The 56,573-nt window shown below is 73.7% G+C and carries 52 protein-coding genes, 2 tRNA genes, 1 other RNA gene and 1 pseudogene (1 of these 56 only partly in view); 19 read left to right on the forward strand and 37 right to left on the reverse strand.

The genetic code is table 11. The features are described 5' to 3' along the window. Positions 1–568 precede the first annotated feature (568 nt). Positions 569–751, reverse strand: a pseudogene (locus Sya03_RS31835) (LacI family transcriptional regulator); the annotation flags it as partial. Between the two features lie 544 nt (positions 752–1,295). On the opposite strand from Sya03_RS31835, the gene Sya03_RS08250 reads away from it, so the two are divergent. Next, the gene (locus Sya03_RS08250) at positions 1,296–1,601 is read left to right on the forward strand and encodes an Imm32 family immunity protein (RefSeq protein WP_203937585.1); all 306 of its coding nucleotides are present in this window, start codon (positions 1,296–1,298) and stop codon (positions 1,599–1,601) included. A 1,462-nt stretch (positions 1,602–3,063) separates the two neighbouring features. On the opposite strand, the gene Sya03_RS30855 is transcribed toward Sya03_RS08250, so the two are convergent. Continuing rightward, positions 3,064–3,837, reverse strand: a complete 774-nt coding sequence (locus Sya03_RS30855) for a hypothetical protein (protein WP_239107203.1) — start codon at positions 3,835–3,837, stop codon at positions 3,064–3,066. 1,437 nt (positions 3,838–5,274) lie between these two features. Between Sya03_RS30855 and Sya03_RS08260 the strand changes: the two genes are divergently transcribed. After that, positions 5,275–6,285, forward strand: coding sequence for a nitronate monooxygenase (locus Sya03_RS08260; protein WP_203937586.1), 1,011 nt, complete (start codon positions 5,275–5,277; stop codon positions 6,283–6,285). A 160-nt stretch (positions 6,286–6,445) separates the two neighbouring features. Here Sya03_RS08260 and Sya03_RS31500 read toward each other — a convergent pair whose 3' ends face one another. The 7 genes from Sya03_RS31500 to Sya03_RS08295 form a co-directional block, all read right to left on the reverse strand. After that, positions 6,446–8,056: an Eco57I restriction-modification methylase domain-containing protein gene (locus Sya03_RS31500; RefSeq protein ID WP_203937587.1), complete on the reverse strand. Its 1,611-nt coding sequence runs from the start codon at positions 8,054–8,056 to the stop codon at positions 6,446–6,448. Positions 8,057–8,091: 35 nt separating this feature from the next. Beyond that, positions 8,092–9,018 (reverse strand): hypothetical protein, encoded by a 927-nt coding sequence (locus Sya03_RS31505; protein WP_203937588.1) that lies wholly within the window; start codon positions 9,016–9,018, stop codon positions 8,092–8,094. A 29-nt stretch (positions 9,019–9,047) separates the two neighbouring features. Beyond that, entirely contained in the window at positions 9,048–9,506 is a 459-nt protein-coding gene (locus Sya03_RS08275) for a lamin tail domain-containing protein (RefSeq protein ID WP_203937589.1), read from the reverse strand. Positions 9,507–9,805: 299 nt separating this feature from the next. Further along, the gene (locus Sya03_RS08280; protein ID WP_306889763.1) at positions 9,806–10,849 is read right to left on the reverse strand and encodes a glycoside hydrolase family 19 protein; all 1,044 of its coding nucleotides are present in this window, start codon (positions 10,847–10,849) and stop codon (positions 9,806–9,808) included. Between the two features lie 294 nt (positions 10,850–11,143). Beyond that, entirely contained in the window at positions 11,144–11,962 is an 819-nt protein-coding gene (locus tag Sya03_RS08285; protein WP_203937591.1) for a PH domain-containing protein, read from the reverse strand. A 55-nt stretch (positions 11,963–12,017) separates the two neighbouring features. After that, positions 12,018–13,079, reverse strand: coding sequence for an aspartate-semialdehyde dehydrogenase (locus Sya03_RS08290; RefSeq protein ID WP_203937592.1), 1,062 nt, complete (start codon positions 13,077–13,079; stop codon positions 12,018–12,020). A gap of 5 nt (positions 13,080–13,084) precedes the next feature. Next, the gene (locus Sya03_RS08295) at positions 13,085–14,350 is read right to left on the reverse strand and encodes an aspartate kinase (RefSeq protein WP_203937593.1); all 1,266 of its coding nucleotides are present in this window, start codon (positions 14,348–14,350) and stop codon (positions 13,085–13,087) included. A 151-nt stretch (positions 14,351–14,501) separates the two neighbouring features. Here Sya03_RS08295 and Sya03_RS08300 point away from each other — a divergent pair, with 151 nt between their 5' ends. The 5 genes from Sya03_RS08300 to Sya03_RS31715 all read left to right on the forward strand — a co-directional run bounded on the left by Sya03_RS08300 (position 14,502) and on the right by Sya03_RS31715 (position 18,903). Beyond that, entirely contained in the window at positions 14,502–15,290 is a 789-nt protein-coding gene (locus Sya03_RS08300; RefSeq protein WP_203937594.1) for a hypothetical protein, read from the forward strand. 66 nt (positions 15,291–15,356) lie between these two features. Then, positions 15,357–15,887 (forward strand): nitroreductase family protein, encoded by a 531-nt coding sequence (locus Sya03_RS08305; protein WP_203937595.1) that lies wholly within the window; start codon positions 15,357–15,359, stop codon positions 15,885–15,887. A gap of 197 nt (positions 15,888–16,084) precedes the next feature. Then, entirely contained in the window at positions 16,085–17,785 is a 1,701-nt protein-coding gene (leuA, locus tag Sya03_RS08310) for a 2-isopropylmalate synthase (protein WP_203937666.1), read from the forward strand. A gap of 102 nt (positions 17,786–17,887) precedes the next feature. After that, positions 17,888–18,511 carry an HNH endonuclease family protein gene (locus Sya03_RS08315; RefSeq protein ID WP_203937596.1) on the forward strand — a complete coding sequence of 208 codons (624 nt, stop codon included), beginning with the start codon at positions 17,888–17,890 and terminating at the stop codon, positions 18,509–18,511. Continuing rightward, positions 18,508–18,903 (forward strand): hypothetical protein, encoded by a 396-nt coding sequence (locus tag Sya03_RS31715; RefSeq protein ID WP_308442132.1) that lies wholly within the window; start codon positions 18,508–18,510, stop codon positions 18,901–18,903. Before Sya03_RS08315 ends, Sya03_RS31715 begins: the two co-directional genes overlap by 4 nt. A gap of 11 nt (positions 18,904–18,914) precedes the next feature. On the opposite strand, the gene Sya03_RS08325 is transcribed toward Sya03_RS31715, so the two are convergent. The 12 genes from Sya03_RS08325 to ffs form a co-directional block, all read right to left on the reverse strand. Beyond that, positions 18,915–19,355 (reverse strand): DUF4279 domain-containing protein, encoded by a 441-nt coding sequence (locus Sya03_RS08325; protein ID WP_203937597.1) that lies wholly within the window; start codon positions 19,353–19,355, stop codon positions 18,915–18,917. 127 nt (positions 19,356–19,482) lie between these two features. Further along, entirely contained in the window at positions 19,483–19,962 is a 480-nt protein-coding gene (locus Sya03_RS08330) for a hypothetical protein (protein ID WP_203937598.1), read from the reverse strand. Positions 19,963–20,069: 107 nt separating this feature from the next. After that, positions 20,070–21,185: an ABC transporter ATP-binding protein gene (locus Sya03_RS08335; RefSeq protein WP_203937599.1), complete on the reverse strand. Its 1,116-nt coding sequence runs from the start codon at positions 21,183–21,185 to the stop codon at positions 20,070–20,072. After that, on the reverse strand, positions 21,182–22,168 hold the full coding sequence (locus Sya03_RS08340) for an ABC transporter ATP-binding protein (RefSeq protein WP_203937600.1): 987 nt from the start codon (positions 22,166–22,168) through the stop codon (positions 21,182–21,184). Before Sya03_RS08340 ends, Sya03_RS08335 begins: the two co-directional genes overlap by 4 nt. Before the next feature lie 8 nt (positions 22,169–22,176). Continuing rightward, positions 22,177–23,136: an ABC transporter permease gene (locus tag Sya03_RS08345; RefSeq protein WP_203937601.1), complete on the reverse strand. Its 960-nt coding sequence runs from the start codon at positions 23,134–23,136 to the stop codon at positions 22,177–22,179. Further along, positions 23,133–24,137: an ABC transporter permease gene (locus tag Sya03_RS08350; RefSeq protein WP_203937602.1), complete on the reverse strand. Its 1,005-nt coding sequence runs from the start codon at positions 24,135–24,137 to the stop codon at positions 23,133–23,135. Before Sya03_RS08350 ends, Sya03_RS08345 begins: the two co-directional genes overlap by 4 nt. Positions 24,138–24,209: 72 nt before the next feature. Further along, complete coding sequence (locus Sya03_RS08355; RefSeq protein ID WP_203937603.1) at positions 24,210–25,871, reverse strand: ABC transporter substrate-binding protein; 1,662 nt, start codon at positions 25,869–25,871, stop codon at positions 24,210–24,212. Between the two features lie 173 nt (positions 25,872–26,044). Next, positions 26,045–26,638, reverse strand: coding sequence for a recombination mediator RecR (gene recR / locus Sya03_RS08360; protein WP_203937604.1), 594 nt, complete (start codon positions 26,636–26,638; stop codon positions 26,045–26,047). Positions 26,639–26,648: 10 nt separating this feature from the next. Next, on the reverse strand, positions 26,649–26,984 hold the full coding sequence (locus tag Sya03_RS08365) for a YbaB/EbfC family nucleoid-associated protein (protein ID WP_203937605.1): 336 nt from the start codon (positions 26,982–26,984) through the stop codon (positions 26,649–26,651). A 101-nt stretch (positions 26,985–27,085) separates the two neighbouring features. Then, complete coding sequence (locus tag Sya03_RS08370; RefSeq protein WP_203937606.1) at positions 27,086–27,592, reverse strand: SRPBCC domain-containing protein; 507 nt, start codon at positions 27,590–27,592, stop codon at positions 27,086–27,088. 19 nt (positions 27,593–27,611) lie between these two features. Continuing rightward, positions 27,612–30,656 carry a DNA polymerase III subunit gamma and tau gene (locus tag Sya03_RS08375; RefSeq protein ID WP_203937607.1) on the reverse strand — a complete coding sequence of 1,015 codons (3,045 nt, stop codon included), beginning with the start codon at positions 30,654–30,656 and terminating at the stop codon, positions 27,612–27,614. A 96-nt stretch (positions 30,657–30,752) separates the two neighbouring features. Continuing rightward, positions 30,753–30,847, reverse strand: an RNA gene (gene ffs / locus Sya03_RS08380) — signal recognition particle sRNA small type. Between the two features lie 80 nt (positions 30,848–30,927). On the opposite strand from ffs, the gene Sya03_RS08385 reads away from it, so the two are divergent. Further along, a tRNA-Ser gene (locus tag Sya03_RS08385) sits at positions 30,928–31,015 on the forward strand. 75 nt (positions 31,016–31,090) lie between these two features. On the opposite strand, the gene Sya03_RS08390 is transcribed toward Sya03_RS08385, so the two are convergent. The 3 genes from Sya03_RS08390 to Sya03_RS08400 form a co-directional block, all read right to left on the reverse strand. Beyond that, positions 31,091–32,524, reverse strand: a complete 1,434-nt coding sequence (locus Sya03_RS08390; protein ID WP_203937608.1) for a serine hydrolase — start codon at positions 32,522–32,524, stop codon at positions 31,091–31,093. Between the two features lie 98 nt (positions 32,525–32,622). Further along, entirely contained in the window at positions 32,623–32,934 is a 312-nt protein-coding gene (locus Sya03_RS08395; RefSeq protein WP_203937609.1) for a hypothetical protein, read from the reverse strand. 1 nt (position 32,935) lies between these two features. Beyond that, positions 32,936–33,601, reverse strand: coding sequence for a DJ-1/PfpI family protein (locus Sya03_RS08400; protein WP_370871915.1), 666 nt, complete (start codon positions 33,599–33,601; stop codon positions 32,936–32,938). An 81-nt stretch (positions 33,602–33,682) separates the two neighbouring features. Here Sya03_RS08400 and Sya03_RS08405 point away from each other — a divergent pair, with 81 nt between their 5' ends. Both Sya03_RS08405 and Sya03_RS08410 read left to right on the forward strand, forming a co-directional pair. Next, a complete protein-coding gene (locus tag Sya03_RS08405; protein ID WP_203937610.1) occupies positions 33,683–34,642 on the forward strand; it encodes a GlxA family transcriptional regulator in 960 nt (319 codons plus the stop codon). 235 nt (positions 34,643–34,877) lie between these two features. Beyond that, positions 34,878–35,537, forward strand: coding sequence for a fasciclin domain-containing protein (locus Sya03_RS08410; protein ID WP_203937611.1), 660 nt, complete (start codon positions 34,878–34,880; stop codon positions 35,535–35,537). Between the two features lie 58 nt (positions 35,538–35,595). On the opposite strand, the gene Sya03_RS08415 is transcribed toward Sya03_RS08410, so the two are convergent. The 3 genes from Sya03_RS08415 to Sya03_RS08425 form a co-directional block, all read right to left on the reverse strand. Beyond that, entirely contained in the window at positions 35,596–36,111 is a 516-nt protein-coding gene (locus tag Sya03_RS08415; RefSeq protein ID WP_203937612.1) for a hypothetical protein, read from the reverse strand. Between the two features lie 22 nt (positions 36,112–36,133). After that, the gene (locus tag Sya03_RS08420) at positions 36,134–39,586 is read right to left on the reverse strand and encodes an ALF repeat-containing protein (RefSeq protein ID WP_203937613.1); all 3,453 of its coding nucleotides are present in this window, start codon (positions 39,584–39,586) and stop codon (positions 36,134–36,136) included. A 231-nt stretch (positions 39,587–39,817) separates the two neighbouring features. Continuing rightward, positions 39,818–40,108, reverse strand: coding sequence for a DUF1707 SHOCT-like domain-containing protein (locus tag Sya03_RS08425; protein ID WP_203937614.1), 291 nt, complete (start codon positions 40,106–40,108; stop codon positions 39,818–39,820). Between the two features lie 109 nt (positions 40,109–40,217). Here Sya03_RS08425 and Sya03_RS08430 point away from each other — a divergent pair, with 109 nt between their 5' ends. Further along, positions 40,218–41,210, forward strand: coding sequence for a hypothetical protein (locus tag Sya03_RS08430; protein ID WP_203937615.1), 993 nt, complete (start codon positions 40,218–40,220; stop codon positions 41,208–41,210). Positions 41,211–41,375: 165 nt separating this feature from the next. On the opposite strand, the gene Sya03_RS08435 is transcribed toward Sya03_RS08430, so the two are convergent. Both Sya03_RS08435 and Sya03_RS08440 read right to left on the reverse strand, forming a co-directional pair. Then, positions 41,376–42,059 carry a hypothetical protein gene (locus Sya03_RS08435; RefSeq protein WP_203937616.1) on the reverse strand — a complete coding sequence of 228 codons (684 nt, stop codon included), beginning with the start codon at positions 42,057–42,059 and terminating at the stop codon, positions 41,376–41,378. Positions 42,060–42,260: 201 nt separating this feature from the next. Then, a tRNA-Ser gene (locus Sya03_RS08440) sits at positions 42,261–42,350 on the reverse strand. Positions 42,351–42,446: 96 nt separating this feature from the next. Between Sya03_RS08440 and deoD the strand changes: the two genes are divergently transcribed. Further along, positions 42,447–43,154, forward strand: coding sequence for a purine-nucleoside phosphorylase (deoD, locus tag Sya03_RS08445; RefSeq protein ID WP_203937617.1), 708 nt, complete (start codon positions 42,447–42,449; stop codon positions 43,152–43,154). Between the two features lie 21 nt (positions 43,155–43,175). On the opposite strand, the gene Sya03_RS08450 is transcribed toward deoD, so the two are convergent. Continuing rightward, positions 43,176–43,682, reverse strand: a complete 507-nt coding sequence (locus tag Sya03_RS08450) for a nucleoside deaminase (RefSeq protein WP_203937618.1) — start codon at positions 43,680–43,682, stop codon at positions 43,176–43,178. A gap of 224 nt (positions 43,683–43,906) precedes the next feature. Next, the gene (locus tag Sya03_RS08455; RefSeq protein WP_203937619.1) at positions 43,907–44,431 is read right to left on the reverse strand and encodes a tRNA adenosine deaminase-associated protein; all 525 of its coding nucleotides are present in this window, start codon (positions 44,429–44,431) and stop codon (positions 43,907–43,909) included. A 194-nt stretch (positions 44,432–44,625) separates the two neighbouring features. Between Sya03_RS08455 and Sya03_RS30870 the strand changes: the two genes are divergently transcribed. Beyond that, positions 44,626–45,180 (forward strand): hypothetical protein, encoded by a 555-nt coding sequence (locus Sya03_RS30870; protein WP_239107205.1) that lies wholly within the window; start codon positions 44,626–44,628, stop codon positions 45,178–45,180. A gap of 1 nt (position 45,181) precedes the next feature. Here Sya03_RS30870 and Sya03_RS08465 read toward each other — a convergent pair whose 3' ends face one another. Continuing rightward, positions 45,182–45,349, reverse strand: a complete 168-nt coding sequence (locus tag Sya03_RS08465) for a hypothetical protein (RefSeq protein WP_203937620.1) — start codon at positions 45,347–45,349, stop codon at positions 45,182–45,184. Between the two features lie 102 nt (positions 45,350–45,451). Then, positions 45,452–45,865 (reverse strand): hypothetical protein, encoded by a 414-nt coding sequence (locus Sya03_RS08470; protein ID WP_239107206.1) that lies wholly within the window; start codon positions 45,863–45,865, stop codon positions 45,452–45,454. 71 nt (positions 45,866–45,936) lie between these two features. On the opposite strand from Sya03_RS08470, the gene Sya03_RS08475 reads away from it, so the two are divergent. Further along, positions 45,937–46,659, forward strand: a complete 723-nt coding sequence (locus Sya03_RS08475; RefSeq protein WP_203937669.1) for a M23 family metallopeptidase — start codon at positions 45,937–45,939, stop codon at positions 46,657–46,659. 52 nt (positions 46,660–46,711) lie between these two features. Here the strand turns inward: Sya03_RS08475 and Sya03_RS08480 are convergent, their stop codons facing one another. After that, positions 46,712–47,875 carry a PQQ-binding-like beta-propeller repeat protein gene (locus Sya03_RS08480; protein WP_239107208.1) on the reverse strand — a complete coding sequence of 388 codons (1,164 nt, stop codon included), beginning with the start codon at positions 47,873–47,875 and terminating at the stop codon, positions 46,712–46,714. 125 nt (positions 47,876–48,000) lie between these two features. Between Sya03_RS08480 and Sya03_RS08485 the strand changes: the two genes are divergently transcribed. Next, positions 48,001–48,957, forward strand: coding sequence for a prephenate dehydrogenase/arogenate dehydrogenase family protein (locus Sya03_RS08485; protein WP_203937621.1), 957 nt, complete (start codon positions 48,001–48,003; stop codon positions 48,955–48,957). A 66-nt stretch (positions 48,958–49,023) separates the two neighbouring features. Beyond that, a complete protein-coding gene (locus Sya03_RS08490) occupies positions 49,024–49,599 on the forward strand; it encodes a DinB family protein (RefSeq protein WP_203937622.1) in 576 nt (191 codons plus the stop codon). On the opposite strand, the gene mtnA is transcribed toward Sya03_RS08490, so the two are convergent. Next, positions 49,574–50,533, reverse strand: a complete 960-nt coding sequence (mtnA, locus tag Sya03_RS08495) for an S-methyl-5-thioribose-1-phosphate isomerase (protein ID WP_203937623.1) — start codon at positions 50,531–50,533, stop codon at positions 49,574–49,576. The two genes, Sya03_RS08490 and mtnA, sit on opposite strands and share 26 nt — an antisense overlap. A gap of 9 nt (positions 50,534–50,542) precedes the next feature. Continuing rightward, a complete protein-coding gene (locus Sya03_RS08500; protein WP_203937624.1) occupies positions 50,543–51,913 on the reverse strand; it encodes a M48 family metalloprotease in 1,371 nt (456 codons plus the stop codon). A gap of 59 nt (positions 51,914–51,972) precedes the next feature. On the opposite strand from Sya03_RS08500, the gene Sya03_RS08505 reads away from it, so the two are divergent. Beyond that, the gene (locus Sya03_RS08505) at positions 51,973–53,025 is read left to right on the forward strand and encodes a PHP domain-containing protein (RefSeq protein ID WP_203937625.1); all 1,053 of its coding nucleotides are present in this window, start codon (positions 51,973–51,975) and stop codon (positions 53,023–53,025) included. Here Sya03_RS08505 and asnB read toward each other — a convergent pair. Further along, positions 53,022–54,938: an asparagine synthase (glutamine-hydrolyzing) gene (gene asnB, locus Sya03_RS08510; RefSeq protein WP_203937626.1), complete on the reverse strand. Its 1,917-nt coding sequence runs from the start codon at positions 54,936–54,938 to the stop codon at positions 53,022–53,024. The genes Sya03_RS08505 and asnB overlap by 4 nt on opposite strands. 171 nt (positions 54,939–55,109) lie before the next feature. On the opposite strand from asnB, the gene Sya03_RS08515 reads away from it, so the two are divergent. Further along, positions 55,110–55,802 (forward strand): response regulator transcription factor, encoded by a 693-nt coding sequence (locus tag Sya03_RS08515; RefSeq protein ID WP_203937627.1) that lies wholly within the window; start codon positions 55,110–55,112, stop codon positions 55,800–55,802. Beyond that, positions 55,799–56,573 carry the 5' portion of a sensor histidine kinase gene (locus Sya03_RS08520; protein ID WP_203937628.1) on the forward strand. The gene runs 995 nt beyond the window's last position, so 775 of the gene's 1,770 nt are visible here — the first part of the coding sequence; its start codon is at positions 55,799–55,801; its stop codon lies off the right edge, out of view. The genes Sya03_RS08515 and Sya03_RS08520 overlap by 4 nt, the downstream gene beginning before the upstream one ends.

Here is a 56,573-nt window from a genome sequence, read left to right on the forward strand (position 1 = left end):
GAAGTTGGGGAGAAATTCTTGTGCGGTCACTTCGCCGCCCTCCCCCGCAGCAGCCGATCGAGCACGGCCACCGGCGACCCGGCCGACATCGCGCGCCGCTCGTCCAGCGCCGTCCCCCACTCTCCGTCAAGGCGTCCATCAGCGCGCCGGCATCTTCGCGGTGATGTGCGTATACCGCGCCTGCACCGAGCCGTCGACGTGGCCCATCCGGTCGCCCATCAGCCGGGGGCGAGGTCCCCAGCTCCTCCATTACCGTCCGGTGGGTGTGCCGGAGACCCGTGCGGGGTGAGCTTCGGCGCGATCGGCACCCAGCAGGCGTCCGCCCGCGCGGTGGCCCCCGACCCCGCGCCGGGATCCCCGGCCAGGGCTCGCCAATGATCGGCACCGGGCGCACCGGCGACGGCGCCCTCGCCGGGTACGAGCCGGTCGCCGCCGGGCGGAACAGCCAGGTCCCGACCCCGCTCCGTCGCCAGTGGGCCGCCAGCTCGCCCGTCGCTAGGCCACGGACTAACCCCAGCTCAGCGACGGCCGCTTCGACCTTCGCGCGAGTCGCATCCGGCACGGTGTCGGGCCGGATCAGCACGTTCGAGACCGTGCCGGTCGACACCCCAATGCACTGGGCGACGTCGACCAGCCTCGGGCCCGGAGCCCGAGCCGCCCCCTTGGCCGCGGAGTAGCCCCGGAAGACGCATGCCTGGCGGTGACAGTCGCACGGTTGCGGCCGCAAGCCGGACACGAGGGCGACGAGCATGGCACCCAGCCACCCCGGAAGGTCGACGGTGCGCCGCGACCCGTCCTTGGGCGGCTGCCGCACACACTCCCCATTGTCGATCTCGTAAAGCTGCCACTCGACCCCCACCGCGAGCGGCCGCGCGAACTCGACCTCCAGACCGACCAGCTCACCCCACCGGACGCCCGTGTAGCCCCGTAGTCACGATCGCTCGTCGCCACATCAGACGCTGACGCAGGCGGGTCACACAGGCGGTCCGGACGGTGAAGACTTTCCACACGTCTCAAGGGCGGCCTCCGGCCGCCGCGCGAGCCACTTCGCCGGCCGTCCGCGCCTTGCCGCTTCGCTTCCGGCGCGGGCCGGCGGTGGCCTCCGCGCCACCGGCGAAGCCGCCGAAGCCCCGGCATCCTCACCGTCTGGGACCCGGGGCTCCTGCCGCACCGAACTAGCGCAACAACCCAGTGCAGGCACCGTTCGCGCCACTCCCGCTCATCCCGTCCGCCTTCGCGGGACGAGCGCCCAGGCGCCGAGCCGCAGCCCGCGGCGCCATTGCCATACTCTTGCCGTGGCAGACAACGTGCTCTCCGTCCCGGCCTACGACGAACGAATCGGCGTCGTCGCACCCACCGAGGGCGGCAACGTCACGGTCGAGGTCCGAGACGGTGCAGTGGAGATCTTCGGTGATCCCGCCGGACTCCGCGACCTGGCCCGATGGTGCCTCGCCTTATCCGACGAGAACGCCCACCCGGGCGCACACGTCCACCTCGATCCAGGCGTCATACCACTCACGACCGAGTCGGCTCCGTTGACCCTGGCTCTGCACCAGTCGGTACCCGCCGCGCGGCAACCCAGACACGCCTCCGGCGGGTAGGGCCTCCAGCCCTACAACCCGGAGCCACCTCCGGCGGCCGGGGCTCCGCCACACCGGACCCCGGCGACTCCGGGATGCCCAGCCGGACGCCGCGACCCGTCGCGCACCGGAGGCAACAAGACCGCGCCTGACTGGTCCAGGGTCGTACGTCCGGTGGGGCGCTCCACCTGGACCAGCAGAGCGCGGCCCGGCCAAGCGACGCTTGCGCGTTGGGATGCCAGCACCGGCCAAGAGGCCCACGGCCCACTGGGAGAATCCGGAGATGATTTTGCCTCAAAGGTCCCTGGACCGACGTTCGCATACCATCAATGCCCAACGCCATGAGCAGCATGTATAGCGAAGTCCGCATGTGCTGAGTTGACCTTGACCCAATTCGGACGAACAGGTCGTCGGTTCAAATCCGGCCACCCCGACCAAGTAGATGTGCAGCTCAGGCCCTCCTACGGGAGGGCCCTGATCCGTTCCCGGCTAGTCAGCACCCTACTGTCTCGCTCACTCGTGGAGTGCGTGTAGCGATCCAGCGTCGTGGGTGTCTACTAATGACCCGTCACCAGGGCCACGTCGTTGATCGGCACGTCGCGTATGAGTGCTGCGGATCGTGAAAGCGAAGCTCCACGGCACCCGGCGCGCTGCAGGACGGGCTTCCGTACCCGAGCCCGCAACGTGCCTCGCTGGAGAGCCGCGCCGGTGCACGCCACGGAGATCAGATCATCGTCATCGGGCTCGTACGCCCTGGCGTGCGCGGTGAGCGCCTGAACGACGAATGCAGGCAGCGGGACGGAACTGCGGCCGGCTTTCGACTTCGGATACGGCGTGAGCCCGACGTGACCCGAGGTCCTCAGCGACCCGCACCACCCGGACGGCGCGCCGCGCCACCGGCGCATGGAGCCGTCAATCGGGCTTGCGGCATCGATCCTGCCAGGAGAAGACGAGCGGGACGAACGCGACGGGGCTCCAGCACTCCGCCGGCTCGGCACCGCAGTCGCTCAGCAGGCCGATCCGCAACCCCCGCCGCCGGAGTTCCGCCAGGACGCCGAGCGCGTGGTGCCGCGGCTTGCGGAGCGGGCATGACCGCTCCGGTGACGTGCGAGCGATGGGCGGACGACGGGTTCGGCTCCGCAGGAAAGCGCCACCGCCCTCAGCGTGCTCTCCGTCCCGCCGTGGACCCGATGGTGCGCTCGCCGAAGCTCCCGGCCAGCGCCTCCCAAAACCGTGGCCGGCAGACGCCGAGCAGCTCGCCGGTGCGGTGCCTGAGGGGCTCGCGATACTCCTCCCGCCGGGGTCGGTCAGCGTGCCCGCGCGCATGGCCCACGCACGGACGCGCCGGAGACCCCCGTGGTGCGAGGGCCTCCGGCGAGGCGGTTCCGTGCGGTGGATCAGGATCCGCGAAGGATCAGGTTGCCGTTGTCCGCGGCGGCGCTTGTTTCGCTGGGGCGTTTGCGGCGCCGCATTCCCCGCGGCTTTATCCCGCCGGCGTTTCGTTCAAACCCAAACCGCGCAGGACGTTATCGCGGTTCGCGTCTCCGCGCAGCGCGGTCAAGGACTTCAAGCGGCCCAGCAAAGTCGTGGAAGATGCGGGGCACTTCAAGTCCTGAATCGCCGACAGGGTCTTCTCATAACGCTGGATGCGGCTCTCAAGGTCCGTTCCACTCGGGAAGTTCGCATTCTTGAGCGCAACCTGCGCGTTCACCTGGGCTTGAGTGGGTGGGCAGCGACCGGGAACGTTAATCCCGGTAGGGCCGACGCGGTCGGCCGTCGCGTTCGGATCGCCCGGGCTGAAACCCAGCGCCGGCACCAGAGCGTCGATGTTACCGGAGCCGGCCCCGGCGTTCCCCGCCGCTCCGCCCTGGTCCGAACCCGCGTCGGGCGGGTTCGCCGGGGGATTCGCGGCCGGCGGATTCGCGGCCGGCGGATTTGCGTCGGCCGGGGGGTTCGCGTTCGCGGGCGGGTTGGCGGCACCGGCGTCCCCCGTGCAGCCGGCCGCCGCCCGCCGCTGCTGGATCAGGTCCACCACGGCCTGCCGGTTGGCGACGCGGGCGTCCGACAACGCGTCGGGATTCGCCCGCTGCCCGGCGATGAAGTTCCGGTTGTTCTGCAGCGCCGTGTCCAGGTCCGCGCAGTTCTCCCCCGCGTGCCCGATCCCCGTACTGACGGCGAAGATCCCTGCGACCAGCGTCGCGGCGGCCGCTCCCAACGTCAGTTTGCGCGTCCGATTGCTCTTGCTGGTCCGATGCATTCACCGCTCCTTCACGATCCTCGACGGCCCCGTTGCAGTACCGATGAGTACGGGGCGGTCGACGGCCGCGGTTCAGCGAGGAACATTAAGAGATCCATAAACGTAGTGCGTGCAGGCGCAACATCGTGGCGCCCACGTCGGCGGGCACGCGACCCGCGGTGCACAGGGAGACGCCCACCATGACGACGAACGCCAACGGAACGGTCCAGGCGGCACGCTGACCGACGAGCACCGCCGGGCACCTAGCGCCCTGACTACGCCAGGCGTCGGCAGCGGTCCTGGGCCGGACGACGGACCGGTAGGCGTTGGCGCTTCCGTCCAAAGCTCGCCGGTCGTGGCGGCTGACCGATAAGGGTTGCCGAATCTGCCTGTACTGAATCAAAGACGCCGCGCAAGCGCGGCGCGGCCGGCCGCGCCTCCGGCCGGCATCGGCCGGCGCGCCGGCCAGCTGCTGCGATAACTTCTGACCCCATGGGCGCCTCCGGCAGGAGCGCTCGGGCCCCGGAATGAGGTTGCATCCCGCCCACCGACGACCCAGGCGAAGCCGTTTCGGGGACGGCCCCTGCGGTGGGCGGCATGCCGCCTCAGCCGAAGCGGGCGCCCAGTCCCCCAGCCCGCCGACGTCGGTGTGCCTGCCGCACCGCCGGCAGACCCGCAGGTTGGGGTCCGGGGTGTCGTGCCGCCGGACCCATGAGTGCCAGCCCAGCCGGCACTTCCACGGCTTGCTCATGCTCTCGCACGCCACGCCGCCCGCAGTGACCGACGGTAGCCGCCTTCAGCGCTCGGCAGTTCGTCGTACCCCAGGGGCGCGATGGGGTGGTGGTGGTGGAGACGACGGCGGGACGGCCCCTGCGCGACAGGGCGGACCTGGAACGGGTCCTGAGGCTCGTGCTCGACCGGGTGGGACGGGACTTCGGGTACCGGCTCGTCGGCACCGGCGCCGCTCTCGCAAGGCGTCGAGCTGCCGACCGGCGACATCGACCTGCTCGTCGCGCACCGCGGCGACGTCGACCGGTTCGTTGCCGCGCTCGGCGGCTTCGCCTGCCCGCAGCCGCCCGTCTGGCTCCCCACGGCCCGGCAGTACTACGCCACCGTCGTCGTCGACAAGGTCTTCGTCAGCGCGAGCACCGTCGAGACGCCGACGGACGGCGGGGCGTTCGAGTGCATCGGGAGTGGCCCGTGGCAGCACTACGCCGAGGTCCACATCGGCCGGCACGTCGTGCCGGTCGTCTGCCTCGAGCTGCGGCTGGTTTCCGAGCTGGTTCGTGACAGGCCGGATCGGTACGCTCCGTAGATCCGGCACATGCGGTCGCACGGTGCCGACCTCGGCCTCGTGCAGCAGGCGATGACGGAGAGCGGCGTCGGACCCGATCGGCAGCGGGAGGTCCGCGTGCTGCCGGGTCGAGCGGCGCGCAGGGCCGCGGTCGAGGAGGCGCGATGTTCGACCGGCCGGTGATCGTCGCCCCGATGGCGGGTGGCCCGACCACCACCGCGCTCATCCATGCCGCCGCCCGCGCCGGCAGCCTCGCCTTCCTGCCCGCCGGTTACCGCAGCGTGGACGCCGTCGCCGCCGACATTGCAGCCCTGACGGCCGCCGGCGTCCCGTACGGGCTCAACCTGTTCGTCCCCGACCAGCCGCCCGCCGACATCAAGGCCGTCGAGCGCTACCGCGACACGCTAAGGGCCGAAGGCGAGCGGTACGGCGTCGAGCTGCCGCCGGTGCGGCCGCACGACGACGACGCGTTCGCGGCGAAGGCCGAGCTGGCGCTGGACGTGCGGCCGCCGTTCGTCAGCTTCACGTTCGGGGTGCCGCCCGCGGCGCTGGTGGGGGACCTGCGTGCCGGCGGCTCGGTCGTGCTGGTGACCGTCACCGGTGCGGACGAGGCCCGGGCGGCGGTCGCCGGTGGCGCCGACGTGCTGGTCGTGCAGGGTGGTGAGGCGGGCGGGCATGCCGGCACCGCGGACCCGGGCGGATATACCGGGCTTCGCGGGGTGGTGGATGTGCTGCGGGAGGTTCGTGCGGTGGTGGACGTGCCGCTGGTGGGTGCGGGTGGTGTCGGCACGGCCGCCGATGTGGCCAGGATCGTCGCGGGTGGCGCGGTTGCCGTGCAGGTCGGGACCCGGTTTCTCGCCGCGGACGAGGCCGGGACGCGCGCGCCGCACCTGGACGCGCTGCTCGCCGACGGCGCCGGTGGCCGGGGCACCGTCGTCACGCGCGCGTTCACGGGGCGGCCCGCGCGGGCGCTGCGGAACCGGTTCACCGATGCGTACTCGGCGGTCGCGCCCCTCGGTTACCCGGCCGTGCACCACCTGACCGCGCCCATCCGGGCCGCCGCCGCGAGGGCCGGGGACGCCGAGGCGTTGAACCTGTGGGCCGGCACCGGGTACGCGCACGTCCGGCGCGGGACGACCGCCGCGATCCTCGACGAACTCGATCCGCGCGGCTGATCAGCCGGTGCGGTCGCGCCCGCCGCCGGCAGCACGCCAATCGTCGTGCCGCCGCGATGAGCGGCCTCATCGACGCCGGCCGCGCTGCGGCGTCCGTACGCCCGGCGCCCGAGCGAGCTGCGCGCACGGCAAGGCACAAGTGCGGGGCTCGCCCCGCCTGTCAGGCCACGTCGAAGGCCGTCGCCACCGCCTCGTCCAGCAGTGCCAGCAGGTCCGGCTGGTCGCCCGCGCCCGCCTCGCACAGCTTGCGCGCCACCGCCACCACCTGCCGCCCCGCCACGGAGTCCGGGTCCGGCAGCGGGAACCGCTCCACGTACTGGGTGATCCACCGCCGCCGCCCCGCGTACAGCTGGTTGCCGCACGTCCGGTCGTAGAACGCGGCGCCGAACGACGAGTTCGCCACCCCCGCCATCAGCAGGGCGACGTCCTCCGACGGCAGTTCGTCCACATTGATCCAGTAGCAGTCGCCGTTGACCACCGCGCCCGACCGGTCGAGCGCGAACCGCCCGCGGACGCTGATGTCGGGAAAGACCACTTTGGGCGAACGCCAGGACGACGGGCGCTGCGGCACCCAGATCTCGTACCAGGCGCGGCCCGCGTCGGTGACGTACCGCCGGGACCGGAGTCGGTCCGCGTGCAGGTCCAGGTAGGACCGGGCGCGGGGGTACGCGGCCAGGTCGAGGAGCCGGCGGCGGTCGGAGGAGCGGTCGTACGGGTACAGCACGCGGGTCGCCGGGTCGGTCGGCGGGGACCAGGCCGTCAGGTTGCGGTGGGTGAGCAGGGGCAGCAGCAGGTCGTCCTCGGGGCGGACGGCCGGCGGCAGGGCGTCCCAGTTGTCGCGGACGAACACGGCGTCCGCGGTGGTCTTGATGCCGACGCGGATCTTCGCCAGGTCGCCGAACCGCCGCCACGTGCCCGCCGCGACCCGGGCGCGCCACGTCTCCCCGGCGGGCGTGCGCTGCCGCCACGGCTCGGCCGGGTCGGGGGCGGCGGCCAGCTCACCGACGGTGACGTCGACGGTGCGCCCGTCGACCGTCGCGGTGGACGAGGCGGGGGCCCGCAGGGCGGCGTAGAGGTCGCCGCCCGCCGCCGCTGTGGCGGACTGGTACGCGCGCACGTACCGTGACGGGCCCGGCTCCGTGGCGGGCGCCGACGCCGTCGCGATCACGATCGCCGGCAGCACCGCCGCGTCGAACAGCCGGGTGTCGCCCAGGTCGAACACCTCGCGGACGTCGTACCCGGCGGTCAGGGTGTGCCGCATGTTCGCCCCGGCCCGGGTGAACAGGAACCGGTTCGCGCACAGCAGGGCCAGCACGCCGCCGGGCCGCAGCGCCCGCCCGGCCAGCGCCACGAACGCGTGCGTCAGGTCGACGCGTCCGCGCAGGCCCAGCCGCGCCGACAGCTCCGCCGAGCGGTGTGCGCCAAGGACCTGCGTACGGACGTACGGCGGATTGGTGATCACCAGGTCGAAGCCGGCGGCGGGCGGCGGGGTCTCCAGGAAGTCGGCGGTGCGCAGGTCGGCGGCGGGCAGCCGGGTGCGGGCCGCGGCGACGGCGGCGGGGTCGCGGTCGTAGCCGGTCAGCCGCACGCCGGGGCCGAGGGCGGCGGCGGCCGCGGCGAGCAGTTCACCGTCGCCGCAGGCCGGGTCGAGGACGCGCAGCGGCCGGCCCGGCGGGGCGAACGCCGCGGCGCGCGACGCCAGGAACGCGGCGAGCGGCGGCGGCGTGTAGTGGACGCCGTGCCGCTTGCGGCGGTCGGGCGGCGTCGGCATGAGAAGAGGGTCGCACGGCGGCCCGGAGGGACCGGTCAGGCCGCGTGGGGTTGTGCGCCCGGGCCGGCCGGGACGACGTCGTCGAGGCGCCGTCCCACCGCGGCCGCCACCGCGAACACCAGGCCCGGCACGATGCCGACCGCCACGTACAGCACGTCGGAGTCGGCCGAGTTCACCGCCGGGCTGCCCGCCAGGGCCGTGAACAGCGCCGCCACCGGGACGAAGATCTGGGCGAACGCCGCCACCGACACCAGCAGCGGGTACCCCACCAGCACCGCCCCCAGCACGCCGAGCAGCCGCGGCCAGCCGGGCCACGGGCCGGTCAGCGCCCACACCGCCGCGACCAGGCCGCCGCCGATCAGCGCGCCCGGCAGCAGCTCCCCCGACGACGCGGCGAACGCGGCGACGGCCCCCGCCGCCACCACGCCGACAACCGCGGCGACACCCAGCCGGGCGGTCGCCCGGGACGGGGCCGCCGCCAGCGCACACCCCACCGCCGCCAGCACCAGCAGGACGGCCGCCGCCAGCCGCGACGGCACCAGCGCCGCCTCCGTGTCGGTCGGCGACTCGACCATCGCCGCGACCGGCGCGGTGGCGGCGCACACGGCCGCGGCCGTGGTGAGCACCAGCCGGTTCGCCCGGTACGGCCGCAGCAGCAGCACCGCCGGGATCAGTGCGAGCACCGGCCACGGCGTCACCCCGGCCCGGTCCAGCACCAGGTCGGCGGCCAGCCACGCACCCGCCCCGTACAGCACCCGCCGGTCGCCGCGGGTCAGCGCCAGCAACGCCCCGACAGCCGCCGTCGCGGCAGCCCACCGGACGTCGCGCGCCCAGTACGTGTCGTTCTCGGCGAACCCCGACGCCTCGGTGACCGGCTGCCACACCGCCAGCCCGTACGCCCACAGCACACCGCCGCCGACCGCCACAGCCAGGGCCGCGCCCGCGAACACCCGTCGCATCATGGCGCGGACCCTAGCCCACGACGTCAACCTCAGCAGGCCACCCAGGTGCGCCCGCTCTTCTGCTTCCACGAACACGAGTCGTGCGCCACCCCGGACGGCCGGCGCAGGTACGCCGTGTCGCCCGTGTTGTTCCAGACGTAGTTGCCGCTGCCCCAGTACGCGTTCGGCGCCTTCGTGGTGCCCTTGCCGGTGTGCAGCCAGATCCGGCCACCCTTGCCGGGGATGCTGACGTTGCCGAACGTGTACACGTGATTGGCCTTGTCGCGGACCGTCCAGCCCTTGAGGTTGACGGCGGACGTGCCGCTGTTGACCAGCGAGATCCACTCGGCGTTCAGGCTGGCCGCGCTGCGGGTGTCCTTGCCGGGCGAGTCGTACTGGGCGCCGTGGAACCGCAGGGTGGGCGCGGCGGCGGCCGCGGACGCGGCGCCGGGGAGGACGGCGACGGCGCCGATGGTGGCCGCGACGACGGCGGCGAGAGCGATACGCATGGGGGTTTACCTCCGGGACGGAGAGGCGAAGCGAACCTCCACATCGTCCGCTCCGGTCACCGTCCGCAACGGCAGTGAAACGGTCCGACTTCGCCCCCGGCAAAGCCGACAGGTGGTCGTCCGGAACGGCGACCGCGCACGGTGGACAGTCAGGGCGCAGCGCCGATCAGCATCACCGCGGCGGCGCACTCGGCGGCTGTCACCGTCGGCCGGGCCGGCCGGATCGGACCATGCCAAGCAGCATCGGGCACGAAAAGAGGGCACGGCCCGGGCGGACCGTACCCTCTTTCAGCGGTCACTCAGCCGCCACACCTCGCGTCCCTAGCGACACCGGACAGGTTGACCCCCGCGATCCTGGCAAAGTTCTCCAGGTTGTTGATGCGGCTCTGAACCTGAGCGGGATTCCCGCCGTTGCACTCGATGGAGCCGTTAATCGCGCGGACGGTGCCGTTGAAGTCGTTCGCACGGATCGCGACGTGCGCCGGCCGCGTGCCGGGGCCGTTCTGGGTCATCCAGTACCAGACGGCGGTTTCGAAGGCGATCGTCGCGTCGGTCGCGACCAGGTTGGGGTTGTTGAGCAGGTCACGCCCGAGCGCGTCGCCGGCCGCCTTGTAGTTGAAGTTCCAGCTCAGCTGCATGGGGCCACGGCCGTAGTACATGGCCCGGCCGGCCGGGCATCCGTACGGACGGCTCGCATCACAGTAGTTCGGGTAGTTCGCAGTGTTCAGCTCGACGGTGTACTTGAGGCCACCGGACTCGTGGGCGATGTTCGCGAGGAAGGCCACGACCTCGAGCTTGCCGGCGGCACCCTCCGTGAAGGCAACGTACTTCTGCGCCGCGTTGACCAGCCCGCCGTAGGTGTAGAACGGGATCCGGCTCGGGAACATCTGGTTGAACTGAGCCTCGGTCACCGGGAAGGCACCCGGGTTGCTGGGCGGGGGCGGGTTGGTGGTGCCGCCGCCCGAGCAGGTGGTCGGCTCCCAGAACCAGGTGCTGATGATCGGGTCGTAGCCCGGGTTCGCGTGCTTGGCGCGGTAGCACTGGCCGTTGGTGTAGCGCACGACCGAGCCGGCCGGGTAGTCGGTGCCGGCCTGCCAGTTCTGAACGGTGCCGCTGCCCGGCGGGGGCGGCGGGGGCGGGGGCGGGTTGGTGCCGCCGCCACCGCCGGAGCAGGTGCCCTGGTCGCGCCAGACGCCCCACTCGCCGGTGGTGCCGGGGGTCTCGCCCTGGGTCCACCACTGGGCGCGCCAGTTGCGGCCGCTGTGCGAGGCGATGTTGCCGCCGTTGTAGACGGCGCCGCTGTTCCAGGCGGCCGCGCAGTCCGCCGCCGAGGCGCCGGTCATGGGGATGACGGCGGCCGCTGTGCCGGCGAGGGCGACGCCGGCCGTGGCCAGGATCGTCAGGAGACGCTTCTTCTTCATGGTGACCTTTCGTGCGTTGGGGGGACCGCACTGCGGGAACGGGGGGCCTCCGGTGGCCGGGCACGACGGGGACGCGTCGCGCGCGCTCGGCCGCGGAGATGACCAGCACTCAACCGGACATATGAGGCTTCGTCAATATCTGTTAAGAAAGCTTAAGGAATAGTGGTGAACTTTCCTCGCGTCGCTCCCGTACCCGTCCGGTTGGGGTAGTGCCGCCTACAAGCGACCGAGCAGCTCGGCCTTCTTCTGCTCGTAATCGGCGTCGCTGATCAGGCCCTTGTCGCGGAGACCCGCCAGCCGCTCGATCCGGGCGACCGGGTCGTCCGCGGGCGCGGGAGCCGGCGCCGAAGCGGGAGCCGGCGCGGCGGCTGCGGCGCGGACGTCGCGCAGGCCGCGGACGACGGCGTCGGCCTGGCCGTGGCCCATGTTCTTGATCTCGACGGTGTTGCCGGAGCTGTGCACGGTGAGCGTCTCGCCGGTGCGGGACTTCTGGACCGTGAGCGAGGCGATCGACGCCAGTGGGAACTCGTCCAGGGACTCGAGGCTGAGCAGGCTCTTCTCGAAGAAGAACAACCGGTCGTTGGTCAGCGCCACGAGGCCCAGCTTGCTGCCGTACTGGCCGGTGCCGAGCGCCACGACGTCCTCGTCGACGTGCAGGACGTTGTGCAGGTGGCGGATCTCCTTGCGGCCGAAGACGCGGTGCAGCCCCAGGTCGGCCACCGCGGCGGCGATGCCCTGGTCGTCGAGCAGACCGGCGGGCAGTTCGGCCGCGATGTCGTCGAGGATGTCGAAGTGCTTGTCGCCGAGGGCGTCGACCCGCCAGCGGACGGCGGCGCCGTCGCCGCGGGGGGTGAGCTGGGCGGAGATCTTGGCCGCCCAGCGGTTCTTCATGAGCGACCGCTTGCTCGCCGCCTCGATGGCGCCGACGGGGCCCGAGACCTCCATCGACAGCTTGGCCATCGCCGCCCGCAGGGCAGCGTCGGTCTCGTGCGGCGCACGCGTCGACCGCCATTCCGTGGTGCGCAGGATGCCCATCCCGCCATCATGGCGAAACGCGGCGGCCGGGTGAGCCGAATCGGCCAGGTGCCAGCTACCGGGCGGCGAATTCCGCCGCGATCAGCTCCGCGATCTGCGCCGTGTTCAGCGCCGCCCCCTTGCGCATGTTGTCGCCCGTGACGAAGAAGTCCAGAGCGCGCGGGTCGTCCAGGGAGCGGCGGATGCGCCCCACCCAGGATGGGTCGGTGCCGACGGCGTCGATGGGCATCGGGAACTCGCCGTTGGCGGGGTCGTCGACGAGGATGACGCCCGGGGCGTTCTTGAGTACCGCCCGGGCGCCGTCGGCGTCGAGTTCGGCGGCGAAGACGGCGTGGACGGCGACGGAGTGGCCGGTGACCACGGGGACGCGGACGCAGGTGGCGGAGACCTTCACGTCGGGCAGGGCGAGGATCTTGCGCGTCTCGTCGCGCATCTTCATCTCCTCGGACGACCAGCCCAGATCGCACAGGTCGCCGGACCACGGCACGACGTTGAGCGCGACGGGGGCCGGGAACGGGCCGAGGTCGTCGCCGACGGACTGGCGGACGTTGCCGGGGCGGGAGCCGAGGCTGCGGTCGCCGGCCACCTTCGTCAGCTGGTCGTGCAGGGTGTCGACGCCGTACTGGCCGGCGCCGGAGACGGACTGGTAGCTGGCGAGGACGAGTTCGCGCAGGCCGTACTCGCGGTGCAGCGGGGCGACGGCCATGATCATGGCGATCGTCGTGCAGTTGGCGTTGGCGACGATGCCGCGCGGGCGGTGGCGGATGGCCTGCGGGTTGACCTCGGTGACGACGAGCGGCACGTCCGGGTCCATGCGGAAGGCGTCGGAGTTGTCGACGACGACGGTGCCGCGGGACGCGGCGACCGGCGCCCACTCGGCGGCCACGTCCGACGGGACGTCGAACATGGCCACGTCGACGCCGTCGAACACGTCGGCGGTGAGTTCGTGGACCGGCAGCTCCTCGCCGCGGCAGGGCAGCGTGCGGCCGGCGGAGCGGGCGGAGGCGACGAGCCGGATGTCGCCCCACACGTTGCGCCGGGAGCCCAGCAGCTCGCGCATGACGCTGCCGACGGCGCCGGTGGCGCCGACGACGGCGAGGGTGGGCTGCCGGGCCACGGGCGTCAGCGCCCGGTGCCCGCGTAGACGACGGCTTCCTCTCCGCCACCCAGCTCGAACTCGGCGTGCACGGCGCGCACGGCGGTGTCGAGGTCGGTGTCGCGGCAGACCACGGAGACGCGGATCTCGGAGGTCGAGATCATCTCGATGTTGACGCCGGCGGCGCCGATGCAGGCGAAGAACTGGGCGGCGACGCCCGGGTGCGAGCGCATGCCGGCGCCGATGAGCGAGACCTTGCCGACGTGGTCGTCGAACAGCAGGCTCTTGAACTTCACCGCGTCCTGGATCTTGTTGAGCGCGCTCATCGCCTGCGGGCCGTCGGCCTTCGGCAGGGTGAACGAGATGTCGGTGCGCCCGGTGCCCTCGGTCGACACGTTCTGCACGATCATGTCAATGTTGATCTCGGCGCCGGCGACCGTCTCGAAGATGCGGCCCGCCGCGCCCGGCTCGTCGGGCACCCCGACCAGCGTGATCTTGGCTTCGCTGCGGTCGTGGGCGACCCCGGTGATCAGTGCCTGTTCCACGCTCGGGTCCTCCATCGATCCCTTGACCATCGTGCCGTTCTTCTGCGAGTACGAGGAGCGCACGTGGATCGGCAGGTTGAACCGCCGAGCGTATTCCACGCTGCGCAGGTGCAGGATCTTCGCCCCGCAGGCGGCGAGCTCGAGCATCTCCTCGTACGTGATCTGCTCGATGTGCCGGGCGTCCGGCACGATCCGCGGGTCGGCCGTGTAGACGCCGTCGACGTCGGTGTAGATCTCGCAGACGTCCGCCTCGAGGGCGGCGGCGAGCGCGACGGCGGTGGTGTCGGAGCCGCCCCGGCCGAGCGTGGTGATGTCCTTGGTGTCCTGGGCGACGCCCTGGAAGCCGGCGACGATGACGATGGCGCCCTCGTCGAGCGCGCCGCGCAGGCGCCCCGGCGTGACGTCGATGATGCGGGCGCGGCCGTGCGTCGACGTGGTCAGCACGCCGGCCTGCGAGCCCGTGAACGAGCGCGCCTCGTACCCCAGGTTGTGGATGGCCATGGCGAGCAGCGCCATGGAGATGCGCTCGCCGGCGGTGAGCAGCATGTCGAGCTCGCGGCCGGGCGGCAGCGGGCTGACCTGGTTGGCCAGGTCGAGCAGCTCGTCGGTCGTGTCGCCCATGGCGGACACGACGACCACGACGTCGTCGCCGGCCTTGCGCGCGGCGACGATGCGCTCCGCCACCCGCTTGATGCGCTCGGCGTCCCCGACGGACGAGCCACCGTACTTCTGCACCACCAGGGCCACGGCGGCGGTTCCTTCCCTCGACGACCGGAAATCCGTGACCAGGGTACCGGCGCATCGGGGTCCGCCCATCGGCCGATCCCACGATCCGGCCTGCGCGACACGCCCGGGCGCGGGCACGCGGCGTTTGCGGCCCGGAGGCGAGAATGTCTCGATGCGCCCCTCGTACCCCCTCCTCGGCCTCGCGGCGCTCGGCGCGCTCGTGGCGGGCTGCACCGCGCCCCCGCCGGAGGCCGAGCCCGGGCCGGCGCCGTCGGCGCCGCCGATCAACGACGCCCGGCTGCAGGTTGCGGGCCTGGCGGCCGCGGCGAAGGACCGCGCGTTCAGCGCGCTCTACACGCTGACCGGCGGGGGCCGGGAGCCGCGCACGGTGGTCGCCACCCGCGCCGCCGACGGCAGCTGGCGGGTCGACGTGCCCGGCGGGGCCCTCGGGGGTACGGCGGACGTGTCGATCGCGCAGCTCGGCGCGGGCATCTACTCGTGCGCGCTGACGTCGCCCACGGTCGCCCTGCCGTCGACGTGTGTGCAGGTCGCGAAGGCGGAGGGGCGGGTCCCACGCAGGTACGACCCGCGGGTGCACCACCCGTTCAGCGACTGGATCGAGGTGCTGATCGACCGGCAGACGCCGATCGCGGTGTCGGCCAGCGCGCCGCTGCCCGGCGCGCAGGGCTCGTGCTTCTCGGTCGAGTCGATCTCGGCTGCGCTGGACGCCCCGATGGACATCGGCATCTACTGCTTCGCGCCGGACGGCCTGCTCACGGCCGCGCGCACCGGCTTCGGCACGCTGGTGCTGCAGGGCCCGCCGTCGCCGGCCCCGCCGTCGGTGTCGCTGGCGGGCCCGGTCGTGTCGGGCGAGCCGCTCGGCATGGCCACCCCGCCGCCGCCGCCCCCGCCGCCGTCGTTCCCGCCCTCCGCGGCGCCGTCCGCCGTTGCCCCTGGGTGATCTTGTAAACACGGAACGTGAACCCCGCGCACGAACCGGTCTCATCGATGCGGCAGACTCGACCCCATGCCGGACCTACACCCCGTCCTCGCGGCCCGCTGGAGCCCCCGCGGCTTCGACGACAGTCACGAGCTGCGGCAGGCCGACCTGGCGTCGATGCTGGAGGCCGCCCGCTGGGCGCCGTCGGGCGGTAACGCCCAGCCGTGGCGCTTCGTCGTCGGCCGCCGCGACGACCCGGCGTACAAGCGGATCTTCACCGCCCTCACCGACGACGACCAGCGCTGGGCCGGCCGGGCCGGCGCGCTGATCGCGGCCGGGCACGTGCACGGGGCCGACCCGTACGACCTCGGCCAGGCCGTCGCGCACCTCGGCGTGCAGGCCGTCGCGCTGGGCCTGCACACCCGCCAGGTCCTCGACTTCGACGCCGCCGCGCTGCACGCCGAGCTGGAGCTGCCCGCCGAGGTGCACCTGCACGCCGTGGTCGCCGCCGGCCGCCTCGGCGACCCCGGCACGCTGCCCGCCGACCTGCGCCGGCTCGAGTTCCGGCTGCGCGAACGACGGGCCATCACCGATCTGGTGCTGTCGGTCGCGGGCTGAGGGCGTAGGATCACCGACGACATGTGGCAGGCGCTCCTTCTTCGCTGCCGCGACGAGGCCCCATCCGAGGCCGGCACCTCGTCGCGGAGTTGACGCGCGCGCCGCTTTCCTGACAGCGCGGTCGGCCCCCTCTCGGACCTCTTTCCCTTGGAGCCACCGTGTCCGCTGACCCCATCGCCCGTCAGAATCCCAGCGCCATGCCGTACGAGCGCTACCAGCCGTACGCCGCGCCCTACTCCGTGGACCTGCCCGACCGGCAGTGGCCGTCCCGCCGCACCGACACCGCGCCCCGCTGGTGCGCCGTCGACCTGCGCGACGGCAACCAGGCCCTGATCGACCCCATGTCGCCCGAGCGCAAGCGGCGCATGTTCATGCTGCTGGTCAAGATGGGCTACAAGGAGATCGAGGTCGGCTTCCCCGCCGCCAGCCAGACCGACTTCGACTTCGTCCGCCAGCTCATCGAGCAGGACCTGATCCCCGACGACGTCACCATCCAGGTGCTGGTGCAGTGCCGCGAGCACTTGATCGACCGCACGTTCGAGTCGATCCGCGGCGCCAAGCGCGCCATCGTGCACTTCTACAACTCGACGTCGACGCTGCAGCGCCGCGTCGTCTTCGGCCTGGACAAGGCCGGCATCACCGACATCGCCACGACCGGCGCGCGGCTGTGCCAGAAGTACGCGGAGATCCACACCCCGGACACCGAGATCTTCTACGAGTACAGCCCCGAGTCGTACACGGGCACCGAGCTCGACTACGCGCTGGAGATCTGCTCCGCCGTCATCGACGTCATCGACCCCACCCCGGCCCGGCCGCTCATCATCAACCTGCCGGCCACCGTCGAGATGGCCACCCCCAACGTGTACGCGGACAGCATCGAGTGGATGCACCGCAACCTGCCCCGCCGCGACTCGGTGATCCTGAGCCTGCACCCGCACAACGACCGCGGCACCGCCGTCGCCGCCGCCGAGCTGGGCCTGCTGGCCGGCGCCGACCGCATCGAGGGCTGCCTGTTCGGCAACGGCGAGCGCACCGGCAACGTCGACCTGGTCACGCTGGGCCTCAACCTGTTCAGCCAGGGCATCGACCCGCAGATCGACTTCTCCGACATCGACGAGATCAAGCGCGCCGTCGAGTACTGCAACCAGCTGCCCGTGCACGAGCGCCACCCGTACGCCGGCGACCTGGTCTACACCGCCTTCTCCGGCTCCCACCAGGACGCCATCAAGAAGGGCTTCGCCGCGCACGAGGCCGACGCGGCCGCCGCCGGCACCCCCGTCGAGGCGTTCACCTGGGGCGTGCCGTACCTGCCCATCGACCCGAAGGACGTCGGCCGCAGCTACGAGGCCGTCATCCGGGTCAACTCGCAGTCCGGCAAGGGCGGCGTGGCGTACGTCATGTCGTCCGAGCACCACCTGGAACTGCCGCGCCGCCTGCAGATCGAGTTCTCCGGCGTCGTCCAGGCCGTCACCGACGACCAGGGCGGCGAGGTCGACCCGCAGAAGATGTGGGACATCTTCGCGGCCGAGTACCTGGTCGACCATCAGCAGGTGAAGCGGGTCAACCTGGAGCGATACTCGACGGCGTCCGTCGACGGCAAGGTCGAGATCGACGCCGAGGTGTGGTTCGGCGGCAACCGCCGCCCGCTGGTCGCGGTCGGCAACGGCCCGATCGACGCGTACGTGCAGGCGCTGGCCACCCTGGGCATCCAGGTCCGCGTCCACGACTACGCCGAGCACGCGATGAGCGCGGGCGGCGACGCCCAGGCCGCCGCGTACGTGGAGTGCGAGGTGGACGGCCGCACCGTGTGGGGCGTCGGCCTCGACGCGAACATCGTGACCGCGTCGATGAAGGCGGTCACCAGCGCGGTGAACCGCTCGGCGGGCCGCCTGTCCTGACCCTCGGGCGCCGCCCGGCCACCACGGCCGGGCGGCACGCCGAGTGACCGTGACGGATCGGACGTCGAGGACGAACTGGACGATCCTTCGTAAGCTGGTGGGGTGCGCGCCCCCCTCGCCGTCCTGTCCACCGCCGCCCTGCTCGCCCTCACCGGCTGCGAGATCTACCCCGCCCCACCGTCCGGCGACCCCGGCGCCGCCACGGGCAACGCCACCCTCGACGACCTCACCGTCGCCCGCGCCGCCAGCATGCGCGGCTACAGCCGCGACCACTTCCCGCACTGGCGCGACACCGGCGACAACTGCGATATCCGCGACAGCGTCCTGACCCGCGACGGCCAGAAGGTCCGCCACCGCGGCTGCAACGTCACCGGCGGCACCTTCTACAGCGTGTACGACGGCAAGACCGTCTACAAACCCGCCGACGTCGACATCGACCACATGGTCCCGCTGGCCAACGCGTGGCGCTCCGGCGCGGCGAAGTGGACCGAGGCCAAGCGCGGCGAGTTCGCCAACGACCTCGACACCCCGCAACTCGTCGTCGCCACCCAGGCCACGAACCGCTCCAAGGGCGACCAGGACCCGTCCCAGTGGAAGCCGCCGCGCCGGGAAAGCTGGTGCTCGTACGCCCGGGACTGGATTGCGGTCAAGGCGCACTGGAAACTCACGGTGACGACCGCTGAGAAGATGGCCCTGGCCGACATGCTGGAGACGTGCGCATCATGACCGACGAGTCCGTCACCACCCCACCCCCGGCCGACGCTGCGCCGCCCCCGGCCGCGCCTCCGGCCGCTCCCCCGGTTTCCGCCGTCGCGGAGGCCGCGATGCGCGGGGCTGCCAACGCCGCCGCGGCCGCCGCGACCGCCGCCGCCGAGGCCCGCACGGCCGACCTGGTGGCGGGCCCGGGCGGGGTGATGACCGACGAGGTCGGTGTCGTCACCGGCGACCTGACCCTGAAGACCGAACTGGCCGGCGACACCGTCACCCTGCGCGTGCAGTACAAGGACGCCGACGAGTGGTACGTCGTCACCGGCGGCACCACGAAACTGCAGCACCCGGCCGACCTCGACGCGGTCCACGCGGTCGCGCTCGCCCTGCTCAACCGCCCCGAGGGCTGAGCGGACGCCGGCTACCAGCCCCGGTACTGGTCCACGTCCAGCAACGCCCCGACGTCCGCCAGGAAGGCGACCTGATCGGGCAGCAGACCGAACCCGAGGCCGCCCTCGTCGTCCGGGCCGATCGTGTGAACCACGTCCAGCGTGATCCCGACGTCCGGATCCTGAACCGCGAGCTCGCGCAACGACGACCGCAGCGGCACCGCACGCCGGACGGCCGCCTCGACGACGGCTGACAACGGGCGACCGGCGTCGCCCACCTCCTCGATCGCCCAGACGGCATCCCGCGCGGGCCGCGGGTGCCGCAGGCCGCGCGGGATGTCGCCGGTGGCATGGCAGTAGTCCGGCTGGACGCCGAGCACGGCGGTGATCTGCGCCGGCGTGAGGCGCCGGCTGAAGATGACCAGCCCGGCGTAGCGCGGCGGCCGCTCCCAGACACCGTCGGACCCGCTCAACCCGGCTCCGCGGTGATCAGCGCGGCGTCCGGCAGCCCGGCCGGCGGCTCGCCCGTCACCCACGCGTACTCCACCGGGTCAGTTGTCATCTCGGACCGTCGGGCCTGTCCGATGGAGGACGTGGTGGTCAGGCGCGGATCTCGAGGAGCGTGGCGGACGGCAGGTTGGCGGCCTCGCCGATCGGCGTCCACTCGTTCGGGGCGACCTCGACGGGCGCCTCCGGCTCGGTCTCGCCCGCCAGGACGACCGTGGCCTCGACCGGCTTGTTCTCGCTGTAGACGAACACCGCGCGGGCGATCTCCAGCGACAGGTAGCCGTGGGTGCCGCGCAGCTGGAAGCAGATCTCGCCGGTGTGGTCGTACGACTCGACCTTGATGACGTCGCCCGGCACGGCGCAGTCGACGAAGAGGATGTTGCCGTCGCCGGACTTCAGCTTGACGTTGTGCTGGGCCAGGATCTCGTCCGCGTTCGGGTACGAGAAGTCTTCCACCAGGCCGCCCGGCTGGTCGGCATCGGCGGCGTTGGCGGCGGCGGCGCCCGTCGCGGCGATGGCGCCGGCGGCGGCGATCGCGGCGGCGGCGGTTGCGAACGTGGTCAGGATGCGCACGTTGATCACTCCTACTGGTCCCCCGTGGTGACTGCGGTCGATGCCGCAGCCGCGCGTAGGTTATGCGATCCGCGGACGCCGCCGCTGCCCCGTCCGGTTCGCCCGGTTCAGATGACCGGACCGCCGGGGTTCTCCAGGGCGCTCTCCAGCGCGCCCTGCGCCTCCTTCGCCCCGGCCATCTCGGGCGGGGTGACCAGCGACGCCTCGACGGAGTGCGGGCGCAGGCGCCCGGCCTCGATGTCCTCGGCCCAGTGGCAGGCGACGCGGTGCGTGGCGGTGCCGATGACGCGCAGGGCGGGGCGTTCATCGCGGCAGCGGGTGGGCTGCGCCCACGGGCAGCGGGTGTGGAACCGGCAGCCGGACGGCGGGTTCGCCGGGGACGGCAGGTCGCCGGCGAGCAGGATGCGTTCGCGGCGGTCCTCGACGTCGGGGTCGGGGACGGGCACGGCGGACATCAGGGCGCGGGTGTACGGGTGCAGCGGCGTGGCGTAGATGTCGTCGGCGGCGGCCTCCTCGACCAGCGCCCCGAGGTACATGACGCCGACGGTGTCGGAGATGTGCCGGACGACGGCCAGGTCGTGGGCGATGACGAGGTAAGTGAGGCCGAGCTGGTCCTGCAGCTCGTCGAGCAGGTTGACGACCTGCGCCTGGATGGACACGTCGAGGGCCGAGACCGGCTCGTCGGCGACGATGAGCTCGGGGCCGAGCACGAGGGCGCGGGCGATGCCGATGCGCTGGCGCTGGCCGCCGGAGAACTCGTGCGGGTAACGCGACAGGGCCCAGCGGGGCAGGCCGACGGCGTCGAGGGTCTTGGCGATGACGGCGCGGCGTTCGGTGCGGTTGCCGCCGACGCCGTGCGCGCGCAGGCCCTCGGTGAGGATGGACTCGACGTTCATGCGCGGGTCCAGGCTGGACATCGGGTCCTGGAAGATCATCTGCATGCGGCGGCGCATCGCGCGCAGCTGCTTCGGCGGCAGCGACGTCAGCGGCACGCCGTCGAACACGACCTCGCCGCCGGTGGGCGGCGTGAGTTGCAGCAGCGCCCGGCCCAGCGTGGACTTGCCGCAGCCGGACTCGCCGACCAGGCCGTACGTCTTGCCCTTGACGATCGTCAGGTCGACGCCGTCGACGGCCTTGACGTGGCCGACGACCCGGTCGAAGAGCACGCCCCGCTTGATCGGGAAGTGCACCTCGAGGTCCTTGACCTCCACGAGATTCGTCACGGCTGGGCCCCCTGCGGCGTCGGGTTCACGCACCGGTAGCCGTGCCCGTCGTAGCCGACGACGAGCGCGGGTGGTTCGCCGACGCAGGCGTCGACGCGGCGGTCGCAGCGCGGCGCGAACGCGCAGCCGTCCGGCCAGGGCAGCACGTCGCGCACGGAGCCGCGGATCGGGTTGAGCGGCGTGCCGCGGCCCGCGTCGAGGCGCGGCACCGACCGCAGCAGGCCCGTCGTGTACGGGTGGCGCGGCTCGTAGAACAGCGGCTTGCGGCGGGCGTTCTCGATGACCCGGCCGGCGTAGAGGACGTTGACGGTGTCGCACATGCCGGCCACCACGCCCAGGTCGTGGGTGATCATGATGAGCGCGGTGCCGGAGTCGCGGACCAGCTCCTTGAGCAGTTCGAGGATCTGCGCCTGGATGGTCACGTCGAGCGCGGTGGTGGGCTCGTCGGCGATGAGCAGCCGCGGCTTGCACGCCACCGCCATCGCGATGAGGGCGCGCTGGCGCATGCCGCCGGAGAGCTGGTGCGGGTACTCCTTGAGCCGGCGGGCCGGGTCCGGGATGCCGACGCGGTCGAGCAGCGCCGTCGCCTCCTTTGTCGCGGCCTCGCCCCTCATGCCCCGGTGCCGGGTGAGCACCTCGGTGACCTGGACGCCGATCGGCACGACCGGGTTCAGCGACGACAGCGGGTCCTGGAAGATCATGGCGACGTCGCGGCCGCGGATGTCGCGCATCGCCCGCGCGTCGGTCTTGAGCAGGTCGGTGCCGTCGAAGTCGGCCACGCCGTCGATGGTGACGCCGCGCTGCTTCGGCAGCAGGCCCATGATGGCCAGCGAGGTGACGCTCTTGCCGCAGCCGGACTCGCCGACCAGGCCGACGACCTCGCCGGCGTGCACGCCGAACGAGACGCCGTCGACGGCGCGGACGGTGCGCTGGCCGCGCCGGGCGAAGGTGACCGAGAGATCGCGTACGTCGAGCAGGGGCATCGCCGGCCTCACTTCCGCAGCTTCGGGTCGAGGGCTTCGCGCAGGGCCTCGCCCAGCAGCGTGAAGCCGAGCGCCGTGACGATGATCGCCGCCGCCGGCCAGATCGCCAGGCCGGGCCGGATGCCCAGGTACGGCTGCGCGTCGGCGAGCATGACGCCCCACTCCGGGATGGCCGAGTCGGGGTTGCCGAGGCCGAGGAAGCTCAGCGCGGCGGCCTCGATGATGGCGGTGGCCAGCGTCAGCGTGGCCTGCACGATGACCGGCGCCAGCGAGTTCGGCAGGATGTGGGTGAGCGCGATGGTGTTGCGCTTGACGCCGAGCGAGGTGGCGGCGAGCACGTAGTCGCCGCCGGCCTGGGCCAGCATCGAGCCGCGCAGCAGCCGCGCGAACACGGGCACGCTGACCATGCCGACCGCGATCATCACGGTGGTGAGGCTGGCGCCGAGCAGGGCGGCGATGCTGACGGCCAGCAGCAGGCTGGGCAGCGCCAGCAGCATGTCGACGATGCGCATGAGCACCACGTCGATCCAGCGCCCGACCCGCCCGCCGAGGCCGGCCGCCGCGCCCGCGACGCCGCCGATGAGCGCGCCGATCGTCAGGCCGATCAGGGTCGAGATGACGCCGACGAGCAGGGTCTGCCGGGCCCCGACGAGCATCCGGCTGAAGAAGTCCCGGCCCTGGTGGTCGTAGCCGAGCCAGTGATCGCCGGTGGGGCCCGGGATGATGCCCTGGCCCGACTTGACGACGCCCTCGCGGATGCCGGACGGGTCGGTCGGCGTGAACGGCGCCAGGATCGGCCCGAGGATCGCCACGATGACGAACAGCAGCAGGATGACGGCGCCGGTGATGGCGGCCGGGTTGCGGCGCAGCCGCCGGAACGCCTCCGTCCACAGGCTGACGCCGCGCTCGTCGTCCTTCGCGGCCGACAGCTCGGACAGCCGGTCGATCTTGTCGATCTTCGTGCTCACCGGACCCTCACCCTCGGATCGATGAGGCTGTAGCTGACGTCCACGATGAGGTTCACCAGGACGTAGAACAGGGCGATGATCAGGATGAAGCCCATCAGCACCGGGTAGTCACGGTTGCTGATCGCCTCGTACAGGAACGCGCCGATGCCGCTGAACGCGAACACCGTCTCGGTGAGCACCGCGCCCGACAGCAGGCCGCCGGTCAGCAGGCCGATGACGGTGACGATCGGCAGCATCGCGTTGCGCAGCACGTGCCGGCCGCGGACGGTGCGTTCCGTCAGGCCCTTCGACTCGGCGGTGCGCACGAAGTCCTCGCCGAGCACCTCGAGCACGCTGGCCCGGGTGATGCGCACGATGATGGCGAGCGGGATGCTGGCGAGCGCGATGCCGGGCAGCACGAGGTGCCAGATCGCGTCGGCGGCGGCGTCCCACTCGCGGGTCATCAGCCCGTCGAGGACGAAGAAGTTGGTGATGTGGGTGGCCCCGATCGTCGGGTCCTGGCGGCCGCTCGACGGGAACCAGCCCAGGTTCTCCGCGAAGATCGCCTTGAGCACGTACGCCAGGAAGAAGACCGGCACGCAGATGCCGATCAGCGAGCCGCCCACCGAGGCGTGGTCGAGCCAGGTGCCGCGCCGGCGCGCCGCCAGGTAGCCCAGCGGGATGCCGACGCCGATCGCGATGATCATGGCGGTGATCGTCAGCTCGACGGTGCCGGGGAAGCGCAGCAGGAACTCCGTCGTCACCTCGCGCTTCGTCGAGATCGACGTGCCGAGGTCGAGCTGCAGCGTGCGCTTGACGAACCGGCCGTACTGGATCAGCAGCGGCTCGTCGAGCCCCAGGCTGCGGCGGACCTGCGCGCGCAGCGCCGGCGTGCCGCGCTCGCCGAGGATCGCGGTCTCCGGGCCGCCGGGCAGCCGGCGCAACCAGATGAACAGCAGGACGGACAGGCCGAGCAGCGTGGGTACGAGCTGCAGCAGCCGCCGCACGATGAAACGGAACAAACTCGCCGCCTCGTGGGGGTGGGTTCGAAGCCGGGCGGGCGCCGGGTCACGGCGCCCGCCCGGTCTCTGCGGCTACTTGAACTCGGCGGTGGAGTAGCGCTCGTCGGTCAGCGGGCTCGGCTTGACGCCCGTGACGTCCTTGCCGAACACGATCGCCGGCGGCGAGTGCGAGATCGGCACGCCCGGCAGGAACTCCATGACCGCGGCGTTCAGGGCCTTGTACTTCTCCACCCGCTGGGCGTTGTCAGCGGTGGTGTCGGCGTCCTGGAACTGGTCGAACAGCGGCTTGTTGGTGTAGCCCCACTCGTCCTTCGGCCGGTCGAAGAAGGTGCCGATGAAGTTGTAGGCGTCGCCGTAGTCACCGGTCCAGCCGAGCAGGTGCAGGTCGTGGTTGCTGCCGGACGTCGTGGCGTTCAGGTAGTCCGGGCTCCACTTCAGCGGAATGCCCTCCACGGTGATGCCGACGGCCTTCAGGTCGTTCGAGAGCAGCTCGAAGATGTCCTTCGGGTTCGGCATGTACGGCCGGGTGACCTCGGTCGGGTAGTGGAAGCGCAGCGTCAGGTTGCTGGCGCCGGCCGCGGCGAGCAGGCGCTTGGCCTCCTCGACGTTGTAGTCGTACGTCTTGACCTGCGGGTTCCAGCCCTCGACGGTGTCGGGCATGAACTGGGTGGCGACCTTCGCGCCCGGGGGCAGCTTCGAGTCGACGAGCGCCTGCCGGTTCAGGGCGTGCGCGATGGCCTGGCGCACCTCGAGCTTGGCCAGCGCCGGGTTGCCCTTCTGGTTGATCGCCAGGTAGAGCACGTTGAACGCGGGCCGCGTCAGCATGTTGAAGCCCTCGCTCTTCAGCGGCTCGACGTCCGCCGGGCCCACCAGGTCGTAGCCCTGGATGTCACCGGAGCGCAGCGCCTGCTTGCGGGCGTTCTCGTCGCTGATGGTGCGGAAGACGATCGTCTTGAGCTTCGCCTTGTCGCCCCAGTACTCCTCGTTCCGCTCGATCGTGAGGGACTTGTTCGCCAGGTCCCACGACTTGAACTTGAACGGGCCGGTGCCGGTCGGGTGCTGCATCGCGTACGCCGGGTACTTGATGTCGTCCGCGGTGCCGGTGACGTTCGAGGCGTCGTACTGCTGCAGCGCCTGCGGGCTGTGGATCGCGAACGACGGCAGCATCAGCGCCGACGGGATCTTGCTGGAGACGCGGGTGAACGCCAGGTCGACGGTGGTCGGGTCCTTGGCGGTGCACGACTTGAACAGGCTCGGCGGCAGCTCCGGGTCCTCGTTCTTGGCGAAGCCGCCCATGACGTCCTGCCAGTACGGCGTGACGTCAGGGCTCTGCATGAGGCCGGCCGAGTTGAACCAGCGGTTGAAGTTGGCGCAGACGGCCTCGGCGTTGAAGTCGGTGCCGTCGTGGAACTTCACGCCGGTGCGCAGCTTGAACGACCAGGTCGTGCCGGCGGCGTCCGGCTGCCAGCTCTCGGCCAGGCCGGGGGTCGGCTTGGTGCCGCCCTCCTCCGGGCGGACCAGGGTCTCGAAGACCTGACGGGCCACCCGCAGCGACTCGCCGTCGCTGGCGAAGCTGGGGTCGAGCACCTTCGGGTCGCCGGCCACGCCGAAGACCAGCGTGTCCTTGGTGCTGGAGCCGCCTGAGTCGTCCCGGTCGCTCTCGGCGCAGCCGGCTGCTGCCAGAGCGGCAATGGCGGTGACCGCGATAGCGGCCTTCCGCGTCGATGCACGCATGGTGCTTCACCTCGTCCTGTGGGTACGGACCACCGCGGTGACGGTGTGGTCACCGATGGCGCGACATTAACGGCTCACAGGGGGCTCAGCAGCAGTTGGTATCGGATCGTGTCTTAACCCTTACTGACCGGTATCACGCTGTTACAGCGAGCCGCCCCGCCGGACGTGAGGTGTCAGACGGCGCGACGGCCCTCGAAGGCCCGGCCCAGCGTGATCTCGTCCGCGTACTCCAGGTCGCCGCCCACCGGCAGGCCGCTCGCCAGCCGGCTCACGTCGATGCCCATCGGCTTCACCATCAGCGCCAGGTAGGTCGCCGTCGCCTCGCCCTCCGTGTTCGGGTCGGTGGCGAGGATCAGCTCCTTCACCGCCCCCGTGCCGAGCCGCGCCAGCAGCTCACGGATGCGCAGGTTGTCCGGGCCGATGCCCTCCAGCGGGTTGATCGCCCCGCCGAGCACGTGGTACTTGCCGCGGAACTCGCCGGTGCGCTCGATCGCCACGACGTCCTTCGGCTCCTCGACGACGCAGATCGACTCCTCGGTGCGTCGCGGGTCCCGGCAGATCCGGCACTGCTCCGATTCGGCCACGTTGTAGCAGGTCGTGCAGAACCGGACCAGCTCCTTCACCTTCCGCAGAGCGGTGGCGAGCCGGCCGACGTCCGCCGGATCGGCGGAGAGAATGTGGAACGCGATCCGCTGGGCGCTCTTCGGCCCCACGCCGGGCAGGCGGCCCAGCTCGTCGATCAGGTCCTGAATCGCACCCTCGTACATGGATGGTGGCTCAGAATCCGGGGATGCCCAGGCCGCCGCCGAGACCGCCCGTCGCCGAGCCCATCTTCTCGTCGGTCAGCTTGCGGACCTCCTCGGCGCCTGCGTGCAGCGCCGCCACCACCAGGTCCTCCAGGGTCTCCACGTCGTCCGGATCGACGGCCTTCGGGTCGATGTGCACCGACTTGACCTCGCCCAGCCCGGTCAGCGTCACCGTCACCAGGCCGCCGCCGGCGCTGCCGGTCAGCTCCGTCTCGGCCAGCTCGGCCTGCGCGCTCGCGACCTGCTGCTGCATCTTCTGCGCCTGCTTCATGAGCTGCTGCAGGTTGGGCTGTCCGCCGGGACGCATGACATCTCCTCACCGGGTACGGGGGCGTGCAGAGGTCAGCCTAGCCGCCCCCGCCACAGCCGCCGCACGCCGCGCGGTCGCCCCGCCGCTCGACGCGCCGGTCAGTCCGCCGTGAGGCGGCGCCACGCCGAGCCGTAGAGGCCGCTCAGCTCCTCGAACGCCGCCGGGTCCGGCGCCTGCAACCGCCCCGCCAGCTCCGCCGCGAGCCCGTCCAGCGCCACCTGCCACGCCGCCGCCGACTCCACCGGCGACCCCGGGAACCCGCTGTGGTCGAGCGTCAGCACCGACGAGTCGCCCCCGTCCGCGCGCACCTCGGCCCGCAGCCGCGTGGCCAGCCCGTCCGGGAACACGTACCGCAGGTCCAGCCGCCGCTCCGGCAGGCAGTCCTCGATGGTCACCGCCGCGACCGCGTCCAGCCCGAACAGCAACCGCACCGTCGCCCCGGGCCGCCGCTGCCCGTCCACCGGAGCCAGCCAGCGCGCCAGCCGCTCCGGCACCGTCAGCGCCGACCACAACTCCGCCACCGGAACCGGGAACCGCAGCTCGAACCGCACCGCGGCGCCACCGACCCCGGCCCGCAACCGACCCAGCACCAAGCCCGACGCCATCGCCGCCCCCTTCCCGGGTTCAGCTCTCGCCGATCTTCTCCGCCCCGAACGCGTCTCGCAACAGCTGCATCGCCTGCTGCTCGCTGCTCTGCCGCGATGTCTTCTCGTCGATCACGTCATCGGTCGGCTCGTCACCCGGATCGAACCCCTCGTAGACCCGCCCACCCGACCGCGGCGGCGCGTCGTAGTCAGGATCGAACGGCGGCTCCTCCGCCGGCGACCCGTCCGACCACGCGTCACCCGCCGCCGCCTTCTTCGGCGCCGCCGTCTTCATCCCCGCCGCCGCGGCCCGCGCCGCCGCCCGCGCCGACCCCGGCTGCACCGGCGGCCGCGCCGCCTCCGCCTTCTCGGCCGCCGCGACCTGCGGCGCCGCGTTGGGCGCCTCGACCCGGACCGGCGCCGCCGCCTGCGGCGCGGCGTTCACGGCCAGACCCCCGGGCCGCGCGGGCTCGGGCCAGTCGTCGGCCGCGGCCACCGCGGTCGCCACTCCCCCACCCTGTTGGGTACGCCCGCCCCCGGCACCCTCCGATGCCCCGGCCCCGAGGCCACCGGCAGGCCCGGCTCCCATGCCCTGCCCACCGGCACCCACGGACCCACCGTCACCGCCGGGCGCCCCGCCCGCAGCGGGCAGCCCTGCCCCGCTGGGCAGCCCGGCGTCGCCGCGCGGACCGGGATCGCTGTGCGGACTGCCGCCCGGGCCGCCACTTTCCAGACCACCTCGTGGACCGCCGGCCGGGCCGCCGGTCGGACCGCCGCCCGGACCACCGCCCGGACCACCGCCCGGACCACCGCCCGGACCGCCGCTTGGACCGCCGCCCGGACCGCCGCTATCCGCGCTGCCACCGGGGCCACCGTCGAGGCCCGCTCGCGGGCCGCCGTCGTGGCCGCCGCCCTGGTGGCCGGGCCGGCCGGCCGCCTCGCCGCCGCCGGGCGCCGGGTGGGACATCTCGCCCGCCGGCGCCGCGGCCGCCGCCGGGCCGGGGGTGCCCCAGCCGGGGTCGGGGGTGCGGGCGGGGGGTGGCTGCAGGGGCGGGGTGGATGCGGAGCGGGGGGTCGGGTGCATTCCGCCGGCCTCGCCCGCGACCTCGCAGCGCAGCTGCCAGCGGCCGCCGAGGATCTCGTACAGCGCCTCGACGACCGGTTCCGGCTGCGCGCCGAGCATCTTGGCGTGCGCCGGGAAGCGGAACGTCAGCACCACCGTGCTGCCGTCGAGGTCGCGAACCGTGGCGCCCTGGGCCAGCGCGGCGATCTTCTTGCTCTTGCGGCCCGCCGCGGAGACCACCTCGGGCCACGCCTCGCGGATCGCGGCAGCCGACAGCTGCCCGGGGGCCTCGGCCGCGGGCGGGGCGGGGGCGAGGTCGGCGGGGCTGTCCGGCATGAGCCCGGCGGGCTCCCGCCGCCCCGCGGAGGAACCTGAGGAGTCGGCCGAACCCGCTGTGGCTGCGCCGCCACCCTGACCACCCGCCGCCGGACCACCGGCCGCCAGGCCACCGGCCGCCAGGCCACCGGCCGCCAGGCCACCGGCCGCCGGACCACCTGCCGCCGGACCACCTGCCGCCGGACCACCTGCCGGGCCGCCCTGCGGGCTGCCCGCAGCCGGACCACCCGCCGGGCCGCCAGCCGGACCGGTTGCGGCAGGACCACCCGCGGCAGGACCACCCATCGCCGGGCCGCCGCCGGGGGCGGCGCCCGAGACCGGGGTCGCCGCAGCCCACGGGTCCGCGGCCGTCTCGCCCACCGGAGCCGCGGAAGCGGCAGCCGGCGCCGCGGAAGCCGGGCGGGGGGCCGCGCGTTGCGGGGTCGGCAGGGCCGGTGGCTGTGCCGTCGCGCCCGGAACTCCCGCCCCGGACGCGACGGATGTGACCGAGGCAGCCGGCGACGCCGGTCGTACCTCATGGTCCTGAAGGGTGAGGCGGCGTTCCATGCGCTCGAGGCGCTGCAGCAGCGCCCCCGTCGAATCCTCGGCCCCCGGCAGCAGCATGCGGGCGGTGACCAGCTCCAGCAGCAGGCGCGGCGCGGTCGTGCCGCGCATCTCGACCAGGCCGTTGTGCACGATGTCGGCGGCGCGTGACAGCGTGGCCGGCCCCAGCCGGCCCGCCTGGCCGGTCATGCGCTCGATCTGGTCGGTGGGGCCGTCGATGAGGCCCTTGGCGACGGCGTCGGGGACCTGCTGCATGACGATGAGGTCGCGGAGGCGTTCGAGCAGGTCGGAGGCGAAGCGGCGGGGGTCGTGGCCGGCCTCGGCGACGCGGTCGATCGTCGAGTAGGCGGCGGCGCCGTCGCCGGCGGCGAGGGCGTCGCACATCTCGTCGATGAGGGCGACGTCGGTGACGCCGAGCAGGCTGACGGCGCGGGTGTAGCTGACGCCGTCGGGGCCCGCGCCGGCGATGAGCTGGTCGAGGACCGACAGCGTGTCGCGGGCGCTGCCGCCGCCGGCCCGCACGACCAGCGGGAAGACCTGCGGCTCGACCTTGACGCCCTCGGCGGCGCACAGCTGCTCCAGGTACGGGCGCAGCGTCGCCGGCGGGATGAGCCGGAACGGGTAGTGGTGGGTGCGCGACTTGATCGTGCCGAGGACCTTCTCCGGCTCGGTCGTCGCGAAGATGAACTTGACGTAGTCCGGGGGCTCCTCGACGAGCTTGAGCAGCGCGTTGAAGCCCGCCGACGAGACCATGTGCGCCTCGTCGATCACGTAGATCTTGAAGCGGGAGCTGGCGGGCGCGAAGAACGCCTTCTCGCGCAGCTCGCGGGCGTCGTCGACGCCGCCGTGGCTGGCCGCGTCGATCTCGATGACGTCGATGGAGCCGGGCCCGTCGTTCGACAGGGAGCGGCAGGAGGCGCACTGTCCGCAGGGTTCGGGCGTGGGCCCCTGCTCGCAGTTCAGCGACCGGGCCAGGATGCGCGCCGAGCTGGTCTTGCCGCAGCCGCGCGGCCCGGAGAACAGGTACGCGTGGTGCAGCCGCCCGCTGCGCAACGCCTGCGACAGCGGCTCGGTGACGTGTTCCTGCCCGATGACCTCGGCGAACGTACGCGGCCGGTACTTGCGGTAGAGCGCGAGTGCCACGCTTGACGCTCCTCTCGACCGCGCCATTGTCCGTCGGCCCACCGACAAGAACCAGCCCGGTCCCGCCGGGGTGACGCCGACCCGGCCGCGGGCATGAAAAGGGCCCCCCGTGCACCCGTCAGAGCCCGCTTATCCTTGCTGCCTTCCGGCCCTGGGGAGGTTCACGAGATGCACGCCGCACGAGGGGCTGATCGCAGTCTAGCGGGTGGCTTCGCGGGACAGGTCAGGGTGGTGGCATCCGGGCGGCGATCGGTTCTGTAAGCTGGCGCACGGAGGATTCGCCTAGAGGCCTAGGGCGCACGCTTGGAAAGCGTGTTGGGTTCACACCCTCACGAGTTCGAATCTCGTATCCTCCGCCAGCTTCACCAGGGCAAACGTTGAGGGCCGCACCCCCCGTGGGTGCGGCCCTCGGTCCGTTTCCGGCCCCGGCGCGATTACCGCCGGCAGGCCGCCTGGTACCGGTCGACGGCGGCGCCGAGCTGCGCGAACTTCTGCGTGTACTCGACCGGGACGGTGCCGGCCGGGGTGGCCGGGCGGCCCGGGTCGCGGTACTGGTCGCCCAGGTTGGAGAAGACCGAGATGATGTAGTGCCGCTTGGCCTCGCCGGGCAGGGAGCGGACGATGCCGGCGTCGGCGCCGCTGTTGTTGACCCAGCCGGGCTTGTGGGCGAACGTCACCTGCGCCTCGGCGTTGCAGGGGCGGACGTCCTGGCCGAACCTGTTGCCGGCGACGGTGACGGTGCCGTCGGCGCCGATCCAGCGGTCGGCGACCACCTGCGGGATGCCGGGGGCCGGGTAGTCGCGGCCGCAGTAGTTGGTGGTGGACAGCATCCAGTTGAAGCCCTGCCGGCCGAGGGCGGTGAGGAACAGGGCGCGCGACGAGGCGCTGAGCACGTTCCGCGTCACGCGCCGGCCGTCCGGGGCGGTCCAGAGGGTGCCCCTGCCGCCGTTGACGATGGCCAGCAGCTTGGCCGTGTCCAGCGAGCTCATCGTGATGGTGTTGCCCCAGCGGCCGCCGTTGACGGGGTTGGTGCCGACGAGCCGCAGGGTCTCCAGGCCGAGGTCCTGGAACTGCTGGTTGAGACCATCGATGGCGTTGTGGTCCCACATCATCTTGATCAGGGCGCAGCTGGCGTTGTTCGACGACTGGGTGAGCGCGGCGTCGAGGTATTTGCGCACCGTGTCGGCGCTGGCGGCGCCGCACAGCGAGCTGATCGTCGTGGGCTGGTACCGGTAGGTGTCGTCCAGGCCGACGACGCCCTGGTCGACCAGGCGCAGCACGCCGAAGGCCACCATCAGCTTCAGGACCGACGCCGGGTACGGGAGCATGTAGTCGAGCGGCGCGTCCTCGCGGCCGGGCAGGACGTCGATGGTGCCCTGGCCGCGGTTGACGTACCAGCCGGCGTCGTCCCACTGCCGCCAGCGCACCCCGGTCGTGTGCAGGTTCGCGTCGACCGGCACGACGACGCCGCGCGGGTACTGCGGGCTCATCAGCACGGTGGCGGACCCGGCGACCCGGCCGTGGCGGTCGAGTTCGAGGACGGTGGCGTCGATCTGCGGCTGCTGGAAGATCGGCTGCGCGGCGGCGAGCGCGGCTGCCGCGCCGGGCGCCCGCTGCACCGACGGCGCCGCCTCCTTGTCGACGGTGGGCGCGGGCGCGGCGGCTCGCGCCCCGGCCTGCGCGGACGTGCGCGGCGCGAGGTCGAGGACCTCCTGGAAGGCGAGCGAGTCCAGGGTCTGCTGGAGGAACTCGGCGAGGGACTGCTCGGGTGGCGGCACCGGTGCGGCCGCCGCCGCGGCCGGGGGCGGCACCACCGCCGCCCCGACGACGACCGCCATCGTCCAGCTGAGAATCGTGCGTACGCGCATCTCGTACCCCCCGTGTCGACGCCGTGGAACCGGCAACGGGTGGGAATCTATCGGCATCGATCAACCCCCGTGGCAGGTTTGTCCGGTTCCCGTCGGCGTCAGGCGGGTGGCCGGCGGCGCGTGCCGGTGACCACGGTGCGCGGCAGGCGGCCCGCGCGGGAGTGGCCGGCGAACGCGTCGCCGACGACGACCACGTCGAACTCGAGGTTGAGGCGCATCGGCCGGGTCACGGCCTGCCGCCACGTGACGCGCCGCCCGGCGGGGACGTCGGCGCAGGCCACGTCGGTGAGCGGGGCGCCGTCGGCCGCGCCGGTGACCGTTCCCCCGGCGTCGGTGAACGTGTAGACGGCGGTGAGCGTGCCGATCGGCGTCCTCAGCGTGACGTCCCAGGTGCCGGCGACCGGGTCCACGTCAGACCTCCACCGGGACGCGGCCGGTGCGCCGCCACACGGTGCCGCGGCGTTCGTACTGGAACAGGGTCTCGACGGCGTGGGCGATCCGCGGGCCGTACTCCCGTTCCAGCAGGTGCAGGCCCAGGTCGAGGCCGGAGGTGACGCCCGCGGCGCTGACCAGGTCGCCGTCGTCGACGACGCGGGCGTCGACGGCGCGGACGCCGGTCGCCTCCAGCACGGCCATGCCCTGGACGTGGGTGACGGCGGTGCGGCCCTCGATGAGGCCGGCCATGGCGAGCGCGAGCGAGCCGCCGCAGACGGTCGCGACGGTGACGTCCGGGTTGTCGAGCGCCCGCCGCATGAGCGGGGCGGCGTCGGTGCCGCCGAAGCGGGCGAGCAGCACCGGGATGGTGTCGACCTCGTCAGGGTCGCCCGCGGTGGGCCCGCTGGCGCCCGGGACGACGACGTAGCCGGGGCGGTCCGGGTCGAGGCGGGCGGTGGCGCGCAGGGTGAGCCCGCGGGTCCCGCTCGCGACGGTACGGGGGCCCTCGGCGCTGACGAGCTCGACGACGGTGTCCGCCGCCGCGGCGTCGCTGCCGGCCACCAGCACCTCGAACGGCGCGATGACGTCGAGCGGGTCGAACCCGTCGAACAGGACGATCTGCACATGGCTCAGCCGGTTCACCGCCTCATCGTCGCGGCGGCGTACGCTCGGCCTCCAGTGGCCGGAATGCCATAGCCCGGCTGAATCTTGCCAGGGGGCATCGTGCACACCGTCGTCGTCCTGGCCCTGCCCGACGCCATCGCCTTCGACGTCGCCACCCCCGTCGAGGTGTTCGGCCGGGCCCGGCTGCCCGACGGCCGGCCCGCGTACCGGGTCGAGGTCTGCGCCACCGAGCCGGTCGTCGCCGCCGGACCGCTGCGGCTGGTCGCCGCCCACGGCCTCGAGGCACTGGCGGACGCGGACACCGTCGTCGTCCCCGGCCGCGCCGACCCCACCGCCGCCACCCCGGACGCGGTCGTCGCCGCGCTGCGGGCCGCCGCGGCGGCGGGCACCCGGATCGCGTCCATCTGCGTCGGCGCGTTCACCCTGGCCGCGGCCGGCCTGCTGGACGGCCGGCGCGCCACCACCCACTGGGCGGCCGCCGGCCTGTTCGCGGCGGCGCACCCGGCCGTCCACCTGGACCCGGCCGTCCTTTACGTCGACACCGGACAGATCGTGACGTCCGCCGGCGCCACCGCCGGCGTCGACATGTGCCTGCACCTCATCGGCCGCGACCACGGCGCGGCCGTCGCCGCCCACGCGTCCCGGTCGGCGGTGGCGCCCCTGCACCGCGACGGCGGCCAGGCCCAGTACATCGACCACGGCCACACCCGCACGGCCGACCCCGGGCTGGGACCGCTGCTGCACTGGATCGAGGAGAACGCCCACCGTCCGCTGAGCCTGGACGACGTGGCCGCCCGCGCCGGTCTCAGCGTGCGAACCCTGAACCGGCGCTTCCACGCCCACACGGGCGGCACCCCGATGCAGTGGCTCGCGGGCGTGCGCATCCGCCGGGCCCGCGAGCTGCTGGAGACCACCGGGCACGGCGTGGACCGCATCGCGTACCAGGTCGGCTTCCCGTCGCCGACGAACTTCCGCGCCCAGTTCAAGCGCCTGACCGGCGTGACGCCGCAGGCCTACCGCACCACGTTCCGGCCCGCGTCGACCGGCCCGCGCGCCTAGCCCCCTCCCCGGCCGGGCCACCCCGGCCCCGGTTCGACGGTCGCGTCGATGCACTTGCGTCGATTGAGGTTTCGCCAGCTCAGGACGCTGATCCAGGCGGCGGCCAGGGGACCGGATCGCATCGATACGACGTGCGTCGATTTGGGTCCCATCCGCCACGGGTGGCGGGCCGAATGCCGGGTGTGACGGCCGTCATTCCACCGGGTTTCCGCTTCGACCACGAAAGGCCCCGCTCATGAACCTCGTCCGACTCGCCGCGCGCCTCGGCGCCGGCATCACCGTCACCGTGCTGGCCACGACGGCGGTGGCGGTGCCCGCCGCGCAGGCTTCCGGGTCGCACCACCGCGGCACCACCTCGCTGGCCACCGTGCTCGGCAAGGACCGCAGCGGTTTCGACCGCAACCCGAGGGACTTCGACGTGCTGTCGGCCGCTGTGAAGGCCGTCCTGACGGCTAAGCCGAACTCGCCGGTGAAGGTGCTGGCCGACGGCAAGACCCGGCTGACGGCGTTCCTGCCGACCGACCGCGCCTTCCGCGTGCTGGTCCGCGACATCACGCACCAGCGCTACCTGCCCTCGGAGCGGGCGGCGTTCAACGCGGTCGCCGGCCTGGGCATCGACACGGTCGAGAACGTGCTGCTCTACCACGTCGTGCCGGGCGCGACGATCGACAAGCGGGCGGCCGCCAAGGCCGACGGCGCCAAGCTCACCACGGCGCTCGGCCCGCAGCTCACCGTCGACGTGCGCCGCTACTGGCACCGCACCGTCTCGGTGAAGCTGATCGACGCCGACCGCAGCGACCGCAACCCGCGCGTCGTGAAGTTCGACATCAACAAGGGCAACCGGCAGATCGCCCACGCCATCGACCGGGTCCTCCGGCCGATCGACCTGCCGTGAGACGAGGGCCGCGCGCGGTGTCCAGGGGCCTGCGCGCGGCCCTTCTCCATGTCCGGGGTCAGCCGCCGAGGTCGGCGCAGCTCTTCTCGGCGGAGGCGAGCCAGTCGGACTCGTCGACGGCCTTCGACGACCGGGCGATGGTGCCGACGAGGACCTGCCCCGGCGCCAGCGCCTTGAGCTTGGCCGGCGTGAAGTAGACCGGCGCGAGCTTGGTGGTGTCGGCGAAAGCTGAGACCGAGTACTCCCGGTCGTCGGCGAAGCCCGTCAGCGTCCGCTCGGTGACCGTCCACCCGGTGGGCGCGTCGAGGAGCAGCACGTCGGCGGGCGGCTTCGCCGAGCCGGACTCGATGTGCCAGCGCTCGGCCGGCTCGACGCCCAAGCTGTACGCGCTGATCGAGTCGACGGTCACCGCGTCGCAGGGGGCGAGGGCGAGGGCGGGCCGGCCGTCGACGAGGCGCATGGCGCCCAGTCCGGACGGCGCCGGGGTGCACGCGCTCAGCAGGCCCGCCAGGGCGGCGAGCGCTGTGAGGGCGCCCGCCGTCCTGGTCGCCCGCGAGCGGGCGGTGGTGTTCATCGGATGTCGCTCCCGGTCCACGTCACCAGCAGAGCCGCTGGTAGATGCAACGATAGAGCGGCTGGCCGATCGTCCGGTCGGCCAGCCGGCCGAGCTGCTTGGCCCCGGACCAGTCCACCTTGGGCTCCTTGCCGTACTGCCAGTAGTTGCCCTTGTACGGGTTGGCGCCGATCTCGAACGGATTGAAGTCGCCGTAGTCCTTGTTCTTCAGCCAGGACAGCCCGGCGCCGGCGTAGTAGTGCGCCAGGAAGATCGGGAACGGGGCGTACTTCCACTGGTCGGAGTGCCGGGCCTCGTGTTCGAGCAGGTCGGGGCCGTACGTGCTGGCGTCGACGCCGGCGGCCCGCAGCTCGGCCCGCTTGCCCGCCTCCTTGCTCAGCTCCTCGCGCAGCTGCTCGGGCGTGCCGGGGTAGAGCAGGTAGTCGCCGACCGTCATGGTGCGGCCGGTGTTCGTCTCGGAGCCCGTCGTGGGCGTGCCGACGTTGTAGCAGATGATCTGCTTCGTCGCCTCGACGCAGCTGCCGCCCCACTGGTCGACCAGCTTGCGGGCCAGCCAGTTGTTGCCGAACAGCTCGTTGGTGAACCGCCGCGGGTCGTCCGGGGTGTCGGTCAGCAGCGACGGGCCGTCGCCCGGCCCGGCGCGGTTGGCGATCATCTCCTGGAGGACCTTCTCCATGTACGCCGTCATCGCCAGCGCACCCTCGACGGCGGCCTCGTTCGCCGCCTTGCCGGCGTCGGCGGCCGACTTCCGCGCCTCGCTCAGCGCCTTGCGGGCGCTGGCGGCCGAGTTCATCGCGCGGGCCTTGGCGTTGTCGGCCTGGGCCGCGGACCTCGACGCCGCGGCCGCGCTGGCCCGGGCGCTCGCCGCCGCGGTGCGGGCCGTGGCGGCGGAGGCGGCCGCCTGCTGCGCCGACACCTGCGCCGCGTCGGCGTGCCGGTCGGCCTCCGCCGCGTAGCCGATGGCGGCGTCCGCGGACGCGGCGGCCTGCTTGGCGTACTCCTTCGCCTCGGCCTCCGCCTTGCGGGCCCGCGCCGCGGCCTCGGCGGCCCGCTGGGCGTCCACGCGGGCCTTGGCGGCGACCTCGCGCGCCTCGGCGACCAGGCCGGTCACCCGGGCGACGTGCGCCGCCTGCTCCTCGTCGCGCAGCCGCGCGCGGTGCTGCTCCACCTCGAGGAAGTCGCGCAGCATCTGCCGGGTGCCGGACAGCGCCACCTGGGCGGCGGCCTTCACCTCGGGGCCACCGGCCGTCATGATCTGGCCCACCCGGGTCCGGTCGTCGTGCTTGCGGGCGATGTACTGGCCGATTTCGAGGAACTGCTGCCGGTCGGCCGCGGTGCCGCTGAGGGCGGCCTGCCCCGCGGTCTTCGTCGCCGACCCGCCGGCGGTCATGATCTGCCCGATCCGGACGCGGTCGTCGCGGTCCTTCGTGGCGTACGACGGGTACTCAAGGAACGCGGTGAGCTGCGCGGCAGGGGCGCCGAGGGCGGCGTCGGCCGCCGCCTTGAGCGCCGGCTTGTCGGTGGTGGCGGCGAGCTCGCGCACCCGCATCCGGTCGTCCTGGGTGGCGGCCGCCAGCCGGGTGGTGGACAGCCAGACCCGCAGGTCGTCGGGGGTGCCGGCGAGCGCCTCACGGGCCGCGGCGGCGGTCCACTCACCGCCGTCGAGCATGAGCCGGGCGGCCGCCTTCCGGCCGCTGGCGGTCACGGTGGCGGCGGGGGCGCCCGGCGCGGACGCCTCGGCCAGCCACTGCTTGACCTGCCCGTCGACGGCGGCCCACTCGGTGGCCTGCCGGTTCGCCTCCGCCTCCTCGGCCTCCTCGGCCTCCCGGGCGGCGGTCGCCTCGGCGACCTTGGCCTCGGTCTGGGTGCGCAGGCGCTCGGCGTCGGCGGTGCGGGCGGCGGCCTCGACCTCGGCGGCCTTGTTCGCCGCCGCGGTGGCGTCGTTGGCCGCGGTGATGGCGGCGTTCGCGTGCTGGGTGGCCAGCGCGGCGGCGGCCGCGGCGTCGCGGGCGTGGTCCGCGGCGTCCTCGGCGGCGTCCGCGGCGCGCTCGGCGTGCTGCGCGGCGCTGAGCGCCGCGACCCGGGCGTCGCGGGCGGCCAGGGCCGACCGGCGGGCGTAGTTCTGGGCGGCGTTGGCCGCCGCCGTCGCGGTGGCGGCGGCGCGGCGGGCGCGGGCGGCCTCGTAGTTGGCCCGGGCCGCCTCCTCGCCCGCCACCCCGGACTGGGCGATGGCGTCGGCGGTGGCCTGCGCCGCGGAGGCGGCGTTGCGACCCGCGTCGGCCGCCTTGACGGCGGCGTCGGCGGCGCGGTTGGTGGCCGTCTCGGCGGCCTGGGCGGCGGCCGCGGTGTCGCGGGCGCCCTGGGCGACCAGCCGGGCGGCCCGCGCGGCGTCGCGGGCCCCCTGGGCCTGCTTGTTGTCGAGCGCGGCGGCGCCGGCGGCCCGCCACGCCCGCGACGCGGCGTTGCCGGCCAGGGTCGCGGCGCTGGCGGCGCGGGCGGCCGCGTTCGCGGCGGCGCGGGCGGCGTTGTTCGCCACGGCGGCGGCGCCGATGGCGGTGCGCGCGGCGGCGGCGGCCCGGACGCTGGCGTCGGCGGCGCGGCCGGCGGCCAGCGACGCCCGCTTCGCGTCGTCCTTCGCCTTGCGGGTCTCCTCCGCGGCCCGCTCGGCCGCGGCCTTCGCGAGCGCGGCGGCCTCGGTGGCGTGCTTCGCGGCGGCCTCGGCCGCGTCGGTCTCCTGGGCCGCCAGCGCGCCGGCCTCCTTGGCCCGCTCCACCAGGGACGTCAGGGTGGCGACCTCCTCGTCGCGGGCGCGGGCCACCTCCTGGCCGGTGAGCAGGAACTCGCGCACGTCCTCGTCGGTGCCGCTGAGCGCCGCCTGCGCCGCCGCCCTCGTCTGCGGGCCGCCGGACGTCATGATCTGGCCGACCGTCACCCGGTCGTCCTTGCCCTGCTGGATGGGCAGCTCGAAGGCGAGGAAGGTGCCGACGTCCTCGGCGCCGCCGCCGAGCGCCCGCTGGGCCGCGGCCCGCACGCCGGAGCCCCCGACGCTCATCACCTGGCCGACGCGGATGCGCAGGTCCTGGTTGAGGTGCGGGGCGTACCCCGACTCGACGAACGTCCGCACGGCGGCGGGCGAGGCGGCGATGGCGGCCTGGCCCGCGGCCTTGGTGGCCGGCCCGCCGAGGGCCATGAACTCCTCGGCCTGGGCGCGGTAGTCCTGCTCCGTCGCCTCGGCGAGGCCGGTGCTCAGGAACGCGGCCAGGTCGGCGTCCGTGCCGACGAGCGCGGCGAGGGCGGCGCGGGAGACCGACGGGCCGCCCTCACGGAGCAGCTCGACGCAGCGGGCCCGGTCGGCGAGCGTGACCGTGACGTCGGCGTACGCCGGCACCTCGAACAGCCCGGTCAGGACGACGGCGGCGGTCGCCGCGGCGGCGGTGCGGCGCGCGGTCGCGCGCCATGGTCTGTCCCGTCTCATCTCTTCCCCCGTGTCGGTCGGTGGCGCGGGCGACGACGGGGGGCAGGGCGCGTCCGGCGCAGCGTGCAGCGCCCGCACCCGGGTGCGGTTCATCGAAGGGACCCCGTGTCGTGGCGCTGCGGAAACGGCGTGCTCCGCCTCGCTGGGGTCGATGATGGCCTATGCGCCGCGCCCGCGCTGCCCCGTCCGGCCGCCCTGTGGACAACCGGCCCGGGCGGCGGCCGGGGGACGCTAGCGGAGCAGGCCCAGCAGCACGGCGAGGACGGCCACGACCAGCGCCGCGAGCAGGAACGCCACCAGCAGGTGCCGGTTCTCGGCGTGCGGGTCGGCGGCGGCCGCGGGTTCGGCCGGCAGGTCGTCGGTGACGGCCCCCAGATCGCCGTGGGTACGGGCGGCGAGGACGGAGTCGACGCGATCCGCGTACTCGCTCAGGGTGAGCCGCCCGGCGGCGGTGTGCCGCTCGAGGGCGGCGACGACGCGCTGCCGGTCGGCGTCGGACGCACGCTGCCGGGGGTCGGTCACGGGCACAGGGTAGCCGCCACCGTGGTGTGACGAGAACCACGACTTTGTTGCGCGGGCGTCTTATCCTCAGCCGACCTTCCCGCGATCCGGCCCACATCGGAGAGTCACCATGACCCAACCCACAGGCGGCGGCCTGCTCGTGATCGAGCGGCTGCTGCGCGACCGGGACGGCATCTGGCAGCAGATCATCGAGGAGCGCGACCTCAAGCCCCTCACGCTGCACATGCTCGCCAGCTCGGCGCTCAGCCTGGCCCTCTACGGGGCCGTGCTCGGGGCGTCGAACGGCGCGCTGATGGCGCTGTCGTCGTTCGTGAAGCTGCCCCTGCTGTTCCTGGCCACCCTCGCCATCTGCCTGCCGACGCTCTACCTGTTCAACCTGGTCTTCGGCGCGCGCCTGTCGGTGATGCAGGCGGTCACGCTGATCATGGTGACGATCACGGTCACGTCGGTGCTGACGCTGGCGTTCGCGCCGATCAGCCTGTTCTTCCTGGTCACCGCCCAGAGTTACGCGTTCTTCAAGCTGTTGAACGTCGCGATCCTCATGCTGACGGCGCTGGTGGGCCTGAAGTTCCTGACCACCGGCATGGCGGCGTTCAACGCCCACCAGATGCAGGTCGCGCAGGCGGCGGAGCAGCAGCGCCTCGCCGCCGAACGCAAGCGCCTGGCGAAGGAGCGGGAGGCCGCGGAGGCGGAGAACGCGGCGGAGCGGGCGACGGTGACCGAGCTGGTGCCGGCCGCCGCGGCGACGCCCAACGGCGCCCCGGTGACGGTCCCGGTGCCGGTGGGCGCGGTCCCCGCTCACCCGCACCACGCGCCGGGCCACCTGCCGGTGCCCGGCCAGCCGCTGCCGCCCGGGCTCGCCGCGATGGGGCACCAGCCGCGACCGCTGCACCCGAACCAGCTGCCGCCGGGTCAGCGCCCCGCCAGCATGACGCTGCTGTACATCTGGATTCTGCTGTTCGGCTTCGTCGGCACCCAGCTCGCCTGGACGCTGCGGCCGTTCTTCGGCAGCCCGGGCCAGCCGTACGAGGTGTTCCGCGACATCGAGGGCACCTTCTACGCCGACATCCTGGACACGCTCGGCCGCCTGCTCGGCGGCTGACCCACCGTGCGACGCCCGGCGCCCACGGATGCCGGGCGTCCCCCGCCAGCCGGGGCACCGGGTCCGCGACCGGCCGCGAGCGCTAGGCAAGGCCGCGAGTTGTTCCGGACGGACGACGGCCGGGTCCCTCATGGGACCCGGCCGTCGATCAGTGGCGGAGGTGGATCAGCGGAGCCAGCCCGGCCACCAGCTGCCGTTCTTGAAGCCGGTGGACCACTGGTGCTCGGTGCACTTCTTGGTGGTGGCGAACCGCTGCTCGTCCAGCGTCGAGACGACACCCGGGTTGTAGGTGCCGAGACCGAAGCCGAGCCCGGTGACGGTCATCCCCGGGTTGGCGGCGGCCACCTGGGCGAAGGTCAGCGTCGCCGGCCCGCCCGCCGTCTTCGGCAGGCCCTTGAGCGTGGTGGACGGCGTCCACAGCGGACCGTCGAGGACGTTCCACTCGGTGCGCACGCCGCGCTGCGGGCTGCCCGCGCCGATCGACATCAGGTAGAAGTACGGCTCGAAGACGAGCGTCGCGTCGCCCTGGGCGGTCCGCACGTACAGGTGGTAGGCCGGGAGCGCGCTGTCGCTGACGCCGGCGCCCGCCTTGTCCTGCTTGACGGTCTCGTAGCTGACCTCGCGCACGGTGCCCGCGGCGACCGGCTTGAACGAGGTCTTCCACGTCACCTTGTCGGCGTTCACGGAGGGCGTGGTGGTCAGCTTGAGGCCCTCGGCGACGACCGTGGCCGTGCCCCCGCCGATCGTGGTCACCCCGCTGGTGCTGGAGTGCTTGACGATCGTGCAGGAACGGTGGGATGCGGCACTCGCCGGCTGGGCGGTTCCCGCGAGGGCCGTCGCCGCGGTCACCGCGAATCCTGCGGCGAGCAGGCGGCGCATGCTTGAGCGTGAGATACCTTTACGGGACATATGTCCATTATGCCCGACTCGGTGGGCCGCGAAACAGACCGTCAGCCCATCGTGCGTGACCACCCGCTCGGGCCGGACCGGGCCGACGGGCCCCACAATGACGAAACGCCCGGCGTGATGCCGGGCGTTTCGCCTGCTGGATGGCGGTGGTGAAGGGATTTGAACCCTTGGAGGGCGTAAACCCTCACACGCTTTCGAGGCGTGCTCCTTAGGCCGCTCGGACACACCACCGACGGGTACGTTACCCGACGCCGCCGAGCCCTCGCCGCCGGGTTCCCCGACGCGCCGCCGGAGAGTTGTCGGACGGGGCTGGCAGGATCGGGGACCATGAGCGTGCACATCGGGGCGGAGCAGGGACAGATCGCCGAGCGGGTTCTCATGCCCGGCGACCCACTACGGGCGAAGTGGATCGCCGAGACGTTCCTCGAGGACGCCGTCTGCTACACGCAGGTCCGCGGCATGCTCGGCTTCACCGGCCGGTGGAAGGGCGTCGAGGTCTCCGTCCAGGGGTCCGGCATGGGCATGCCGTCCGCGGCCATCTACACCCACGAGCTGATCACCGAGTACGGGGCGCGCACGCTCATCCGCGTCGGCTCCTGCGGGGCACTCACCGACGAGCTGCGGCTCGGCGACGTCGTGGCCGCCATCGGCTCGGCGACGGACTCCAACATGAACCGGGTCCGCTTCGACGGCCTCATCGACTACGCGCCCGTCGCCGACTTCGGCCTGCTGCGCACCGCCGTCGACGTCGCCGCCGGGCGCGGCACCCCCATCACCGTCGGCCCCATCCTGGCCGCCGACGCCTTCTACACCGACCGCCCCGACCTGTACGACTCGCTCGCCGACTACGGCATCCTCGCCGTCGAGATGGAGTCCGCGGCGCTGTACACGATCGCCGCCCGGCACCGGGCCCGCGCCCTCACCGTGCTGACCGTCAGCGACCACATCAAGCGGGGCGAGAAGCTGGGCGCACAGGAACGCGAGCAGGGATTCACCCGCATGGTGGAGATCGGCCTGGACACCGCCATCGCCTGACGGTTGTCCACAGGCTGTGGATCAGCGGAAGAAGGCGCGCAGGAGTGCGGCACACTCGTCTTCGAGAACGCCGGCGTAGACCTCCGGGCGGTGGTTGAGGCGGCGGTCGCGCACCACGTCCCACAGCGACCCGGCGGCGCCCGTCTTCGGCTCCCACGCGCCGAACACGACGGCCTCCACGCGGGCCAGCACCAGCGCGCCCGCGCACATCGTGCACGGCTCCAGCGTGACGACGAGCGTGCACCCGTCGAGCCGCCACCGGCCGAGGGCGGCCGCGGCGCGGCGCAGCACGAGCACCTCGGCGTGGGCGGTGGGGTCGCCGGTGAGCTCGCGCTCGTTGCGGGCGGCGGCGAGCTCGACGCCGTCGGGGCCGTAGAGAACGGCCCCGACGGGCACGTCCGCATCGGCCCGGGCGGGGCCGGCGGCAGGGCCGGCGGCGGGGCCAGCCGCGGGGCCAGCCGCGGCTGGCGCGGCAGCGCCGGGCCTGAAGGGGACGGCCGCGGTGGGCGCGGCAGCGCCGGGCCCCAAGGGGACGGCCGCGGTGGTCGCAGGGCCATCGGGCCCGGAGCGTACGACCCCGGCCGGCGCGGCGCGCCCGGCGGGGCCGGAGGCAGAAAGGTCCGGCCCGGCGGCCTCCGGCGGTGCGGCCTCGCCGGCCCCCACGGGCGCATCCGCGGCCGTGCCGGCCGCTACGGCCAGGGCCCGGCGCATCCAGGCCTCGTGCCGCTCGGCCCGGCCGGCCGCGGCGGGCGTCACGAGTCGCGCAGCTCTTCCATCTCGTCCCCGCAGCCGATGCGGGCGCAGATCTCCGCCGTCACGTCCGCGGGCATCAGGCCCTCGGCGCTGCACAGCCCGAGCAGCCGGCTGCCCGGCACGCCCAGGTCGGCGAGGAGGTCGGCGTCGCCCACCGGGTCGGCGTCGGGGTCGGCCGCGGGGCGGTCGTCCTCGTCATCGTCGTCGTCGCCGGGGCCGGCGTCGAGGGCGTCGATCTCGAGGGCGGGCGCCTCGATGTCGCCGAGCAGGAGCGCGCCGAGGCGGGACTCGTCGGCGAACGCCGAGTCGGAGCCGAAGACCCGCAGGTCCTCACCCTCGTCCAGGCGCAGCACGACGAGGTACTGGTCGTCGGACTCGACGAACAGCAAGGACAGGTCCGCATCCGGCTCGACGTCCCGGAGTCGATCGACCACCTCGTCGACGTCGGCGACCCCTGTCAGGTCGACCTCGGACGCGGTCCAGCCGTTCTTCCCGCGGGCTGCGGCGGCAGCGAAGTTCGACATGGTCCCCCCACGGGCCATTCGCCACTCAGTAGGTACGCGGAAACGGTAGTCGGTGGCACGGCGAGACAACCGCGCCACGCCCCAGAAGAACCACCACGCCGATGATTGCCACGCGACGGGCGGCGCACACCTCGGACGGGCAAGTTTTCCCCCGGGGGCGGGGGACGATGGTGCGGAGGGGCGGGAGGGCGCGCGTGGAGGTCGTGAAGGACGGGCGGGCGTGGCGGATCGGGACCCTCGCCGACGCCGGGGTGCTCGCCGGGTACAGCGACATGGGGCTCACGGTCGCGGCGGCCGTCCCGCCGGTGTTCGAGGCGTACGCGACGTTCCACCTGCCGGACGGGGCGGACGTGGGGGTGCACGAGCGGGCCGTCGTCCGGGTGCTCGACGCCTGCACCCGGCCGCAGCCGTGGTGGCTGGGGTTCCTGGAGACGGGGGCGCACGACGTGGTGTTCCCGGACGCGCCGCGGGTGCGCCTGTACTGGGACTGGCCGTACGTGCTGGTGCGGGCCGGGCCGGAGCAGGCGCTGTCCTGGCGGACGGGGCACATGCGCGGCGACGGGGCGCTGCCCGACCTGTTCTTCCCGGCCGACCGGTCGTGGCTGGTGTCGGCGTTGTGGGACGACACGTGGACGTGCGTCGGCGGGCCGGCGGCGGTGGTGGATGCGCTGGTGCGCCAACCGGCGGCCAACGCCCGGCGGGTGCTGCCGGGCGAGGACGCGGTGCCGCCGGGGCTGACCCGGGAGTAGGTCAGTGGGTGAGGCGGCGGCGGTGGTCGATCAGTTCGCGCAGGCGTGCTCCGCGCAGCCGTTCCGGCTGGGACCGCTCGCGGGCGGTCTTGGCGTCGGACAGGGCGGCTAGGAGCTGCAGGCGACGCCGTCGGCGGTCGGGGTCGAGACGCTGCGGATACCAGGCCATGGGGCCGACCATGCCTATTCGGCCCAGGTTCGTCAAGAGCGGGTGCGCTCCGCAGTCAGCAGGACACTGTCGGTGCAGGGCACGGCACGCAGAGGCGGACATTCACCACATCGGCCAGTCGCCCGTCGTGGACCAGCGGACGGCGACGGCGATGGCGGCGACGGACCAGCCGGCGCCGGTGCCGATGGCGGCGCCGACGGCGGCGCCGCGGTCGCCGAGCCGGGCGAGGACCACGGCGACGCCCCAGGCGACGAGGGCGGCGAGCAGAGTGAGCCAGGCGTAGCCGCGCAGGTCGCGGGCGAGCAGGCCGATCAGGGCGAGCCACAGCACCGAGCCGCCCAGCCCGGCGAGCAGCGGGCCGGCGGTGACCCGGAACGGTTCGCGCCAGGTGGGGCGGGGCGGCCCGGCGAAGCTGGGGACGAGGCCGGACGGGGGGCGAGCCGGCTGACCGGCGGGCGGGAGCCAGCCCGGCGGCGGTGACGCGGGGCCCGTCCAGGTCTCCTGGTGCTCCGGCATGCACCCACAGTACCGGCGCGGGCGTCCTCGCCGGTTTCTGTCACCATTGCCCGGTGCCCCCGTTGCTGACGATGTCGTTGCGGCTGGTCGCCGCGGGCCTGACCGCGGGGCTGGCGGCCGGCTGCGGCAACGGCCCGGCCGAGGGCACGGAGACCACGTGGGCGGTGCCGACGGCCACCCCGGGGACGACGGCGCCGGCAACGAGCGCCACAGCAGGACCGAGCGCCGCAGCGGACCCGAGCGCCGCGCCGAGCCCGAGCGCCGGAGCGGAGAAGCCGAAGCGGCAGCCCGCGTTCGCCTTCCCGGTGCCCGGCGCGAACGTCGACTACCACCCCACGCACGGCAAGTACCCGGCGACGGACCTGTTCGCGCGCTGCGGTGCGCCGGTGGTGGCGAACGTCGACGGGGTGGTCCTGGAGGTCAGCCGCACCGACCGGTACGTGAAGGGCCGGCCGGACGGGCCGCTCAACGGCGGGCTGTCGGTGTCGGTGCTCGGCGACGACGGCGTGCGCTACTACGGCTCGCACCTGAGCCGCATCACGGCCGGCATCGACGCCGGGGTGCGGGTGCGGGCGGGCCAGCGGATCGGCGCGGTGGGCCGGACGGGCAACGCGAACGACGTCTGCCACCTGCACTTCGGCATCTCGCCGCCGTGCGCGCGCACGGGCGACTGGAAGGTGCGCCGGGGCGTGATCTGGCCCAAGCCGTACCTGGACTCGTGGCGCGCGGGCGGGTCGCGCAGCGCGGCGAAGGCGGCGGCCGACTGGGCGCGGGCCAACGACTGCACCGCATGACGACGACAGGGGCGCCTCCGCGAGGAGACGCCCCTGGTTGACCGGGTACGGGTCAGCCGAACTGGACCAGGCGCTTCTGCGACTTGCCGTTGATGGTGGTGAACGCGCCGCCCGCGGCGACCTTGCCGCCGAGGGTGGCCATGGTCAGCACACCCTCGACGCCGTTGCCGTGGGCGGTCCAGGGCAGCAGCTTGCCGGTGCTGTTGTTGAACGCGGCGAGCTTGACGCGCACGTCGGCGCCGTCGAGGCAGACGCCCTGGGCGCCGGTGCGGGCCGAGCGGCACGCCTTGTCGAAGTGGCCGCCGACGTAGACGGTGTCGCCGACCGCGACGATGGCCTGGCCGTCGCCGTCGAACGTGGCGGTCCAGCGCTGGCCGCCGGACGTGGTGTACGCGGTGGCCCGGCCGCCCTGGCCGCCGTGCACGGCGTAGACGCCGGTGCTGGTGACGGCGATGCCGTACGCGATGTAGGTGGCGCGGGACTTGAAGCCGGTGTCGACCTTGCCGGTGCTGTAGTTCAGCGCGGCGAGCCGGTCGTAGCCGCGCACGCCGGCGATGGCGTGGAACTTGCCGCCCACGTACACCCGGCTGCCGGCGACGGTGAGCGCCTCGACCTGGTCGTCCGCGGCGGGCCTCCAGGTGCCGTCGAGGGCGCCGGTGCTGAGGTTGAACGCGGCGAGGCGGGTGCGGGTCTGGCCGTTGACGCTGGTGATGGCGCCGCCGAGGTAGAGGCGGCCGTTGCCGGCGGCGAGCGCGTACGGCTTGCCGCCGATGCTGTGCTTGAACGTGCTGTGCAGCGCGCCGGAGGCGGCGTCGAGCCGGGCGAGGCTGTCGCGCTTCTGGCCGTTGACGAGGCCGAAGTCGCCGGCGGCGTAGACGGAGCCGTTGCTGACGGCGAGCGCCTTGACGCGGGCGTCGGCGCGGGGCGCCCAGGGCAGCAGGGCGCCGGTCTTGGCGTTGACCGCGGCGAACCGGGTGCGGGCCACCTGCTTGCCGTTGACGATGGCGGCGGTGAAGTCACCGGCGACGTAGAGGGTGGTGCCGCTGTAGACCGTCGCCAGCACGGTGCCGTTGAACGACGGCGTCGTGTTGGGGGTCGACGACACGACCGCGATGGCGGGCACGGCGGCGGCGCACAGAATGCCACCCATGCCCACGGTCAGCACGGCCCGCTTGGCACCGCTGGAGAGGAATTGGCGCATCTTGTCCGGAATCACCGCATCACGGTAACCGCCGCCTTCCCCTCAGACCAGTGTCGAAACGGTCTAAAACCGGACGTAAGTTCGGCGGAACCGATTGTGGCCGTACGGGCGAGCGCGTCCGGTGTGCGAGAGTCAGCCGCGTGAACATCGCGGTGCTGGGACTCGGCCTCATCGGCGGCTCACTGCTGCGGGCGCTGTCCGCGGCCGGGCACGCCGTGCTGGGCTTCGACGCCGACCCGGCCACCCGGGCCACGGCGCGCACCGCCGCCGCCCTCGCCCCGGCCGGGCGGCGCTGGCAGATCGCCGGCAGCGTGAAGGACGCGGTGGCGACGGCCGACCTGGCCGTGCTGGCCGTCCCGCTGCCCGCCGTGGCCGGCGTGCTGGGCGAGCTGGGCGGCTTCCGCGGGCTGCTCACGGACGTCACGTCGGTCAAGGGGCCGGTCCGGGACCTGGTGGGCGGCCGGCGCTTCGTCGGCGGGCACCCGATGGCGGGCAAGGAGACGTCCGGCTTCGGGGCGGCCGACCCGGCGCTGTTCGAGGGCGCGGCCTGGGTGCTGTGCCTGGAGGAGGAGACGGCCACCGCGGACTGGCTGACGCTGGCCGCCCTGGTCACCGGGCTCGGGGCGCGGGCGGTGCCGGCCACGGCGGCCGACCACGACCGGGCGGTGGCGACCGTGTCCCACGTACCCCACCTGCTGGCCACCGCCCTCGCGGCGGCGGCCGCCGGCGAGCCGCTCGCCGCGACGCTCGGCGCGGGGTCCTTCCGCGACGGCACCCGGGTCGCGGCCACCCGGCCCGAGCTGGTCGCCGCGATGTGCGGCGGCAACGCCGGCGCGGTCGGCCCGGCGCTGGACGAGGTGATCAGAAGCCTGACCGAGGCGCGGGCCCGGCTGGCCGAGGCCGACCCGGTCACGGCACTACAGCCGTGGTTGCACGACGGCAACGCGGCCCGGCTGGCCTGGCCGCCGCGGGCGGGCGAGCAGCGCGACCTGCCGGCCCGCGCGGACGTGCTGCGCCGGCTCGGCCGGGCCGGCGGGTGGGTCACGGCGGTCTCGGCCGACCACCGGACGATCACCGCGGTGCTGCCCGCCGATTGAGGCCGGAAACTGGCCGCAACGGCTCCTAGGCTGACTCCTGACAGCACGACGAGAAGGAGTCAGGACATGCCCGGTCAGGTTCGCCCCGTCACCGACGAGCGCGACGGTCTCGTCAGCTACCTCACCCAGATGCGGCTCCAGCTCAAGCTCACCGGCTACGGCCTCACCCCGCAGCAGCTGCGCGCCACCCCGAGCGCCAGCGCGCTCAGCGTCGGCGGGCTCATCCAGCACGCCGCCCACACCGAGGCCGGCTGGATCGACGTGGCCGCCCGGCGCCCGCCCACCTACCCCGCCGCGCACGAGTGGGACCAGCACTTCGACCTGGCCGAGGACGCCACGTACGAGCAGCTGTGCGCCTTCTACGACGAGGTGGCCGCCGCCACCGACCGGTTCCTCGCCGAGGTGGCCGACCTCGACCACCCCGTGCCGGTCGACAAGAGCCTGCCGTGGAACCCGCAGGACGTCGACAACTGGTCGGTGCGGTGGCTGCTGCTGCACCTCGTCCAGGAGACCGCCCGGCACACCGGGCACGCCGACATCGTCCGCGAGACCGTCGACGGCGCGACCGCGTACGAGCTGATGGCGGCCGCCGAGAACTGGCCGGAGAACGGCTTCGTCACGCCGTGGAAGCCGGCGGCCTGATCGTCCGGCGGTCCGTCACGATCGCCGTGATCAGGTCGTGCGGGGTGACGTCGAAGGCCGGGTTCGCCGCGGGCAGCCCGGCCACCACCTCGCCCGCCGCCCGGTCCTCGATCTCGACGGCCGCGCCGTCCGGGGTGTCCGGGTCGATGGTCGACTCGGGCGCCACCACGATGAACGGCACGCCCGCCCGGTGCGCGCCCAGCGCGTGCGCGTAGGTGCCGATCTTGTTGACGGTGTCGCCGTTCGCGCAGATCCGGTCCGCGCCGACGATGACCGCGTCCACCTCGCCGCGGGCCATCAGGAACGGCCCGGCGCCGTCGACGGCCACCCGGAAGTCGACACCCGCGCGGCCCAGCTCCCAGGCGGTCAGCCGGGCCCCCTGCAGCAGCGGCCGGGTCTCGCTGGCCACCACGCTCGCCAGGTGCCCGCGCCGGTGCAGCTCGGTGACCACCCCCAGCGCGGTGCCGCCGGTCACCGCGGCCAGCCCGCCGGTGTTGCAGTGGGTCAGCATCCGCGGCCGCTCGCCGCACAGCTCGACCACCAGGTCCGCGCCGCGCGCCGCCATCGCCGCCGACGCGGCGATCTCCTCGTCGCGCACCGCGCGGGCCTCGGCGAGGACCGCCTCGAACCCCCCGGGCAGCCGCGCCGCCGCCCGCCGGGCGCCGCGGGCCAGGTTCACCGCCGTCGGCCGCGCGGTCTCCACCCGGTGTACGCCCTCGGCCAGCGCCCCCGGGTCGCCCGCGAACTGCCGGGCCGCCAGGGCCACCCCGAACGCCCCCGCCACGCCCAGGGCGGGCGCGCCGCGCACGGCGAGCCGCCGGATCGCGTCGACCAGCTCGTCGACCGTGGTCAGCCGCAGCACGTCCAGGGAGTCCGGCAGCGCGGTCTGGTCGATGATCTCGACCGCGCCGTCCACCCAATCGATCGTCCGCACGCCGCCACGCTAGCGGCCGTGGCGGCCCGAGCGCCTGCGGGTGAGGGCGCGCAGGGCGCCTTTGAACTCGTCGCGGCTCGTGGCGTCGAGGGTCGCCGCGCCGCCGAGGCGCTCGCGCAGCACCATCGTGCCGCCGCCGCGCAGCGCCAGCCGGGCCCGCACGGCGCGCAGCCGGCCGGTGGTGCCGCCCTCGACGTCGGCGAACGGCACGAACGCGTGCCGCTGTGCCAGCTCGTCGCCGGACGCCGACCCGACCAGGGCGCGCAGCCGGTCCCGCCCGCCGCCGGTGTCGGCCGGCGCGAGCACGAAGCCCTGGTCGAGCAGCACGACGTCGGTGCGCGCCCCGGCCACGTCCAGGGTCATCGCGGCCAGCACGCCGGCGCCCGCCGCGCCGGGGTGGGCCTCGACCAGGCCGGTGTGCCACAGGTTGACGCCGAGGACGGCGAGCCGGTCGCGGGCCTCGCCGAGGGTCCACGGGGCGCACGCCAGGCGGCCGGTCCCCGCCAGGTCCAGCGGGTGGCCGGCGCGGTCCATTAGCGGCGCCGGGCCGGTCCACGCGTGCCGGCGGTGCGCCACCTGCGACCGGACGGCGGCCAGCTCCAGGATCTGCGTCATCGGGTCGGCGAACCGCTGCGCCGCCTCGTCGCGCGGCACGTCCGGCAGCACCTCGGCGGCGACCTCGCCGAGCCGGCCGGCCGCCACCAGGTCGAGCAGCTCGGCCAGGCCGATGCCGGGCTGCACGGGGCGGCCGGTGCGCCGGGCGACCGCGCGGAACACCCCGTCGGCCAGCCGCTGCTGCCCGGCCGCGACCGCAGCGGTGGCGAACTCGTCCCAGCTCACCGGGCGGGCGTCCGGCCACAGGGCGCGCTCCCACCCGGCCGGGTCGGGAAGCAGCTCGACCGCCGGGTGGTCGTCCGCCGGCTCGCCGCGGGCGGCGAGGAAGTGCCGGAAGCCGCCGGACACGTCGTCGGGCACGCAGCCCGTCGCCGAGCCCGGACGCAGGTGTTCGTCGAGGAAGCGGGCCCAGGCCGCGGCGACGCGGGGCAGCTCGGGCGGCGCCACCGCCACCGGCCGACGCGGGCCGAACCGGCCGACGGCGCGCAGGATCGCCGGCCGGGGGCGGTGCCGGAACTCGTGCGCCAGCACCGCGCGCAGCCGGCCGGCGCTCAGCACGGGCAGGAGCGGCAGGCCCAGGGACAGCCGCCGGGCGCCCGCGGTGACGGCGACGGTCGGCTCGGCGACCAGCCGCAGCTCGCCCGGGGCGCGGGCGCCGGCCTCGGCGGCCAGGCCGGTGGTCAGCGCCCACAGCTCGGGGGCCTCGTCCGGCTCCACCGGAACGCCGGCCGCCGCCGATGCGCCCACCCGCCCCGCACGCCGCATCCCCCGATCCTCGCCCGACCGGGGGCCGGACGTCTCCCGGTCGCACTAACCTGTGCCCCATGACCGCCCGGGAACCCACCGCCGACCTGCGCCGCATCGCCTTCCTGCTGGAACGGGCGAACGAGTCGACGTACCGGGTGCGCTCGTTCCGCTCGGCGGCCGCGGCCATCGGCAGGCTCGACCCGGCCGAGGTGGCCGAGCGCGCCGGCAACGGCACCCTGACCAAGCTGTCCGGCGTCGGCGACGTCACCGCCCGGTGCATCGCCGAGTCGCTGCGCGGCGAGGAGCCCGTCTACCTGCGCCGGCTGAACGACACCGCGGGCCGCGACCTGGGCGAGGAGGCGGCCGCCCTGCGCGCCGCGCTCAGGGGCGACTGCCACCTGCACTCCGACTGGTCGGACGGCGGCTCCCCGATCGAGGAGATGGCGCTCGCGGCGGTCGAGCTGGGCCACGAGTACATGGTGCTGACCGACCACTCGCCCCGGCTGACGGTGGCCCGCGGGCTCACCGCCGACCGGCTGCGCAAGCAGCTCGACCACGTCGAGGCGCTGAACGCCGCCCTGCCCGACGGCTTCCGCATCCTGACCGGCATCGAGGTCGACATCAACGAGGACGGCAGCCTCGACCAGGACGACGACCTGCTCGCCCGGCTGGACGTGGTGGTCGGCTCGGTGCACAGCAAGCTGCGCGACGACTCGGCCCGGATGACCCGGCGGATGCTGCGGGCCATCGAGAACCCGCACCTGGACATCCTCGGCCACTGCACCGGCCGCAAGCTGACCGCCGGGGCCGACCGGGCGCACCGGGGCGGCCGCACCCGCCCGCCGAGCGACTTCGACGCCGCCGCCGTGTTCGCCGCGTGCGCCGAGCACGACAAGGCCGTGGAGATCAACTCGCGGCCCGAGCGGCTCGACCCGCCGAAGCGGCTGCTGCGGCTGGCGCTGGAGGCGGGCTGCCGGTTCGTCATCGACACCGACGCGCACGCCCCCGGCCAGCTGTCGTGGCAGGACAACGGCTGCGAGCGGGCCGCGCTGTGCGGGGTGCCGGCCGAGCGCATCCTCAACACCCTGCCCGCCGACGACCTGGTCGCCTGGGCGGCCGCGCACGGCTAGGCCGCGAGGCCCACCTCCGGGGCGTGCCCGACGGCGATCGAGCGCTCCACCGAGACCGCGTGCCACAGGCAGAACATGACGACCGTCCACACCTTGCGGGAGTGGTCGGCGACCCCGGCCCGGTGGGCGGCGAGCAGGCCGCGGGCGTACTCCAGGTCGAGCAGGTCGCGGGTCGGCGACGTGGCCAGCAGGTCATCGGCCCACTCGCCGATCTCGCCGCGCAGCCACACCCGGGTCGGCGTGGGGAAGCCCAGCTTGGCGCGGTGCAGCACCGAGTCCGGGACGATGCCCGCCATCGCCCGGCGCAGCACCACCTTGGTGTCCACCGAGCCGCGTGGCAGCTTCAGCTCCGTCGGCAGGGACGCGGCGGCCGCGTACACGACACGGTCGAGGAACGGCACCCGCAGCTCCAGCGAGTGCGCCATCGACATGCGGTCCGCCTTGGTGAGGATGTCGCCGGGCAGCCAGGTGGCCAGGTCGACGTACTGCATGGTGGCGGCCGGGTCGAGCGCCTCCGCCTCGGCGTACACGGGCGCGGTGACGGCGGTGTGCGGGGCGGCCTCGAAGCGCATCAGCGCGGCCTTCTCGGCCGGGGAGAAGATGCGCGCGTTGCCGTAGTAGCGCTCCTCGATCGGGGTGGTGCCGCGCTGCAGGAAGCTGCGGCCGCGCACCCCCTCCGGCATGACCTCGGCGAGGGCGTGCAGGCCGCGCTTCATCGGCGCGGGCAGCCGGTCGAGCGCCGCCAGCGACGCCGGCTCGCGGTAGATGCGGTAGCCGCCGAACAGCTCGTCGGAACCCTCGCCGGACAGCACGACGGTGACGTGCCGCGACGCGGTGCGGGCCAGGAACCACAGTGGGATCAGCGACGGGTCGGCGACGGGGTCGTCCAGGTACCAGGCGATCCGGGGCAGCTCGCGCAGCACGTCGGCGTCGGTCACCACGGTCGGGGTGAGCCGCACGCCGAGCTGCTGGGCGGTGTCCTGGGCGATCTCGATCTCGGAGTAGCCGGCCTCGCCGAACCCGGCCGTGAACGCGTGGATGTCCGGGTCGACCTCGCTGGCCAGGGCCACCACCGCGGACGAGTCGATGCCGCTGGACAGGAACGCCCCCACCGGCACGTCGGCGACCAGGTGGGCGCGGACGCTGTCGCGCAGCGCGTCCCGGATGAGCCCCTGCGCCCGCTCGGGCGTGGTCGCGGCCGGGCGCAGGTCGGGGCGGAACCACCGCTCGACGCGCGGCTCGCCGCCGGGGCTCCAGGTGAGCCGGCGGCCGGGCTCCAGGCGGCGGATCTGCCGGTGCAGGGTGAACGGCTCGGGCACGTACTGCAGGGTCAGGTAGTGCGCCAGAGCGTCGGGGTCGACGCCGGCCGCCTCGTCGGCGAAGCCCGAGAGCACCTTCTTCTCGCTGGCGAGGAACAGCCCGTCGGGGGTGAGCAGCGTGTACAGGGGCTTGATGCCGAACGCGTCGCGGGCGGCGTGCACGGTGCCGGTGCTGTGGTCGTACGCCACGAACGCGAACATGCCGCGCAGCCGGGGCAGCGCCGCCGGGCCCCACACGTGGAACGCCGCGGCCAGCACCTCGGTATCGCCGTGGGTGGCGAACGTGGCGCCGTGGTCGCGGGCCAGCTCGGCGCGCAGCTCGCGGTAGTTGTAGATCTCGCCGTTGAACACCACGGTCCAGCGGCCCTGCTCCGGTCCGTCCGGCGGGTAGTGGGCGGGCTGGGTGCTCTCCTCGAGGTCGATGATCGCCAGGCGCTGGAAGCCGAAGGCGACGCCGGGCCCGTACTCGATGCGGGTGTCGTCGGGTCCGCGGTGCCGGATGGTGCTCAGCGCCGCGGCGAAGGCCTGCGCCGACGCGGCGTCGGGCAGCCCGGTCGTGGGCAGCGTACTGATGAAGACGCTCAGACCGCACATCGCGGGCCTCCCCGTTTCTCGTGGTGTGGCGAGAACGTAGGACGGTCGATGTGAAGAAGCTGTGGGGAAAGCGCGCGGAATTGGTTTCCGCGATACTCGTGGCACTTTCTGGGGAGTTCTTCACGGGAATCTCACAATCGCCGTTGATCGGGTTCGACGGCGGGTGGCACCATGCCGGGAGTGACCGCCCGCATCCTCGTCGCCGACGACGATCCGAAGCACGCGCAGCTCATCAGGCTGTACCTGGAGCGTGAGGGCCATCAGGTGCTCACGGTGGGCGACGGCCGGGCCGCGCTGGAGCAGGCCCGCGCCCGCCGGCCGGATCTGCTCGTGCTCGACGTGATGATGCCGCTGACCGACGGCCTGGACGTGTGCCGCATCATTCGCCGCGAGTCGGACGTCGCCATTCTTCTGGTCACCGCCCGGACGTCCGAGAACGACATGTTGCTCGGCCTCGACATCGGCGCCGACGATTATCTGACGAAACCGGTCAGCCCGCGCGAGCTGACCGCCCGGGTGCGCGCCCTGCTGCGCCGCACGGGCCGCGCCGAGGCCGCCCCGCCGGTGCTGCGCGTCGGCGGGCTGGAGATCGACCCGCAGCGCTACGAGGTGCGGGTGGACGGCGCGCCGGTGGCGCTGACGGCGAAGGAGTTCGGCATCCTGGAGCTGCTGGCGGGCGAGCCGGGCCGGGTGTTCACCCGGGCGCAGATCATGGACCGCACGTTCGGCTTCGACCACGACGTGTCCGCGCGCACCGTGGACGCGCACGTGGTCAACCTGCGCCGCAAGATCGAGGCCGACCCGGCCGACCCGGTGTACGTGCAGACGGTCTACGGGCGCGGTTACCGGATGGCCGAGCGGTGACCTTCCGGGTCCGGGTGTTCCTGCTGGTGGTCGTCGTGGCGCTGACCGCCATCGGGATGACCTGGTTCCTCACCCTGAGCCTGGCGGCGCGCGAGTACGAGCGCACCCAGAGCGCCGCGGACCGGCACCGACCGCAGATCGTCGACGAGCTGGCCCGGTACGGGCTGACCCACGGGGAGTGGACCGGCGTCGCCGCGCTCACGGCCGCGCTGTCCGAGCGCACCGGGCTGCGCATCCGGCTGGAGTCCACGTTCGACGACTCGGTTGTCGTCGACACCGACCACCTCGCCGGCCGGCGGGCCCGGGCGGTCGCGCCGGTCCCGACCACGATCGACCCGCGCCCGCCGCTCGACCCGCTCATCCGCGGCGAGTTGCAGGGCGATCCCGCCGCCGGGCCGCCCGCCGGGCCCGCCGGTGGGCCCGCGCCGGCCGTCCCGTGGGGCGTCACCCCGGCCACGCTGTTCACCACGCCGCTGGGCGGGCCCGTGCCGAGGCGCGACCTCAACCCGGCGAGGATGGCGCTGAAGCAGGTGAACCAGTACCGCGCCGCGCTGCTGGCCCGCGAGTGCCTCGGCGACGACCCGCAGGCCGCGCTGCCGCTGACCGCGTCGCCGTACCTGAGCACCGCGCAGATCGCCGCCGGCGGGCCGTGCGTGGAGTCCGCGGCCCGGCAGGTGCTGCAGAGCGACGGACGGGACCGCGACGCGTTCGAGGCGTGCACGGGCCCCTTCGTCGCCGACCGGTCGCAGTGCATGAGCCGGGCGTTCGCGG

The organism is Spirilliplanes yamanashiensis (assembly GCF_016863475.1).
In the GTDB taxonomy this organism is placed as follows: domain Bacteria; phylum Actinomycetota; class Actinomycetes; order Mycobacteriales; family Micromonosporaceae; genus Spirilliplanes; species Spirilliplanes yamanashiensis.

Excerpts from the sequence above, each read along its gene's own strand:
- Sya03_RS30855 (WP_239107203.1), bottom strand. The coding sequence starts at position 3,837 with ATGCATCGGACCAGCAAGAGCAATCGGACGCGCAAACTGACGTTGGGA.
- Sya03_RS08260 (WP_203937586.1), top strand. The coding sequence starts at position 5,275 with ATGTTCGACCGGCCGGTGATCGTCGCCCCGATGGCGGGTGGCCCGACC.
- Sya03_RS31500 (WP_203937587.1), bottom strand. The coding sequence starts at position 8,056 with ATGCCGACGCCGCCCGACCGCCGCAAGCGGCACGGCGTCCACTACACG.
- Sya03_RS31505 (WP_203937588.1), bottom strand. The coding sequence starts at position 9,018 with ATGATGCGACGGGTGTTCGCGGGCGCGGCCCTGGCTGTGGCGGTCGGC.
- Sya03_RS08275 (WP_203937589.1), bottom strand. The coding sequence starts at position 9,506 with ATGCGTATCGCTCTCGCCGCCGTCGTCGCGGCCACCATCGGCGCCGTC.
- Sya03_RS08280 (WP_306889763.1), bottom strand. The coding sequence starts at position 10,849 with ATGACCGGCGCCTCGGCGGCGGACTGCGCGGCCGCCTGGAACAGCGGC.
- Sya03_RS08285 (WP_203937591.1), bottom strand. The coding sequence starts at position 11,962 with ATGGGCATCCTGCGCACCACGGAATGGCGGTCGACGCGTGCGCCGCAC.
- Sya03_RS08300 (WP_203937594.1), top strand. The coding sequence starts at position 14,502 with ATGCGCCCCTCGTACCCCCTCCTCGGCCTCGCGGCGCTCGGCGCGCTC.
- Sya03_RS08305 (WP_203937595.1), top strand. The coding sequence starts at position 15,357 with ATGCCGGACCTACACCCCGTCCTCGCGGCCCGCTGGAGCCCCCGCGGC.
- leuA (WP_203937666.1), top strand. The coding sequence starts at position 16,085 with ATGCCGTACGAGCGCTACCAGCCGTACGCCGCGCCCTACTCCGTGGAC.
- Sya03_RS31715 (WP_308442132.1), top strand. The coding sequence starts at position 18,508 with ATGACCGACGAGTCCGTCACCACCCCACCCCCGGCCGACGCTGCGCCG.
- Sya03_RS08340 (WP_203937600.1), bottom strand. The coding sequence starts at position 22,168 with ATGCCCCTGCTCGACGTACGCGATCTCTCGGTCACCTTCGCCCGGCGC.
- Sya03_RS08355 (WP_203937603.1), bottom strand. The coding sequence starts at position 25,871 with ATGCGTGCATCGACGCGGAAGGCCGCTATCGCGGTCACCGCCATTGCC.
- recR (WP_203937604.1), bottom strand. The coding sequence starts at position 26,638 with ATGTACGAGGGTGCGATTCAGGACCTGATCGACGAGCTGGGCCGCCTG.
- Sya03_RS08365 (WP_203937605.1), bottom strand. The coding sequence starts at position 26,984 with ATGCGTCCCGGCGGACAGCCCAACCTGCAGCAGCTCATGAAGCAGGCG.
- Sya03_RS08370 (WP_203937606.1), bottom strand. The coding sequence starts at position 27,592 with ATGGCGTCGGGCTTGGTGCTGGGTCGGTTGCGGGCCGGGGTCGGTGGC.
- Sya03_RS08390 (WP_203937608.1), bottom strand. The coding sequence starts at position 32,524 with ATGCGCGTACGCACGATTCTCAGCTGGACGATGGCGGTCGTCGTCGGG.
- Sya03_RS08410 (WP_203937611.1), top strand. The coding sequence starts at position 34,878 with ATGAACCTCGTCCGACTCGCCGCGCGCCTCGGCGCCGGCATCACCGTC.
- Sya03_RS08415 (WP_203937612.1), bottom strand. The coding sequence starts at position 36,111 with ATGAACACCACCGCCCGCTCGCGGGCGACCAGGACGGCGGGCGCCCTC.
- Sya03_RS08420 (WP_203937613.1), bottom strand. The coding sequence starts at position 39,586 with ATGAGACGGGACAGACCATGGCGCGCGACCGCGCGCCGCACCGCCGCC.
- Sya03_RS08430 (WP_203937615.1), top strand. The coding sequence starts at position 40,218 with ATGACCCAACCCACAGGCGGCGGCCTGCTCGTGATCGAGCGGCTGCTG.
- deoD (WP_203937617.1), top strand. The coding sequence starts at position 42,447 with ATGAGCGTGCACATCGGGGCGGAGCAGGGACAGATCGCCGAGCGGGTT.
- Sya03_RS08455 (WP_203937619.1), bottom strand. The coding sequence starts at position 44,431 with ATGTCGAACTTCGCTGCCGCCGCAGCCCGCGGGAAGAACGGCTGGACC.
- Sya03_RS08465 (WP_203937620.1), bottom strand. The coding sequence starts at position 45,349 with ATGGCCTGGTATCCGCAGCGTCTCGACCCCGACCGCCGACGGCGTCGC.
- Sya03_RS08470 (WP_239107206.1), bottom strand. The coding sequence starts at position 45,865 with ATGCCGGAGCACCAGGAGACCTGGACGGGCCCCGCGTCACCGCCGCCG.
- Sya03_RS08475 (WP_203937669.1), top strand. The coding sequence starts at position 45,937 with ATGTCGTTGCGGCTGGTCGCCGCGGGCCTGACCGCGGGGCTGGCGGCC.
- Sya03_RS08490 (WP_203937622.1), top strand. The coding sequence starts at position 49,024 with ATGCCCGGTCAGGTTCGCCCCGTCACCGACGAGCGCGACGGTCTCGTC.
- Sya03_RS08500 (WP_203937624.1), bottom strand. The coding sequence starts at position 51,913 with ATGCGGCGTGCGGGGCGGGTGGGCGCATCGGCGGCGGCCGGCGTTCCG.
- Sya03_RS08505 (WP_203937625.1), top strand. The coding sequence starts at position 51,973 with ATGACCGCCCGGGAACCCACCGCCGACCTGCGCCGCATCGCCTTCCTG.
- asnB (WP_203937626.1), bottom strand. The coding sequence starts at position 54,938 with ATGTGCGGTCTGAGCGTCTTCATCAGTACGCTGCCCACGACCGGGCTG.
- Sya03_RS08515 (WP_203937627.1), top strand. The coding sequence starts at position 55,110 with ATGCCGGGAGTGACCGCCCGCATCCTCGTCGCCGACGACGATCCGAAG.